The organism is Kosakonia pseudosacchari (assembly GCF_015167415.1).
In the GTDB taxonomy this organism is placed as follows: domain Bacteria; phylum Pseudomonadota; class Gammaproteobacteria; order Enterobacterales; family Enterobacteriaceae; genus Kosakonia; species Kosakonia pseudosacchari.
The window spans coordinates 4,543,610-4,600,162 of the sequence record NZ_CP063425.1 but is presented as its reverse complement, the minus strand read 5'-3'; the positions used below and the strand labels follow the sequence as shown (position 1 = coordinate 4,600,162).

At 55.8% G+C, this 56,553-nt stretch carries 57 protein-coding genes and 1 pseudogene (2 of these 58 only partly in view); 39 read left to right on the top strand and 19 right to left on the bottom strand.

Annotated elements, in window-relative coordinates; translation table 11 throughout:
* Positions 1–565 carry the 3' portion of an AEC family transporter gene (locus IP581_RS21915; RefSeq protein ID WP_193821349.1) on the top strand. The gene continues 413 nt to the left of window position 1, outside the view, so 565 of the gene's 978 nt are visible here — the last part of the coding sequence; its start codon lies off the left edge, out of view; the stop codon is at positions 563–565.
* Between the two features lie 17 nt (positions 566–582).
* Here IP581_RS21915 and IP581_RS21910 read toward each other — a convergent pair whose 3' ends face one another.
* From IP581_RS21910 to IP581_RS21875, 8 genes are all read right to left on the bottom strand, one after another.
* On the bottom strand, positions 583–1,377 hold the full coding sequence (locus IP581_RS21910; protein ID WP_193821348.1) for an SDR family NAD(P)-dependent oxidoreductase: 795 nt from the start codon (positions 1,375–1,377) through the stop codon (positions 583–585).
* 132 nt (positions 1,378–1,509) lie between these two features.
* On the bottom strand, positions 1,510–1,911 hold the full coding sequence (nikR, locus tag IP581_RS21905) for a nickel-responsive transcriptional regulator NikR (protein WP_086872821.1): 402 nt from the start codon (positions 1,909–1,911) through the stop codon (positions 1,510–1,512).
* Complete coding sequence (gene nikE / locus IP581_RS21900; protein WP_193821347.1) at positions 1,899–2,684, bottom strand: nickel import ATP-binding protein NikE; 786 nt, start codon at positions 2,682–2,684, stop codon at positions 1,899–1,901. The genes nikR and nikE overlap by 13 nt, the downstream gene beginning before the upstream one ends.
* Positions 2,681–3,445, bottom strand: coding sequence for a nickel import ATP-binding protein NikD (gene nikD, locus IP581_RS21895; protein ID WP_097399888.1), 765 nt, complete (start codon positions 3,443–3,445; stop codon positions 2,681–2,683). The genes nikE and nikD overlap by 4 nt, the downstream gene beginning before the upstream one ends.
* Positions 3,445–4,278, bottom strand: a complete 834-nt coding sequence (nikC, locus tag IP581_RS21890; protein ID WP_193821346.1) for a nickel ABC transporter permease subunit NikC — start codon at positions 4,276–4,278, stop codon at positions 3,445–3,447. The genes nikD and nikC overlap by 1 nt, the downstream gene beginning before the upstream one ends.
* The gene (nikB, locus tag IP581_RS21885) at positions 4,278–5,219 is read right to left on the bottom strand and encodes a nickel ABC transporter permease subunit NikB (protein ID WP_193821345.1); all 942 of its coding nucleotides are present in this window, start codon (positions 5,217–5,219) and stop codon (positions 4,278–4,280) included. Before nikB ends, nikC begins: the two co-directional genes overlap by 1 nt.
* Positions 5,216–6,787 carry a nickel ABC transporter substrate-binding protein gene (gene nikA / locus IP581_RS21880; protein WP_193821344.1) on the bottom strand — a complete coding sequence of 524 codons (1,572 nt, stop codon included), beginning with the start codon at positions 6,785–6,787 and terminating at the stop codon, positions 5,216–5,218. The genes nikB and nikA overlap by 4 nt, the downstream gene beginning before the upstream one ends.
* 257 nt (positions 6,788–7,044) lie before the next feature.
* A complete protein-coding gene (locus tag IP581_RS21875; protein WP_097399891.1) occupies positions 7,045–7,902 on the bottom strand; it encodes a LysR family transcriptional regulator in 858 nt (285 codons plus the stop codon).
* A gap of 99 nt (positions 7,903–8,001) precedes the next feature.
* Between IP581_RS21875 and IP581_RS21870 the strand changes: the two genes are divergently transcribed.
* The 8 genes from IP581_RS21870 (at position 8,002) to arnF (ending at position 16,329) form a co-directional block, all read left to right on the top strand.
* Entirely contained in the window at positions 8,002–8,508 is a 507-nt protein-coding gene (locus tag IP581_RS21870; RefSeq protein WP_086872809.1) for a phenolic acid decarboxylase, read from the top strand.
* Between the two features lie 428 nt (positions 8,509–8,936).
* The gene (gene arnB / locus IP581_RS21865) at positions 8,937–10,073 is read left to right on the top strand and encodes a UDP-4-amino-4-deoxy-L-arabinose aminotransferase (protein WP_193821343.1); all 1,137 of its coding nucleotides are present in this window, start codon (positions 8,937–8,939) and stop codon (positions 10,071–10,073) included.
* A gap of 1 nt (position 10,074) precedes the next feature.
* The gene (gene arnC / locus IP581_RS21860; RefSeq protein ID WP_193822738.1) at positions 10,075–11,058 is read left to right on the top strand and encodes an undecaprenyl-phosphate 4-deoxy-4-formamido-L-arabinose transferase; all 984 of its coding nucleotides are present in this window, start codon (positions 10,075–10,077) and stop codon (positions 11,056–11,058) included.
* On the top strand, positions 11,055–13,034 hold the full coding sequence (gene arnA, locus IP581_RS21855) for a bifunctional UDP-4-amino-4-deoxy-L-arabinose formyltransferase/UDP-glucuronic acid oxidase ArnA (RefSeq protein WP_193821342.1): 1,980 nt from the start codon (positions 11,055–11,057) through the stop codon (positions 13,032–13,034). Before arnC ends, arnA begins: the two co-directional genes overlap by 4 nt.
* Before the next feature lie 2 nt (positions 13,035–13,036).
* The gene (arnD, locus tag IP581_RS21850; protein ID WP_086872803.1) at positions 13,037–13,939 is read left to right on the top strand and encodes a 4-deoxy-4-formamido-L-arabinose-phosphoundecaprenol deformylase; all 903 of its coding nucleotides are present in this window, start codon (positions 13,037–13,039) and stop codon (positions 13,937–13,939) included.
* Positions 13,936–15,594 carry a lipid IV(A) 4-amino-4-deoxy-L-arabinosyltransferase gene (gene arnT, locus IP581_RS21845; protein ID WP_193821341.1) on the top strand — a complete coding sequence of 553 codons (1,659 nt, stop codon included), beginning with the start codon at positions 13,936–13,938 and terminating at the stop codon, positions 15,592–15,594. The genes arnD and arnT overlap by 4 nt, the downstream gene beginning before the upstream one ends.
* A gap of 13 nt (positions 15,595–15,607) precedes the next feature.
* On the top strand, positions 15,608–15,946 hold the full coding sequence (gene arnE, locus IP581_RS21840) for a 4-amino-4-deoxy-L-arabinose-phosphoundecaprenol flippase subunit ArnE (protein WP_097399895.1): 339 nt from the start codon (positions 15,608–15,610) through the stop codon (positions 15,944–15,946).
* Positions 15,943–16,329: a 4-amino-4-deoxy-L-arabinose-phosphoundecaprenol flippase subunit ArnF gene (gene arnF, locus IP581_RS21835; RefSeq protein ID WP_097399896.1), complete on the top strand. Its 387-nt coding sequence runs from the start codon at positions 15,943–15,945 to the stop codon at positions 16,327–16,329. The genes arnE and arnF overlap by 4 nt, the downstream gene beginning before the upstream one ends.
* Before the next feature lie 3 nt (positions 16,330–16,332).
* Here arnF and IP581_RS21830 read toward each other — a convergent pair whose 3' ends face one another.
* Positions 16,333–17,382, bottom strand: a complete 1,050-nt coding sequence (locus tag IP581_RS21830) for an AI-2E family transporter (protein ID WP_097399897.1) — start codon at positions 17,380–17,382, stop codon at positions 16,333–16,335.
* Between the two features lie 145 nt (positions 17,383–17,527).
* Here IP581_RS21830 and IP581_RS21825 point away from each other — a divergent pair, with 145 nt between their 5' ends.
* Complete coding sequence (locus tag IP581_RS21825) at positions 17,528–18,727, top strand: MFS transporter (protein WP_193821340.1); 1,200 nt, start codon at positions 17,528–17,530, stop codon at positions 18,725–18,727.
* Between the two features lie 44 nt (positions 18,728–18,771).
* On the opposite strand, the gene IP581_RS21820 is transcribed toward IP581_RS21825, so the two are convergent.
* Both IP581_RS21820 and IP581_RS21815 read right to left on the bottom strand, forming a co-directional pair.
* Entirely contained in the window at positions 18,772–19,329 is a 558-nt protein-coding gene (locus tag IP581_RS21820; RefSeq protein WP_086872792.1) for a DcrB family lipoprotein, read from the bottom strand.
* A 72-nt stretch (positions 19,330–19,401) separates the two neighbouring features.
* On the bottom strand, positions 19,402–20,067 hold the full coding sequence (locus IP581_RS21815; RefSeq protein ID WP_086872790.1) for a 7-cyano-7-deazaguanine/7-aminomethyl-7-deazaguanine transporter: 666 nt from the start codon (positions 20,065–20,067) through the stop codon (positions 19,402–19,404).
* Positions 20,068–20,254: 187 nt separating this feature from the next.
* Between IP581_RS21815 and tusA the strand changes: the two genes are divergently transcribed.
* Entirely contained in the window at positions 20,255–20,500 is a 246-nt protein-coding gene (gene tusA, locus IP581_RS21810; protein ID WP_086872859.1) for a sulfurtransferase TusA, read from the top strand.
* Here tusA and zntA read toward each other — a convergent pair.
* Complete coding sequence (zntA, locus tag IP581_RS21805; RefSeq protein ID WP_193821339.1) at positions 20,497–22,713, bottom strand: Zn(II)/Cd(II)/Pb(II) translocating P-type ATPase ZntA; 2,217 nt, start codon at positions 22,711–22,713, stop codon at positions 20,497–20,499. The two genes, tusA and zntA, sit on opposite strands and share 4 nt — an antisense overlap.
* 75 nt (positions 22,714–22,788) lie before the next feature.
* Positions 22,789–23,415: a lysoplasmalogenase gene (locus IP581_RS21800; protein WP_086872786.1), complete on the bottom strand. Its 627-nt coding sequence runs from the start codon at positions 23,413–23,415 to the stop codon at positions 22,789–22,791.
* Between the two features lie 129 nt (positions 23,416–23,544).
* On the opposite strand from IP581_RS21800, the gene IP581_RS21795 reads away from it, so the two are divergent.
* Complete coding sequence (locus tag IP581_RS21795; RefSeq protein WP_193821338.1) at positions 23,545–23,910, top strand: DUF2500 domain-containing protein; 366 nt, start codon at positions 23,545–23,547, stop codon at positions 23,908–23,910.
* 24 nt (positions 23,911–23,934) lie between these two features.
* On the opposite strand, the gene IP581_RS21790 is transcribed toward IP581_RS21795, so the two are convergent.
* Entirely contained in the window at positions 23,935–24,204 is a 270-nt protein-coding gene (locus tag IP581_RS21790) for a DUF1145 family protein (protein WP_086872858.1), read from the bottom strand.
* On the bottom strand, positions 24,194–24,796 hold the full coding sequence (rsmD, locus tag IP581_RS21785; RefSeq protein WP_086872856.1) for a 16S rRNA (guanine(966)-N(2))-methyltransferase: 603 nt from the start codon (positions 24,794–24,796) through the stop codon (positions 24,194–24,196). Before rsmD ends, IP581_RS21790 begins: the two co-directional genes overlap by 11 nt.
* Before the next feature lie 189 nt (positions 24,797–24,985).
* Here rsmD and ftsY point away from each other — a divergent pair, with 189 nt between their 5' ends.
* From ftsY to IP581_RS21755, 6 genes are all read left to right on the top strand, one after another.
* Positions 24,986–26,356, top strand: a complete 1,371-nt coding sequence (ftsY, locus tag IP581_RS21780) for a signal recognition particle-docking protein FtsY (RefSeq protein WP_193821337.1) — start codon at positions 24,986–24,988, stop codon at positions 26,354–26,356.
* A 2-nt stretch (positions 26,357–26,358) separates the two neighbouring features.
* Entirely contained in the window at positions 26,359–27,027 is a 669-nt protein-coding gene (ftsE, locus tag IP581_RS21775) for a cell division ATP-binding protein FtsE (RefSeq protein WP_017459577.1), read from the top strand.
* Positions 27,020–28,078 carry a permease-like cell division protein FtsX gene (gene ftsX / locus IP581_RS21770; RefSeq protein WP_086872780.1) on the top strand — a complete coding sequence of 353 codons (1,059 nt, stop codon included), beginning with the start codon at positions 27,020–27,022 and terminating at the stop codon, positions 28,076–28,078. The genes ftsE and ftsX overlap by 8 nt, the downstream gene beginning before the upstream one ends.
* A 267-nt stretch (positions 28,079–28,345) precedes the next feature.
* A complete protein-coding gene (gene rpoH, locus IP581_RS21765; RefSeq protein WP_017459575.1) occupies positions 28,346–29,203 on the top strand; it encodes an RNA polymerase sigma factor RpoH in 858 nt (285 codons plus the stop codon).
* A 236-nt stretch (positions 29,204–29,439) separates the two neighbouring features.
* Positions 29,440–30,705, top strand: coding sequence for a 4-aminobutyrate--2-oxoglutarate transaminase (locus IP581_RS21760; protein WP_193821336.1), 1,266 nt, complete (start codon positions 29,440–29,442; stop codon positions 30,703–30,705).
* A gap of 241 nt (positions 30,706–30,946) precedes the next feature.
* Positions 30,947–32,050 carry a branched-chain amino acid ABC transporter substrate-binding protein gene (locus IP581_RS21755; RefSeq protein ID WP_017459573.1) on the top strand — a complete coding sequence of 368 codons (1,104 nt, stop codon included), beginning with the start codon at positions 30,947–30,949 and terminating at the stop codon, positions 32,048–32,050.
* A gap of 225 nt (positions 32,051–32,275) precedes the next feature.
* Here the strand turns inward: IP581_RS21755 and panM are convergent, their stop codons facing one another.
* Positions 32,276–32,659, bottom strand: a complete 384-nt coding sequence (panM, locus tag IP581_RS21750; RefSeq protein WP_097399981.1) for an aspartate 1-decarboxylase autocleavage activator PanM — start codon at positions 32,657–32,659, stop codon at positions 32,276–32,278.
* A 487-nt stretch (positions 32,660–33,146) separates the two neighbouring features.
* On the opposite strand from panM, the gene livK reads away from it, so the two are divergent.
* The 12 genes and pseudogenes from livK to ugpQ all read left to right on the top strand — a co-directional run bounded on the left by livK (position 33,147) and on the right by ugpQ (position 43,949).
* Positions 33,147–34,256 carry a high-affinity branched-chain amino acid ABC transporter substrate-binding protein LivK gene (livK, locus tag IP581_RS21745; protein WP_193821335.1) on the top strand — a complete coding sequence of 370 codons (1,110 nt, stop codon included), beginning with the start codon at positions 33,147–33,149 and terminating at the stop codon, positions 34,254–34,256.
* 54 nt (positions 34,257–34,310) lie between these two features.
* Positions 34,311–35,237: a high-affinity branched-chain amino acid ABC transporter permease LivH gene (gene livH, locus IP581_RS21740; RefSeq protein WP_097399906.1), complete on the top strand. Its 927-nt coding sequence runs from the start codon at positions 34,311–34,313 to the stop codon at positions 35,235–35,237.
* Complete coding sequence (locus tag IP581_RS21735) at positions 35,234–36,511, top strand: high-affinity branched-chain amino acid ABC transporter permease LivM (RefSeq protein WP_193821334.1); 1,278 nt, start codon at positions 35,234–35,236, stop codon at positions 36,509–36,511. Before livH ends, IP581_RS21735 begins: the two co-directional genes overlap by 4 nt.
* The gene (livG, locus tag IP581_RS21730; protein WP_017459568.1) at positions 36,508–37,275 is read left to right on the top strand and encodes a high-affinity branched-chain amino acid ABC transporter ATP-binding protein LivG; all 768 of its coding nucleotides are present in this window, start codon (positions 36,508–36,510) and stop codon (positions 37,273–37,275) included. Before IP581_RS21735 ends, livG begins: the two co-directional genes overlap by 4 nt.
* 1 nt (position 37,276) lies before the next feature.
* Positions 37,277–37,990 carry a high-affinity branched-chain amino acid ABC transporter ATP-binding protein LivF gene (gene livF / locus IP581_RS21725; protein ID WP_017459567.1) on the top strand — a complete coding sequence of 238 codons (714 nt, stop codon included), beginning with the start codon at positions 37,277–37,279 and terminating at the stop codon, positions 37,988–37,990.
* Between the two features lie 288 nt (positions 37,991–38,278).
* Positions 38,279–38,347, top strand: a pseudogene (locus tag IP581_RS24010) (DUF5431 family protein); the annotation flags it as partial.
* Positions 38,316–38,414: a Hok/Gef family protein gene (locus IP581_RS21720; RefSeq protein WP_231943034.1), complete on the top strand. Its 99-nt coding sequence runs from the start codon at positions 38,316–38,318 to the stop codon at positions 38,412–38,414. The pseudogene IP581_RS24010 and the gene IP581_RS21720, both read left to right, overlap by 32 nt.
* A 308-nt stretch (positions 38,415–38,722) precedes the next feature.
* Complete coding sequence (gene ugpB, locus IP581_RS21715) at positions 38,723–40,039, top strand: sn-glycerol-3-phosphate ABC transporter substrate-binding protein UgpB (protein WP_086872768.1); 1,317 nt, start codon at positions 38,723–38,725, stop codon at positions 40,037–40,039.
* Between the two features lie 100 nt (positions 40,040–40,139).
* Complete coding sequence (ugpA, locus tag IP581_RS21710; protein WP_193821333.1) at positions 40,140–41,027, top strand: sn-glycerol-3-phosphate ABC transporter permease UgpA; 888 nt, start codon at positions 40,140–40,142, stop codon at positions 41,025–41,027.
* Complete coding sequence (gene ugpE / locus IP581_RS21705) at positions 41,024–41,869, top strand: sn-glycerol-3-phosphate ABC transporter permease UgpE (RefSeq protein ID WP_020455583.1); 846 nt, start codon at positions 41,024–41,026, stop codon at positions 41,867–41,869. The genes ugpA and ugpE overlap by 4 nt, the downstream gene beginning before the upstream one ends.
* A gap of 269 nt (positions 41,870–42,138) precedes the next feature.
* The gene (locus IP581_RS21700; protein WP_193821332.1) at positions 42,139–43,212 is read left to right on the top strand and encodes a sn-glycerol-3-phosphate import ATP-binding protein UgpC; all 1,074 of its coding nucleotides are present in this window, start codon (positions 42,139–42,141) and stop codon (positions 43,210–43,212) included.
* Positions 43,209–43,949: a glycerophosphodiester phosphodiesterase gene (gene ugpQ / locus IP581_RS21695; RefSeq protein WP_097399908.1), complete on the top strand. Its 741-nt coding sequence runs from the start codon at positions 43,209–43,211 to the stop codon at positions 43,947–43,949. Before IP581_RS21700 ends, ugpQ begins: the two co-directional genes overlap by 4 nt.
* On the opposite strand, the gene IP581_RS21690 is transcribed toward ugpQ, so the two are convergent.
* Positions 43,946–44,359, bottom strand: coding sequence for a DUF2756 family protein (locus IP581_RS21690; protein WP_193821331.1), 414 nt, complete (start codon positions 44,357–44,359; stop codon positions 43,946–43,948). The genes ugpQ and IP581_RS21690 overlap by 4 nt on opposite strands.
* A 123-nt stretch (positions 44,360–44,482) precedes the next feature.
* On the opposite strand from IP581_RS21690, the gene ggt reads away from it, so the two are divergent.
* Complete coding sequence (ggt, locus tag IP581_RS21685) at positions 44,483–46,240, top strand: gamma-glutamyltransferase (protein WP_407659162.1); 1,758 nt, start codon at positions 44,483–44,485, stop codon at positions 46,238–46,240.
* Positions 46,241–46,273: 33 nt separating this feature from the next.
* Here the strand turns inward: ggt and yhhY are convergent, their stop codons facing one another.
* The gene (gene yhhY / locus IP581_RS21680; protein WP_193821329.1) at positions 46,274–46,765 is read right to left on the bottom strand and encodes an N-acetyltransferase; all 492 of its coding nucleotides are present in this window, start codon (positions 46,763–46,765) and stop codon (positions 46,274–46,276) included.
* Between the two features lie 321 nt (positions 46,766–47,086).
* Between yhhY and IP581_RS21675 the strand changes: the two genes are divergently transcribed.
* The 5 genes from IP581_RS21675 to gntU all read left to right on the top strand — a co-directional run bounded on the left by IP581_RS21675 (position 47,087) and on the right by gntU (position 52,049).
* Positions 47,087–48,124, top strand: a complete 1,038-nt coding sequence (locus IP581_RS21675) for an oxidoreductase (protein WP_193821328.1) — start codon at positions 47,087–47,089, stop codon at positions 48,122–48,124.
* Positions 48,125–48,247: 123 nt separating this feature from the next.
* Positions 48,248–48,943 (top strand): pirin family protein, encoded by a 696-nt coding sequence (locus tag IP581_RS21670; protein WP_097399912.1) that lies wholly within the window; start codon positions 48,248–48,250, stop codon positions 48,941–48,943.
* A 103-nt stretch (positions 48,944–49,046) separates the two neighbouring features.
* Positions 49,047–50,042: a gluconate operon transcriptional repressor GntR gene (gene gntR / locus IP581_RS21665; RefSeq protein WP_097399913.1), complete on the top strand. Its 996-nt coding sequence runs from the start codon at positions 49,047–49,049 to the stop codon at positions 50,040–50,042.
* 136 nt (positions 50,043–50,178) lie between these two features.
* Complete coding sequence (gntK, locus tag IP581_RS21660) at positions 50,179–50,712, top strand: gluconokinase (protein ID WP_097399914.1); 534 nt, start codon at positions 50,179–50,181, stop codon at positions 50,710–50,712.
* Complete coding sequence (gntU, locus tag IP581_RS21655) at positions 50,709–52,049, top strand: gluconate transporter (RefSeq protein ID WP_097399915.1); 1,341 nt, start codon at positions 50,709–50,711, stop codon at positions 52,047–52,049. Before gntK ends, gntU begins: the two co-directional genes overlap by 4 nt.
* Positions 52,050–52,085: 36 nt before the next feature.
* On the opposite strand, the gene IP581_RS21650 is transcribed toward gntU, so the two are convergent.
* Positions 52,086–52,679, bottom strand: a complete 594-nt coding sequence (locus tag IP581_RS21650; protein ID WP_017459552.1) for a YhgN family NAAT transporter — start codon at positions 52,677–52,679, stop codon at positions 52,086–52,088.
* Between the two features lie 172 nt (positions 52,680–52,851).
* Here IP581_RS21650 and asd point away from each other — a divergent pair, with 172 nt between their 5' ends.
* From asd to glgX, 3 genes are all read left to right on the top strand, one after another.
* Positions 52,852–53,958 carry an aspartate-semialdehyde dehydrogenase gene (gene asd, locus IP581_RS21645; protein WP_193821327.1) on the top strand — a complete coding sequence of 369 codons (1,107 nt, stop codon included), beginning with the start codon at positions 52,852–52,854 and terminating at the stop codon, positions 53,956–53,958.
* Between the two features lie 258 nt (positions 53,959–54,216).
* Positions 54,217–56,403: a 1,4-alpha-glucan branching enzyme gene (glgB, locus tag IP581_RS21640; RefSeq protein ID WP_086872746.1), complete on the top strand. Its 2,187-nt coding sequence runs from the start codon at positions 54,217–54,219 to the stop codon at positions 56,401–56,403.
* Positions 56,400–56,553, top strand: partial view of a glycogen debranching protein GlgX gene (gene glgX / locus IP581_RS21635; protein WP_086872743.1) — the beginning only. 1,823 nt of this gene lie beyond the right edge of the window; only the first 154 of its 1,977 coding nucleotides appear in the window; its start codon is at positions 56,400–56,402; its stop codon lies off the right edge, out of view. Before glgB ends, glgX begins: the two co-directional genes overlap by 4 nt.

Genomic DNA, 56,553 nt, shown 5'->3' with positions numbered 1-56,553 from the left:
GGTGCTGGTGTTTAACAGCCTGATTTTATGGACACTGGTGACCGTGTCGGTGGAATGGGCGCAAAACGGCAGCTTCTCGGTGCGGGGAATTGGCAAAACGCTGGTGAGCGTGCTGCGCAACCCGATTATCATCGGCATCTTCAGCGGATTCGCCTGGAGTTTCCTGATCCATCGTCCGCTCCCGCAATTCCTCGATAGCCCGGTGAGCATGGTGGCGCAGGTCGCCGCGCCATTAACGCTTATTACCCTCGGTATGAGCTTGTCGCGCTATCAGATCCGCAAAGGATTACCGGAAAGTTTGACCATCTGCCTGCTGAAACTGATTTTGATGCCGGCCTTGATTTGGTTAATTGCCTGGTTGCTGCATCTGCCGCGTGAAGAGAGCCAGGTAGTGGTGCTGTTGGGGTCAATGGCGGTGGGGATTAACGTCTATCTGATGGCGCAAAAATTCCAGGTGCTTCAGGGCGCGACGGCGACCAGCATGCTGCTTTCTACCCTGCTGTCGACCGTGACCACGCCGCTGTTTATGATCCTGATGACGCATTTCTATCCGAACTGGCCCTGAGGCCAGCCGGAAAGCCGTCAAACGATATCATCCACCACGCCGCCGTCCACGCGCAGCGCCGCGCCAGAGGTGGCTGAAGCCTGTTTCGAACAGACATAGACCACCATATTCGCCACTTCTTCCACGGTGGCGGCGCGCTGGATAACTGAACTCGGGCGATTCGCCATCACAAACTCTTTCGCCAGCGTTTCCAGCGACTTACCCGTTTTCTCCATCTCCTCTTTCATCATGCCGGCAAAACCGTCTGACAGGGTTGGCCCTGGCAGTACGCTGTTGACGGTGACGCCGCTCCCGGCGACAAATTTCGCCAGACCGCGTGCCAGCGAAAGCTGCGCGGTTTTCGTCACGCCGTAGTGGATCATATCTGCCGGGATATTCAGCGCCGATTCGGAAGAGATAAACACCACGCGTCCCCAGCCTTTTTTCACCATTGCGGGCAGCAACGCACGCGAGAGGCGAACCCCCGACATCACATTGGTCTGCCAGTAATTCTCCCAGGTTTCATCGTCGGTGGCGTAAAAATCCAGCGGGCCGTAAATCCCGGCGTTATTCACCAGAATATCGACCTCACCGCTTGCTTTCAGCAGTGTTTCCACGCCCTGCGCCGTGCCGAGATCGGCAATCGCGGTACGCAGCTTCGCCCCCGGCACCTGTTTTGCCAGCGCCGCTTTCGCCTTATTCACCGAGCCTTCGCTGCGCCCGTTAAGGATCACTTCTGCGCCGCTTTCCGCCAGCCCTTTGGCAATCGCAAAACCAATACCGCCCGTTGAAGCGCTGACCAGCGCGACTTTACCATCGAGTGAGATCTTCATTGTCTGCCCCTTATTCAGTGGATTTCACAAATGCATTAAGGCTAGCAGTTGAGGCACAGATCGCGTTGCCAATTGTTGCTCATAAAGTGTGCGTGTCGGGTTAATACCCGCCGCGGTATGGCGGCGGCAACCTTACTCTTCGGCAGCGAGACACTGCAAATGACCATGACGCACGCCGCGCTGGGCGATAACGTCGTCGGCGAAGTGTTGCACATCGCCCATCTTGCCTTTCAGCACGGCGATCTCCAGGCAATCGTCGTGGCTGATATGCACATGCAGCGTGGCGACAGAGAGGTCGTGATGATGGTGTTGCGTGGCGACAATACGGCTCGCCAGGTCGCGCTTCTCATGTTCATACACATATGACAGCACCGCGTAACCCGGCTGTTCATTGTCTTGCACGGACTCCTGCGCCAGCGCGCCGCGCAAAATATCCCGCAGTGCTTCCGAACGGTTATTGTAGCCGCGCCGGGCGCTAAGGTTGTCCAGCGTATCGAGCAGGTCATCATCCAGCGTTATGGTTACGCGTTGCATGGTTGCGTCCTTTGTAATGAGAGTGGAAAGGCGGGCAGCACCGCCTGTTGCAGCGCCTGGCCTGCCGGTGAACGCAGGCGCAGCGGTAAAGTGACGTCGAGCGTTTCGACCAGCGCGCCGCTCTCCATCACCAGCACACGCTGGCAAAAACGTTCCACCAGCCGCAAATCATGGGTGATAAACAGGCACGCGACGCCGGAACGTTGTTGTAGCCGCTGTAAGAGCCGGATAACGCCTGCCTGCAGCACCAGATCCAGGCTGGAAACCGCTTCATCGAGAATCAATAGTGTGGGCTCCACCGCCAGCGCACGCGCCAGGCACACGCGCTGTAACTGACCGCCGCTCAACTGCGGGGGGCGTTTACCGAGCAGGGAGGTGTCCAGCTCGACATCTTCCAGCAGCTGTTTGATGCGTGCCTGCTGCTCGCTGTTGGGCAGTTTTAACAGATGGCGCAGCGGTTCACGCAGAATGTCGCGCACGGTTTTACGCGGGTTCACCGCGCTGACCGGATCCTGAAACACCATCTGGATATCGCGGCGAAAGGCCTGGCGGGCGCGGGCGTTAAGCTGCTTTAACGGCGTGCCCTGCCAGCGCACTTCGCCTTCGTCTGGCAATTCCAGCCCTACCAGCAGCCGCGCCAGCGTGCTTTTCCCGCAGCCGCTGCGCCCAAGCAGCGCCACGGTTTCCCCGCTTTTTAACTGAAAAGAGATATTGTCCAGCACGGCTCGCTGGTGGTAGGTGTGCGACACACCGCTCACATCAAGAAGGTTCATTGCGCCAGCTCCAGTCCATACAGCGCCAGGTGAGCCGCGACTAATTCACGGGTAACGTCCTGTTGTGGCGCACTAAACAGAGTTTCCACCGTGCCTTGTTCAATAATCCGCCCGTTATCCATGACCGCGACATCATCCGCCAGCCGCGCCACCACGCCCATATCGTGCGTCACCAGCAGCATGCCGGGCTGACGCTCGCGCATAATCTGCGCCAGCAAATCAAGGATCCGCGCCTGCGCCACCACATCAAGATCGGTCGTCGGTTCATCGGCGACGATAAATGGCGCATCGCTCAGCAGCGCCATGGCGATCATCATGCGTTGCAACATGCCACCGCTCATCTCGAACGGGTAAAGGGTGAGCACACGTTCGGCGTCCTCCAGCCCGACATCCTGCAATGCCGCGAGGAGTGTGGCGTGATCGGCGGGTTTACCGAGCGCCAGGCACGTTTCCCGTGCATGACCGGCCATAGTGCGCAGCGGGTTAAAGGCGCTGCGCGGGTTCTGCATAATGGTGGCCACCGTCGTACCGCGCAGCGCTTGCGGTGTGACGGGCTGATTATCCGCCAGCAACTGACCGGCCGTTTGCCGCACGCCCGCAGGCAGCACGCCGAGCGCCGCCGCGCAGGTTAATGATTTACCGCTGCCGCTACCGCCCACCAGCGCCAGTACGCGCCCGCGTTGCAGGGTTAACGACACCTCCTGCACCAGCGGTCGCTCCGCGTGCAGGCTGATATTTTGCAGGCTCAGTTGTGCTGGCATCAGTGGGCGTGCTCCGTTTCCAGGTGGGGATCGAGATGGTCACGCAGCGCGTCGCCCAGCAGGTTAAACGCCATCACGCTAACAAACAGCGCCAGCCCAGGCCACACCATTTGCAGCGGCTGCGTCCAGATATATTGCCGGGCATCATTGATCATCACGCCCCACTCGGGGGTTGGCGCGGTGACGCCAAGCCCGAGGAATGACATCCCGGCGACGTGCAGCATCATATGGCCGATATCCAGCGTCGCCAGCACCAGTAGCGAAGGTACTACCGCACCCGCCAGATGATCGCGAAACACGTGCAGATAGCTTGCGCCACTTAAACGCGCCGCCAGCACGTATTCACGGCTGCGTAGCGAGATAACAAGGCTGCGTACCATACGCGCATACCACGCCCAGTGGGAAAGGGCGATTGCGATAATGACATTGGTCAGCCCTGTCCCGAGCACGCCGACCATAAAAAACGACAGGATCGAGGTGGGAAAAGTCATAAAAATATCCGCCACGCGCATGATGGCCTGATCAACGCGCCCGCCGAGCAGCCCGGCGCAGCCGCCTGCGCTTAAACCAAGCGCCAGCACCAGCAGCAGACACATCATCACCGACCCCAGCGACACCCGCGTGGCCGCCATTAAACGAGAGAAAATATCGCGGCCCAGGTGATCGGTGCCGAGCCAGTGCTGGCTGCCCGGCGGCAACAGGCGCGCGGGTAAATCGATGGCTTGCGGATCGTACGGCGTCCACCACTGGCAGGTCAGGGCAATCACCAGCAGTAACAGCAGGATCAGCAGCGCGAAACGCACCGGCCAGCGAGCCGTTTTTATAACGTGCATCAGTGCGCTCCTTCATGGTGGCGAATGCGCGGATCGAGCGCGGCGCTCAGGAGATCGACTGCCAGATTGCACAGCACAAAAACCAGCACCATCACCAGCGTAAAGCACTGGATCACCGGGTAGTCGCGGTTGAAGATTGCCGACACGGCATAGCGGCCAATTCCGGGCCAGGCGAAGATACTTTCGATGATCATCGTGCCGCCAATCAGCTCGCCAATATGCATGCCCAGCGCGGTGATCACCGGCAGTGACGCGTTACGCAGAATATGCCGCCGCTCGGTCTGCTTGTCGCTCAACCCGCGCAGCCGCGCCCACGTCACGTGGCGCTGCCCGGCGGCTTCCAGCATGCTGGCGCGCAGCAGGCGGGCGTTGATAGCCAGCGACATAAAAGCAATCGACACCGCAGGCAGGATCAGGTGTTGCCAGCCGCCGTAGCCCATCGCGGGTAGCCACTGCAAATGCACGGAAAAAAACATCACCAGCAGGAAGGCCAGCCAGAAGTTCGGCATCGACACGCCAAGAAACGCCACCGCGCGTACCAGAAAATCCGGCAAACCATCGCGGTGGCGCGCCGCCCAGATGCCAAGCGGTACGGAGGTGAGCAGGATCAGCGCCAGCGCCGCGCCGGCGAGTTGCAATGTCGCGGGCAGAAAATGCAGCACATCCTCAAGCACCGGGCGCTGCGTGGCATAAGAGATGCCGAAATCAAGATGCAGCGCGCGCCACAGCCAGTGGAGATATTGGCTGGCGAGCGGCTGATCCAGCCCCAGTTGAATGCGGGTTGCGGCTACCATTTCCGGCGTTGGCGGCAGGTTAGACAGGCGCAGATAATCCATCGCCGGATCGCCGGCACCGAGGCGCAGCAGCAGAAAAATCACCACCGAGGCAGCTACGATCATCGGGATCAATAACAGCAGACGGTGCAGTAAAAAGCGGCTCATGGCGCAGCGTCCGGGGTTATCTGATCAAACGGGATCTCCGAGGCGATGGGCGCAAACGGAATGGTGCCGAGTTGCGGTTTTGCCACCACCATCATCGAGATATAACTGATCGGCAGATAAACCGCGTCGTTGTGCAAACGGGTGAGAATATCCCGGTAAAGTGCCTGGCGCGTGCTGTCATCGCTGCTGGTCAGCACCTCGCCAATCTCTTTGTCGATAATCGCTTTGTCCGGCAGTCCTGACTGGGCCTGGTAATCGGCGTGCGACGGTACACGCATGGAACTCATAAACGCATGCGGATCGTACGGTGCGCCCCAGGTGCGGTTGAAAATCATGCCGAAACGGCCATCGCGCTGCCGGGCATAAATACTGCTCTCTTCCTCGCCAATCAGTGCGACATCTACGCCGATTTGACGCAAATTGGCCTGAATAATCTCAGCCATCGATTTGCTCAGCGCATCGGTGCCGATATAAGCCAGTTCGATATGCAGCGGCTGCCCGGCTTTTTCGCGAATGCTTTTCCCGGCGGGAAGCTGCCAGCCCGCTTTATCCAGCAACGCACGCGCCTGCGCCGGATCGTACTGGCGTGGCTTCAGGCCGATATTGGTATACGGCACGGAAGGGGCGAACAGCGTATCGGCAACCTGCTGCGTGCCATACAGCGCGCCATCGACCAGCGTTTTTTTATCCACCGCATAGTTCAGCGCTTCGCGCACGGCTAACTCATTGGTGGGCGCATGAGCGGAGTTCAGCGCCAGCATCACCGTCTCCATTGGCGCAGAAAGCTGGGTGCGCCAGGCGGGGTTCTGGCTGAAACGGGCAAACGTATCCAGCGGCAGCAACCCTTCGTTGCCGTAAAGCAGGTCGATATCGCCGGTTTCAAACGCCACTGCGCGGCTGGTCGGGTCCGGGATCACTTTAACGATAATTTTGCTAAGTGCCGGTTTCGCGCCCCAGTAGTGCTCATTACGTACCAGCACGTCGTACTGGTTCAGCTTCGATTCCTGCAACACCCACGGTCCGGTGCCAATGGGCGCATTAATGCCGTTCAGCGTTTCGTTGTTTTTAAACTGCGACGGGGCGATAAAGCGGAACGGGCGGGGCAGGGAGAGCTCTTGCAGGAAAGGGTAGTAGGCGCTTTTCAGGGTGATTTGTAACTGGCTGGGGCTAAGGGCTTTGACGTCGGTGATTTGGTTAGCAAGCTCAAGCCAGGCGTGGCGCTGGCGGTTATCCAGCACGGCGCGGAAGTTTTCCGCAGCGGCGGTGGCGTTAAACGGCTCGCCGTTGGAGAACGTCACCCCATCGCGCAGGGTAAAGACCCAGGTTTTGCCATCCTCCGAGTGTGTCCAGCTTGTCGCCAGCCAGGGTTTCACGCTGCCGTCGGCCTGGTATTTCACCAGCGGTTCATAGACCATGCTTTGCGCGAACATCTGATTTGGCGTGTAAAGATGCGGGTTGAGCGGGCCAACATTCACCGGCCAGGCGGTGGTGAGTGTGTTTTGTGCCGCGAAAACGGCAAAGGATGCGCAGAGCAGAAGCAGAGCGCCAGCTTGACGATAGAAAGACACGTTCGGTTTCCTGACGAAAAGTCGGTGGCGAGAAAAGTATGACGATTTTAGTAATTCATCATACGAATAGTATGTTCTGGATCAAAGGCCCTGTTTATAACAGGGATTTATCGCATTTTGCGTGATGGGTATGGCTGGCGGGTGAGCAGAGCACCCGAAACCTATTCGTCAGGATTATCGCTTTGTCTGGCGTAAGCATTACGCGAGTCGTATTACGTGACGTTTATAAGCCGCCTGCAAAAATAACGGGTAGCGCGCTACCCCTTAAACAGTTGCAGCAACATTTCAACCTGCTCATCCAGCGGCGTGAGGTCTTTTTTCACAATCAGGTGCAGCGGTGTGGCGCGGCGCGTGCCGTGGCTGAGTGGCAGCGTTTTGAGCACGCCGCTGTCGAGTAGTGGCTGAATGCGCTCCTCCGGTAACCAGCCGTAACCCACCTGGTACAGCACGGCTTCCACGGCGGCATCGATGGTGGAGAAGGTCCACGATTCCTGCGCCACCGGGCTGTGGCGATTGTCGCTTTCGGCAATGCGAATCAACGGCCAGGCGGCGAGCATCTCTTCGCTCACCTGCGAGGATGCGCACAGTGGGTGATCGCGGTGCGCCACGGCGACAAAATCGATGTTCATCAGCCATTCGCCGCGCCCGGTCATATCCTGGCGGCGGGTCAGTATCATCACATCGGCTTGCGCATGCACCGGCAACTCGCTGGAGGCGGTCTCCAGCACTTCGGTCAGCCGCACCTGCGTTTGCGGGTAACGCTGCTGAAACTGGCGTAAAATGGCAAACAGCCGCGCGCGGGGGAAAATGCTGTCAACCACCAAATCCAGCCGCGTACGCATACCGTTGCGCAGCGTGGCCGCGCGGGTTTCCACCCATTCAAAGGCTTTCAGCAGCGGTTTGACCTGGTTAAGCAGCAACTCACCGGCAGGCGTCAACACCGCGCGCCGCCCTTCCTGTACCAGCAGCGCAACGCCGAGCCGCTCCTGCAACAGCGCCAGGTTATAACTGACCGATGACTGGCTGCGATGCGTCTCTTCCGCCGCCTTCGCAAAGCTTCCCAACTCGACTACTTTTTGCAGTAGCGCCCATTGTTCCAGCGTCGTTTTATGCATAACCCATCTAAAAAGTGAATGAATTTGATGCAAATATAGCGTTATTCATTCGTTTTTTGCAGGCGTACGATCCTTTCATACACCAGAGGAGAGAAAAAAATGAGCACCTTTGATAAACATGATTTGAGCGGTTTCGTCGGCAAACATCTGGTTTATACCTACGATAATGGCTGGAATTACGAGATTTATGTGAAAAACGCCACGACGCTTGATTACCGGATCCACAGCGGTATCGTGGCGAACCGTTGGGTGAAAGATCAGCAGGCCTACATTGTTCGCGTTGGTGAAAGTATCTATAAAATTTCCTGGACTGAACCGACCGGCACCGATGTGAGCCTGATTGTTAACCTGGGCGATCGCCTGTTCCACGGTACTATTTTCTTCCCGCGGTGGGTTATCAATAACCCGGAAAAAACCGTCTGCTTCCAGAATGATCACATTCCGTTGATGGAATCGTATCGCGCGGCGGGCCCGGCTTATCCCACCGAAGTGATTGATGAGTTTGCGACTATTACGTTTGTGCGTGATTGCGGCGAAAATAATGATAGCGTGATTAACTGCGCCGCCAGTGAATTACCGGCCAATTTCCCGCAGAATTTGTCATAAAAAATTCACGCTGTTTAGTATATTGATCATGTAACGAATGAAATAATTAATTGCATAAATAAATTAATTTTCTCGCATTCGTTGATGTACCGTTTAAATAACTACGCTAACGCCTTTGTATACCTTACAAAGGCGTTAATTATTTCAGTTTTTTGACATTTATCACGTTAGGATTTTGCTGCTTTTATTTTTAATGGATTGTTTTTAATAGGTTATTTTAATTCTTCTTGGCTTTTCTTTAATTCCTTTCCTTAATCTTGTCCTAATATTCAATTGGTAGTATTCCCCAACTAACTGTAACGCATAATAAATGCAGAAAACGCGCATTCATTATATTTTGGTTTAACTTTCATCCGCCATTTTACTCACTAGCCGCAGCGTGTCTTTGTGGCGGTCCGTTAATGCGTCAGTGACGCCAAGGAAAAAAGATGAGTGATTTTTTACCGTTCTCACGCCCGTCAATGGGGGATGAAGAGTTCGCCGCCATACAGCAAGTGCTGGCATCTGGCTGGATCACCACAGGCCCAAAAAATCAGGCGCTTGAAGAGGCTTTTTGTACACTGACGGGCAACCGCCACGCCATCGCCGTGAGCTCGGCGACAGGCGGCATGCACGTCACTTTGATGGCGCTTGGTATTGGCGCCGGGGATGAAGTGATTACCCCGTCGCTGACCTGGGTTTCCACCCTCAATATGATTGTGCTGCTCGGCGCGACGCCCGTGATGATCGATGTTGATAAAGAGACGTTGATGGTCACGCCAGAGGCCATTGAAGCGGCTATCACGCCGCGTACCAAAGCGATTATCCCGGTGCATTACGCCGGTGCGCCGGTGGATATTGATGCCATCCGCGCGATTGGCGAGAAGCACGGTATCCCGGTAATTGAGGATGCTGCTCACGCCGCCGGAACCTACTACAAAGGCCAGCATGTCGGTTCACGCGGCACCGCTATTTTCTCCTTCCACGCCATTAAAAATATGACCTGCGCGGAAGGTGGGCTGGTGGTGACGGACGACGCACAACTGGCGAACCGCATTCGCAGCCTGAAATTCCACGGGCTGGGCGTCGATGCTTACGATCGGCAAACCCACGGCCGCGCCCCGCAGGCAGAAGTGATCTCCCCAGGGTTTAAATACAACCTCGCTGATATCAACGCGGCGATTGCGCTGGTGCAACTGGGCAAACTGCCCGCCGCGAATGCTCGCCGCCAGGAGATCGCGCAACGTTATTTGCAGGAACTGGCAGATACGCCGTTTCAGCCGCTGGCCTTGCCGTCATGGCCGCACCAGCATGCCTGGCACCTGTTTATTATTCGCGTTGATGAGCAACGTTGCGGTATCTCCCGCGCCGCATTGATGGAAACCCTGAAAGCGCAGGGCATTGGTACTGGCCTGCATTTTCGCGCGGCACATACGCAGAAGTACTACCGCGAACGCTTCCCCCTCTCTTTACCCAATACGGAGTGGAACAGTGCGCGTATCTGTTCGCTGCCGCTTTTCCCGGATATGACCCATGACGACACAACCCGCGTCATTCACGCGCTCCGCAACATTGCAGGGCGCTGATATGTTTAATTTACCGCCTGTAGAAAAAGTATCTGTGGTGATCCCGGTCTACAACGAGCAAGAGAGCTTGCCGGAGTTGATTCGCCGCACCACGGAAAGTTGCGATGTACTGGGCATTGATTACGAAATTTTGCTGGTGGATGACGGCAGTAGCGATAACTCCGCGCGGATGTTAAGTGAAGCGGCAGAGCAACCCGGCAGCCATGTTGTCGCGGTGCTGCTGAACCGTAACTACGGTCAGCACTCGGCGATTATGGCCGGATTCAGCCATGTCACCGGTGATTTGATCATCACGCTGGATGCCGATTTGCAAAACCCGCCGGAGGAGATCCCGCGTCTGGTGGCGAAAGCCAATGAGGGCTATGACGTGGTGGGCACGGTGCGGCAAAACCGCCAGGATAGCCTGTTTCGTAAAATGGCCTCACGCACCATCAACCGCCTGATCCAGCGCACCACCGGTAAAGCGATGGGTGATTACGGCTGCATGTTGCGCGCCTATCGCCGTCATATTGTCGATGCCATGCTGCACTGCCACGAACGCAGCACCTTTATCCCAATCCTCGCCAACACCTTTGCCCGCCGCGCGGTGGAGATCCCCGTGCAGCACGCGGAGCGCGAGTTTGGCGATTCCAAATATAGCTTTATGCGCCTGATTAACCTGATGTACGACCTGGTTACCTGTCTGACCACCACGCCGCTGCGCTTGCTGAGCGTGTTTGGCAGCGTGATCGCCGTGCTGGGCTTTTCGCTCGCCGTGCTGCTGGTGGTGCTGCGTCTGGCGTTTGGCCCGCAGTGGGCGGGAGAAGGGGTGTTTATGCTCTTCGCCATTCTCTTCACCTTTATCGGCGCGCAGTTTATCGGCATGGGGCTACTTGGGGAGTATATCGGGCGCATCTACAACGATGTTCGCGCACGTCCCCGCTACTTTATTCAACGTGTTGTTCGTCAGGAAAATGACGTTTCGCAAGAGGAAAAAAATCAATGAAAGCCGTTGTCTTTGCTTACCACGATATGGGATGTGTCGGTACACAAGCGTTACTGGATGCAGGTTTCGAGATTGCGGCGATTTTTACCCATCCCGACAGTGCCAATGAAAACCACTTCTTTGGTTCGGTGGCGCGTATCGCCGCTGAGCGCGGCATCCCGGTTTATGCCCCGGAGGATGTTAACCATCCGCTGTGGATTGACCGTATTCGCGACCTGAAACCGGATGTCATTTTCTCTTTCTATTACCGCAACTTGCTGTGCGACAACATTCTCAATACCGCGCGGATCGGCGCGTTTAACCTGCACGGTTCGCTGCTGCCAGCCTACCGCGGACGCGCGCCGCTGAACTGGGTGCTGGTGAACGGCGAAAGCGAAACCGGCGTCACGCTGCACCGCATGGTTTCCCGCGCGGATGCGGGCGCGATTATCGCGCAACAGCGCGTCGCCATTGCTGAGAACGATGAAGCGCTGTCGCTGCACCGTAAACTGGCGGAAGCGGCAAAAGGCATGCTGGCTAGCGTGCTGCCGACAATTAAAAACCACACCTTCAGCGAAACGGCGCAGGACGACAGCAAAGCCAGCTACTACGGTCGCCGTACGCCGGAAGATGGCCGTCTGGACTGGGAAAAACCGGCGCAAACGCTGCAAAACCTGGTGCGCGCGGTTTCTGACCCGTGGCCAGGCGCCTACAGCTTTGCTGGCACACACAAATTTATCGTCTGGAAATCCCGCGTGCGTAGCGATGTCGCCCCCGCTCGCGCAGGCACGGTGCTCTCTGTTTCGCCGCTACTGGTGGCCTGTGGCGATGGCGCGCTGGAGATCCTCACCGGTCAGATGGACAACGGCGTCTACATGCAGGGCGCGCAACTCGCGCAGTCGCTCGGCCTGGTTGCCGGTGCGCTGCTGACCAGCAAACCGGTGGTGGCGGTAAAACGCCGTACCCGCGTGTTGATCCTCGGCGTGAACGGCTTTATCGGCAACCATTTGACCGAACGTCTGCTGCGTGACGATAACTACGAGATCTTCGGCCTTGATATTGGATCGGATGCGATCAGCCGTTTCCTCGACAATCCGCGTTTCCACTTTGTTGAAGGCGATATCAGCATTCACTCCGAGTGGATCGAGTACCACATTAAGAAATGTGACGTGGTGCTGCCGCTGGTGGCGATTGCTACGCCTATCGAATACACCCGTAACCCACTGCGCGTGTTCGAGCTGGATTTCGAAGAGAACCTGAAAATCATCCGTGACTGCGTGAAGTACAACAAACGCATCATTTTCCCGTCGACGTCGGAAGTGTACGGCATGTGCACCGACAACAATTTCGACGAAGACAACTCGAATCTGGTGGTTGGGCCTATCAATAAACAGCGCTGGATTTACTCGGTATCGAAACAGTTGCTCGACCGTGTGATCTGGGCGTATGGCGACAAACACGGCCTGAAATTCACCCTGTTCCGTCCGTTTAACTGGATGGGACCGCGGCTGGATAATCTGAACGCCGCGCGTATCGGTAGCTCGCGCGCCATCACCCAGTTGATCCTCAATCTGGTGGAAGGTTCGCCGATCAAGCTGATCGAAGGCGGTAAGCAGAAACGTTGCTTTACGGATATCAGTGATGGTATCGAAGCGCTGTTCCGCATTATCGAAAATAAAGACGGGCGCTGCGACGGGCAGATCATCAACATTGGTAACCCGGATAACGAAGCGAGCATTAAAGAGCTGGCGGAGATGCTGCTGGCCAGCTTTGAAAAACACCCGCTGCGCGACCGTTTCCCGCCGTTCGCAGGTTTCCGCGAAGTGGAGAGCAGCAGCTACTATGGTAAAGGCTACCAGGATGTGGAACACCGCAAACCGAGTATCCGTAACGCCAAACGCTGCCTGCACTGGGAACCGACCGTGGATATGCGCCAGACCATTGACGAAACGCTGGATTTCTTCCTGCGTACCGTTGAACTGACGGATGAGAAATAAGCATGAAATACGTCGGCTTACGTATTGATGTCGATACCTTTCGCGGCACGCGTGACGGCGTTCCGCGCCTGCTGGAGCTACTGAAAAAGCACAACATTCAGGCGAGCTTTTTCTTCAGCGTCGGGCCGGACAACATGGGGCGCCATATCTGGCGCCTGCTTAAGCCGAAATTTCTGTGGAAGATGCTGCGCTCGCGCGCGGCATCGCTCTACGGCTGGGATATTTTACTGGCGGGCACCGCGTGGCCCGGCAGGCTTATCGGCGAAGGCAACGCGGAGGTCATCCGTAAAACCGCGCAGGCGCACGAAGTGGGGCTGCATGCCTGGGATCACCACCGCTGGCAGCGCTGGAGCGGCGTGTGGAATCAGGCTCATCTCGAAGCGGAAATTGAGCGCGGCTTACTGGCGCTGGAGCTGATTATTGGCCGGTCTGTGAGCTGTTCCGCCGTGGCGGGGTGGCGTGCCGATCAGCGAGTGGTGAAAGCCAAATCGCATTTTAACTTCCGCTATAACAGCGACTGCCGTGGCACGCAGCCGTTTCGCCCGCTTATCGCAGAGAATACCTATGCGGCTCCGCAGATCCCGGTAACGCTACCCACCTGGGATGAAGCCGTTGGCATTTCGGTGACGGCGGAGCACTACAACCGTTTCATTCTTGACGCGATGAAGCAGGATAGCGGCACGCCGGTTTATACCATTCACGCCGAGGTGGAAGGCATTATCGGCGCGGAAGGTTTTGATGAACTGCTGAGCATGGCGGCGCGCGAAGGCATCGCTTTTTGCCCGTTAAGCCAGTTGTTACCGGAATCGCTGGAGACGCTACCGCCAGGTAAAGTGGTACGCGGAGAAGTGGCTGGCCGGGAAGGCTGGCTGGGTTGCCAACAACTGTTGAGTCCTGGGTTATGAAATCCATTCACTATGGTCTGGCGCTGGTTGCGCTGTTCGCCCTCTACTATGTTGTTCCCCTGGAATATCGCCTGCTCTGGCAGCCGGATGAGACCCGTTATGCGGAGATCAGCCGTGAAATGCTCACCAGCGGCGACTGGGTTGTGCCGCATTTCCTTGGCCTGCGTTATTTTGAAAAACCCATTGCGGGTTACTGGATCAATAGCATTGCGCAGTGGCTGTTTGGTCATAATAACGTCTCCGTGCGCCTGGGCTCGGTCTTCTCGATTACCGTGTCGGCGCTGCTCGTGGGCGCGCTGGCGTGGAAAATGTGGCGCGACAAACGCACTGCCGTGCTGTCGGCGGTGATCTTCCTGACCGCTTTTCTGGTGTACGGCATTGGCACGTATGCCGTGCTCGACCCGATGATCACGCTGTGGATGACACTGGCGATGCTCAGCTTCTGGCTGGCGGCGCAGGCGAACACGTTGCGCGGTAAGTTCGGCGGCTATGTCCTGCTTGGCGTGGCGTGTGGTATGGGCGTGATGACCAAAGGTTTTCTCGCGCTGGCGGTGCCAGTGATAGGCGTGTTGCCGTGGATCATTGTGCAAAAGCGCTGGAAAGAGGTGCTGCTCTGGGGCTGGCTGGCCGTGATCTGCTGCGTACTGACGGTGCTGCCGTGGGGGCTGGCGATTGCGTCGCGCGAACCTGATTTCTGGCGTTACTTCTTCTGGGTCGAACATATCCAACGTTTTGCGCAGGATGACGCACAACACAAAGCGCCGTTCTGGTATTACATACCGTTCCTGATTTTAGGTTCTTTGCCGTGGCTGGCGCTGCTACCCGGCGCGCTGAAAACGGGCTGGCTGGCGCGTAAAGAGGGCCTCCGGGAAGCGTTTTATCTGCTGGGTTGGGTGGTGATGCCGCTGCTGTTTTTCAGTATCGCCAAAGGGAAGCTGCCCACTTACATCCTGCCCTGTTTCGCGCCGCTGGCGATATTAATGGCGCGTTATGCCATGCAGATGGCGCAAACCCATGGTCGCGTGCTGCGTGTCAATGCGTGGATCAATATCGGTTTTGGTCTGGCTGGCCTGATTGCCGCGCTGGTGGTGTCGCCGCTGGGCTTTTTGAAACACCCGGTGTGGACGCAAATTGAGGTCTACAAAGCGGCGCTGGCGGCGTTTGCTTTCCTGGCATGGGCACTGGTTGGCGTGTTTACCCTGCGTGCCAGTGCTGAACGGTGGTCATATGCGGCGCTGTGCCCGCTGGCGATTGCGTTGCTGCTGGGGATCGTGATCCCGGACAAGGTAATGGATTCCAAGCAGCCGCAGTTTTTGCTCAACTTTGTTAACGAGCCGCTGACGCCGAGCCGCTACGTGCTGGCCGATAACGTCGGGGTTGCCGCAGGTCTGGCCTGGGAGCTGAAACGCTCAGATATCATGCTGTTTGGCACGCGCGGCGAGTTAACTTACGGTATGTCGTACCCTGATGGCGAAGGGCGGTTTGTGCGCGAAGACGATTTCACCAACTGGCTGTCACAACATCGTCAGGAAGGGGTTATTTCCCTGGTGCTGCACCAGTCGAAAAAAGATGATTTTACCCGCATGCCAATACCAAAACCGGACAACGTTTATGTGCAGGGGCGTATGGTTTTTATCCAGTATTTTCCACAATGATGAGTAAGCCGCAATGACCAGTTGGCTCTGGCTCGCGCTGGCAAGCCTGCTCAGTTGCGCAGGTCAACTGTGCCAGAAGCAGGCGACGCGTCCGGTGCCGCTGGCCAGGCGCAATAAGCATCTCGGCCTGTGGCTGGGGCTCGCGCTGATGTCACTTGGTGCGGGTATGGCGTTGTGGCTGCTGGTTTTGCAGCGCATCCCTGTTGGCGTGGCGTACCCGATGTTAAGCCTTAATTTTGTCTGGGTAACGCTGGCGGCGCGTTTTCTGTGGCGTGAGCCGGTGAGCCTTCGCCATGCGTTCGGTGTGGCGCTGATTATCATTGGTATTGTATTGCTGGGGAGCTCGCTATGAAGGGGCTGCACTGGGCGTTACTCAGTGTGCTGTTGGTAAGTGGCGCACAACTGATGTTGCGTTATGCGATGGTGTCGCTGCCGCCGGTGACTTTGTCGTGGTCTTTTGTCTCGGCGCTGCTGCAACCGCAAAAAGGGACGCTTGCGCTGCTGTTTGGTCTGTTTGGCTATCTGGCATCCATGGGCTGCTGGTACTTTGCCCTGCACCGTTTGCCGCTGAGTAAGGCTTATGCTTTGCTGAGCCTGAGCTACATCCTGGTGTGGGCGGCGGCCATCTGGCTTCCCGGATGGCACGAACCGTTTTCCCTGCGCGGCGCGTTGGGTGTGCTGGTGATTGTGGCGGGCGTGCTGGTTATTTTTTTGCCCGACCGGCCCAAAGCGTAAAGTCTATCCCGGAAGGCGGCTTTTCGGTCTGCCTGGCCCCAGTAAAATTGCCAGTTTGCTGCCGCCGGTGGTGGTTTCCATCCAGATTTTACACACGCTGGTTAGCGGCACTGACAGCAGCATTCCCACCGGGCCAAGCAGCCATCCCCAAATCAACAAGGATAAAAACACCACCAGCGTCGACATCCCCAGGCGGTGGCCCATCATGCGGGGTTCCAGGATGTTGCCAAGCAACATATGCACCACAAGGAACAGGGCACCCACCAGCAAACATTCGTACGTGCCGTTAAACAGCAGCGCCTGGATCATTGGCGGGATAGCGGAGATCACCGAGCCGATATTGGGCACATAATTGAGCAGGAATGCCAGCACGCCCCACATCAGCGCGAACTGCACACCCAGCGCCACCAGACCGACCCAGACAATTAGCCCGGTCCATACGCTGAGTAATGTTTTCAGCGCCAGATAGTGAGAAACGCCTTTCAGCGCGCGGTGCAGCCCGGCGATATGAATTTGCGGGTTGTGCAGCGCAAAGCGCAGCTTATAAGGTACATGGCGCACTTCAAAGAGCATAAACACCACGGTCATCACCAGCAGGACAATACTGGCCATCGCGTTCGAGAGCTGGGTCGCCATGGTGGTAGCAAAGCCCATTAGCCGCTCTGAGTCCATCCGTTGCAGCATCCGTTCTGGTGACATATGCAAACGAAGAAACGGCATCGCATCCTGCAACTGCATAAATTTCCTGGTGAATTCGCGGTTGTACTTGGGCAGCAACGTCATGAAGTCGTTGACCGACGCGGCAAGCACGCCGAAAAGCGCGGTGAGAAAAACCAGCATCACCAGCACCACAATACTGATCGCCACCGGGCGCGAAATGCCGCGCCGGAGAAACCAGGTAACCAGCGGATTGAGAACAATCGCGAAAAAGAGCGCCAGAAGAAGCTGCACAATAATGTCGGCCGCAGCATGAATGCCGGCCAAAATGATCACCAGCGAAGCCAGCTTTAACAGAATATGTAAACCCGCCCGATCGGGTTGAGGATGTGTCATGGTTAATTCCTTTTGTCATCGGCCCGTTAAGTGTAGTGCTCCGCCGCACCTTCGCTCGCCAGAGATATTCTTAAAGTGAATGCTGCTTTCTGTTTCATCACGTGGTAATAGTGAAACACTGTTGTGAAAACCTGAGTAAAACTCCATGCCTGAACACGCCGCCGAACCGGCGCTAAGCGGATTGCGCCTCAATCTGCGGATTTTGTCCGTCGTTATGTTTAACTTCGCCAGTTATCTCACCATTGGCCTGCCGCTGGCGGTGCTTCCCGGCTATGTTCATGATGTGATGGGCTATAGCGCGTTTTGGGCCGGTCTGGTGATTAGCCTGCAATACTTCGCAACGCTGCTGAGCCGACCGCATGCCGGGCGCTATGCCGACCTGCTGGGGCCGAAAAAAGTGGTGATCTTCGGATTGTGCGGCGCGTTTCTCAGCGGGTTGAGCTATTTGCTGGCGGGCGTTGGCGGCAGTGTCGGCGTGTTAGGCCTGATACTGCTTTGCCTGGGGCGCATTATTTTAGGCATCGGCCAGAGTTTTGCCGGAACCGGCGCGACGCTCTGGGGCGTGGGTGTAGTCGGGTCGATACATATCGGACGGGTGATTTCGTGGAACGGTATTGCCACCTATGGCGCGATGGCCATCGGCGCGCCGCTCGGTGTGGTCTGTTATCAGTACGGCGGGCTGCATGGACTTTCGCTGACCATAATGGGTGTGGCGCTACTGGCAATAGTACTGGCGCTGCCGCGTGCGGCGGTGAAAGCCAGCAAAGGTAAACCGCTGCCGTTTCGTGCCGTTTTGGGGCGCGTCTGGCTCTACGGGATGGCGCTGGCGCTGGGGTCCACCGGTTTTGGCGTCATCGCCACGTTTATTACCCTCTATTACGATGCGAAAGGCTGGGAAGATGCGGCTTTTGCGCTCACCCTTTTTAGCTGTGCCTTTGTTGGCGCGCGACTATTGTTCCCGAATGGGATTAATCGCTTTGGCGGTTTAAACGTGGCGATGCTCTGTTTTCTGGTGGAAACCGTTGGGCTGGTGCTGGTTGGCCTCGCGGTGGAACCGTGGATGGCGAAGCTCGGCGTGTTCCTTGCCGGGGCCGGTTTCTCACTGGTTTTCCCGGCGCTGGGCGTCGTAGCGGTCAAAGCGGTGCCGCAGCATAACCAGGGTTCTGCGCTGGCGACGTATACGGTGTTTATGGATTTATCGCTGGGGATAACCGGGCCGCTGGCCGGGCTGCTGATGGCGTGGGCAGGGGTTTCGGCTATCTATTTCGCCGCCGCAGGCCTGGTGGCGATTGCCTTACTGCTGGCCTGGCGGCTGAAGCACAAGCTGGTGGCTGTCGCTGAATAGTAAAAAGGGAACCTTCAGGTTCCCTTTTCATGTTTTGGGCGGGCTTATTTCACTACGATAGTGTTGATAATGTTTTCCGCCGTGGTTTGCGCCTGCTGCTGGTTGTCCGCTGGCAGCGTGACCTGGATGGTCAGCAGTTTGTCGTCAACTTTACCCAGCACCACGGAAGACCATGCTGTCTGGCCTTTGGCGGAGATAATGCTGTCGAGCTGTTGCAGTTTCTGCCCTTTCAGTTCGATGGATTTATTTGTGACCACCTGCAACTGCGGGTCGCGGCTACGCTGTTGCTCTTCCAGACGTTTTGTCAGCGCGCTTAACTCTTCTGTCGTGTTGTCGCCGACAATCACAATCACCGCTTTCTGACCGGTGGCATCGGAATAGACGTGCATATTATTGGACTGGGTGCCCAGTTTGCCACTCTGATCGGTCATATCCGCAGGCAGCGAGAAGCTGAGTTTGCCGTCGAGCAGGGTTACCGGTTGACCGTTGGTGTTGCTTTCGGCGGCAGCACCCTGAACAGGTTTTTTGCTGTCGCTGTTATCACAGGCAGCCAGCCCAACAACCAGCAGGCCGATACCGACATATTTCACCAGATTGCGCATTGACTTCTTCCTTTCAATAAACAGCCATAACGGCTCATCGGCGCATCTTATCACATCTGATAAGCCGTACCTTTAACTCGCCGGTAACGCGCTAATTTCAGATTTGTCTGCCAGTCTTTTCAGCAACATATTCAACAACACACCATACATTGGCAGGAAGAACGCGATGCTGATAAGCACTTTGAAGCTGTAATCCACCAGCGCGATTTCCGTCCAGTGCTGCGCCATAAACGCATCCGGGCTGCGCCAGAAAGCGATAAAGAAAAAGGCGAGGGTATCGCTGGCGTTACCAAATACGGTGGAGGCGGCAGGCGCCAGCCACCAGCGGCGGTTCTGGCGCAGACGATTAAAAACGTGCACGTCGAGGATTTGCCCCAGCGCGTAAGCCATAAAGCTGGCGGTGGCGATACGGGCGACAAACAAATTGAAGTGCGCCAGCGCGCCGAAACCCTGCCAGCTACCCATGTAGAACAGCGAGGAGATAACGTAAGAGGCCAGCAGCGCGGGCACCATTACCGCGAAGATAATTCGCCGTGCTAATGGCGCGCCGAAAATGCGTACGGTTAAATCTGTCGCCAGGAAGATAAACGGAAAGCTAAATGCGCCCCAGGTGGTATGGAAACCAAAGATAGAAACTGGCAGCTGCACCAGGTAGTTACTGGAGATGATCACCAACAGGTGAAAAAGCGAAAGCCAGAACAGCGCTTTCATGCGCTGTGCGTTTGAAAAGTGCGTCATATTGTGACCTTTTTGGTAAATGGGGTGAGGGAACCCAGTACTTTTACTGCTCTGACGAGCAGAGCCGCCGCATGATACTGCAATCGGAGTGGGATGCAATGGTTAATTTTAGCGCAATCGTTAACCTCGCTTGCGTCACAAAAAAGGCGGCGTAAACTAATGCGGTTTTTTCCCTTGCGAGATGAAGATGATCGATCCGTTTTCCACCGCCGACCACACGCTGGATGCTCAGGGCTTACGCTGCCCGGAGCCGGTGATGATGGTGCGCAAAACCGTGCGCAATATGCAGATTGGCGAAACATTGCTGATTATCGCCGACGATCCGGCAACCACCCGCGATATTCCCGGCTTTTGCCGTTTTATGGAACATGAGCTGGTCGCCGGGCAAACCGAGTCTCTGCCGTACCGCTATGTCGTGCGTAAAAACCATTAATCTTTAGTACGCAACAGGCGCAGCGCGTTGGCGGTTACCAGCACCGTTGCGCCCGTATCGGCCAGCACCGCCAGCCATAGTCCGGTCATTCCCAGCAGCGTTGTCACCAGAAAAATCGCTTTCAAGCCGAGCGCTATGGCGATGTTCTGGCGAATATTGCTGTGCGTGGCGCGCGCCAGTCGAATCATCTGCCCCAGACCCATCAGCCGGTTATGCGTGAGCGCGGCGTCGGCGGTTTCCAGCGCCACATCTGTCCCGCTCCCCATCGCGATACCGAGGGTTGCGGCTTTCATTGCGGGCGCGTCGTTAATGCCGTCGCCGACCATCGCCAGTGGGGCTTGCTGGTTGAGTGTGCGTACCGCATCGACTTTATCTTCCGGCAGCAAGCCGGCGCGAAAATCCAGCCCCAGCTCACCGGCAATCGCCGCTGCGGCGCGTGGGTTGTCGCCGGTAAGGATCACGCCCTGTACGCCAAGCGCATGCAGAGCGGCAACGGCTTCTTTGGCATCGTCGCGCAGCGTGTCCTGCAAGCCGATCGTACCGATAACCTCGCCGCTACGCTGCACTACCACCACGGTTTGCCCACGGCTTTCCTGCTGCGCAATCTGCGCCCGCACGGTGTCGTACAGCGCACCTTGCGGCAGTTTATCCGGCGCGCTGATAAGCACCTGTTGACCAGCGATATTCGCTTCGATGCCTTTACCTACCAGTGCGCGCTGCCCTTGCGCCTCCGGAATCACCAGCGCCCGTCGCTGCGCTTCCTGCACAATGGCCAGCGCCAGCGGGTGGGTGGACCCCTGCTCGATAGCGGCACTGAGCGCCAGCAATTCCGCTTCTTCTGTACCGGCTAATGGTGTGATCGCGGCGACCTGCGGTTTGCCGACGGTCAGCGTGCCGGTTTTATCAAACGCCACCTGGCGAATGCCGCCAAGTTGCTCTAATGCCGCGCCACCTTTAATCAGCGCACCGCGACGTGCCGCTGCCGCAAGGCCAGAAGTGATCGCCGCCGGTGTGGAGATCACCAGCGCGCACGGACAACCAATCAGCAGCAAAGCCAGCCCTTTGTAGATCCATGCAAGCCAGGGTTGCGCAAATAAAAGCGGTGGAACAATGGCGACCAGCAACGCCACGGCCATGATAGCTGGGGTGTAAATGCGGCTGAAACGGTCGATAAAACGCTCGATCGGCGCACGACGTTCTTCTGCTTCTTCAATCAGTTTCAGAATGCGGTCAATCGCACTTTCACCCGGTTTAGAAATCACTTCAAGCTGCACCAGACGGTCAACGCTGGTGGCACCTGCCGGGACGCTTTCACCTTCTGCGCGCTCAACCGGCACGGATTCGCCCGTTAAGGCGCTTTCGTCAAAGCTGGCAAACGGCGAGACCAGGCGACCATCCGCAGGCAAACGCCCGCCCGCCGGGACTTCAATCACATCGCCCGGTTGCAGATCGCGTGCCGCGACACGCTGGCGCTCACCGTTGCGCAGGCGCGTGGCGGTATCCGGTTTTAACGCCATCAACGCGCTGACACCGCGCCGCGCACGACTGGCGGCCCAGCCTTCAAGGCGCTCGCCAATTAAAAACAGCAGCAGCACCATCGCCGCTTCCGCCGTCGCGCCAATAAAGAGTGCGCCGATAGCCGCCACGCTCATTAACGTTTCAATGGCGAACCAACTGCCGCTTTTCATTAAGCGCAGCGCCTGGCGCGCAATCGGCCACAGCCCGACCAGCGTGGTGGCGATAAACGCCGTCTGGCCGAAAGGATGGTTGATCTGTTCCAGCCCCCAACTGAGCGCCATCATTGCGATCAACAGGATAAGCGGCAGGTTTTCGCGCAGCCGTGACGTTTCTGGCGCAGGTGCGTTTTCGCTGCGCAGTTGATACCCGGCCTGTTGCACGGCACGTTCGACGCGATCACGCACATCATTTTGCGCAATGACGATGAGTTTTTCGGTGGCAAAGGCGACCTGAACCTGGCCGACGCCTTCGACCTGGCGCACGGCGTTTTCCACTTTGCGGGCGCAGGCGGCGCAATCCATACCGTCAACCTGCCAGCTATAGCGTTCGCCTTCGGCGGTCATTTCTGGCGTTTCGCGTTCTTCGCAGTGGCCTTCGGTGCAGCAGGATGGCGTCTTTTCTTCTATCGGCCGCAGCTTAACCGCCGCGAATTGCGGCGCTTTTTTCAACTCAGGCGATGAGGTGGGGGTTGGCATGGCATCCTCCGGTGAATGATAATTTTCTCATTAACCGGAGTATGCACTCTGGAGTCGACTCCAGAGTCAAGCCTTTTAAATATACAGCGAACGGACAATTAAAAAGTGTCCGGCAAAATAGCAGGCGGAGGCGATGGCGTTATCGGCGCTAAAGCGTTTGCGGTAGTGGCTGCCTAACCAGACCACGTTGCCGAGCAGCAGCAATGACGCGCCAACGAAAGCCGACAGCGCCGGGCTGGTCGGACGGAAAAACCACAGCTCGCCTGCCAGCCATACCATCACCAGCGTCATGGCGATAAAGGTACACACCGCCATACGCAGCTCTTCGAGGCGTGACCAGATCACCGCTATCAACAGCGCGCCGATAATCAGCAGCACCACCGGTAGCGGCCAGAAGAATGAGAGCGTCATCTGGCTGGCGAAATAGATGGTATAGAGCAAATGCGCGAGGAAAAACGCGCCGATGGCGTAGAGCAGCTTTTGCCGGGGTAACAGCGTGAGCGCATCCCCGACCAGCGAGGCACACAGGCCCGCCAGCACCAGGTAGCTGATGGCATCGAACATCGGGGCTTGCCAGGCCAGTAACAGCAGGAGCAAGAGCGTAACGGGTTTAAAAACCCAGCGTTGCCAGACCGGGCCACGATACGAGGCGTCGACATATAACCAGGCGGAAAGGCAGACAGCAATAAATGACCACAGCATAATTAAGTCCCTGTATCTGTTATTGTTGCGTAAATCTCTCTTACTCAGTGTAGTGGCGGGAAAAGGAGGATGACAACGCTATTTCCGCCGCGATAAGCTCAATTCCGCTTTTTCCGACAGGTATTCGCTATGAGTAAACCACCGCTTTTTTTCATTATCGTCATTGGATTGATTGTGGTTTTTGCCTCTTTTCGCTTTGTGCAGCAGCGGCGCGAAAAAGCCGAAAACGATAGCGCGCCGCAACAGCAAAAAAGTGTGGTGGTGAGCAATAAACGGGAAAAACCGCTTAACCCGCGCCGTTCTCGCCAGCAACAGGTTACGCCAGCGGGAACCGCCATGCGTTATGAAGTGAGTTTTAAACCGCAAACCGGCGGGCTGGAGATGAGTTTTCGTCTGGATGAGCAGCAATATCACGCGCTGACAGTGGGCGACCGGGGTGTGCTGCGTTATCAGGGCTCGCGCTTTGTGGACTTTACGCCGGAAGCAGCCCGGTAAGCATGACGCCACCGGGCGGCGGGACTATTTTTTCTCTTTTAATTTCTTCTGCCAGATAAGCAGCTCAAACACGCCGAAGAGGAAAATACGGATCTGCTCCGCTTTGCTCATTTGCGGGCCGTCTTTTGGTAGCGCCGTTTTCAGCATGGTGGCTTGTAGCGCATGCATAAAGACGGTGAAGACAAGCGCGACGTTGACGAAAATATTCAGCGGGCGCGGAAAGGGTTTAATCAGGTTCAGAATCAGAAATGCCCAGATGCAGAGCATCAACAGACGCCCGAGGTTAATCAACAGCGGCATGCTTCTCTCCTTGTGCTTCGCGGTGGTACAAACGGTACGCGACCTGCCCGGCGACTTTTTCCCGATGCAGTTGCCAGCGAGCGGGTACGGGCGGTAACCCATTTTCGACTTCGCTTTCGATATAAACCAGCGCGTCATCGGCGAGCCAGCCGTTGTTTTCCAGCAGGCGTATGGTCTCTTCCAGCATCCCTTTACGAAACGGTGGATCGATAAACGCAATATTGTGTGGCGTGCCGGGGCTGGCTAAAAACGTCAGCGTGTTGGTGTTGACCACTTTCGCGTTCGCGGCTTTTAACGTGGCCAGGTTTTGCTGTAATTGCTGGGCGACACTGCGCTCCATTTCCAGCAAGGTGGCGCTGGCGGCGTAGCGGGAGAGCGCTTCCAGCCCCAGCGCACCGCTGCCGGCGAAGCAATCGAGACAGTGAGCGTCTACCATTGACGGCGCCAGCCAGTTGAATAAAGTTTCACGCACGCGATCGGTGGTCGGGCGCAGGCCGGGGCTATCCGGAACCGGTAATTTACGGCCCCGCCACTGGCCGCCAATAATGCGGATCTGGCCGGTGGCGGCACGGGTAGGTTTCTTCATGGTTATCGCTTTGCTCATCATTTCGACCTGCTATTCTAGCGGTCTGTCGAATGACGTTAAACCCTAATCCTCAAGCCGTGATGCAAGTTGAGGAAAGTGGTAGACTATCCGACTAATTAACAAATGTTTTCAGTCCCGGCCGTGCAGACGGGCTGCGCCATGAAACAATAGCGAGGAGTGTGGTCGCCAATGGCAAATGAGAAGAAACGTGGCTTTTTTTCCTGGCTTGGCCTTGGGCAGAAAGAGAAGGCTGAAGAGGCGCAAACCGAACAGCAACCGGTAGCTGAGCAGCCGGTTGAAGAAACCCCGGTTGTCGAGCCTGCTGCCGACAATGAAAAATTCGCTGAAGAGGTTGTCGACATCAGCGAGCAACTGGCGCACGAAGACGCGCCAGCGGAAGCGGTAATAGAAGAAAGCCCGGCGGTTATCGAACATGAAGAACTGCCGCTGCCGGAAGAGGTGGCTGAGCAGGAGATCGGCGCTGAAGAGTGGCAGGCGGAAGCTGAGTCGCTGGAAGAAGACGATGTTCCGCTAAGCGACGAGGAGCTGGACGCGCAGGCGCTGGCCGCCGAAGCGGCGGAAGAAGCGCTGGTTGTCGTGCCGGTTGAAGAATCCGTCCAGGAGCAGGAAAAACCGACCAAAGAAGGGTTCTTTGCGCGCCTGAAACGCAGTCTGCTTAAAACAAAAGAAAACCTCGGTTCAGGATTTATCAGTCTGTTCCGCGGCAAAAAGATCGACGATGATCTGTTCGAAGAGCTGGAAGAGCAGTTGCTGATTGCCGATGTGGGCGTGGAAACCACGCGCAAAATCATCACCAATCTGACGGAAGGCGCGAGCCGCAAGCAATTGCGCGACGCGGAAGCGCTGTATGGTTTGCTGAAAGATGAGATGAGCGAGATCCTCGCCAAAGTGGATGAACCGCTTAACATCGAAGGAAAAACTCCGTTTGTAATTTTGATGGTTGGCGTTAACGGCGTGGGTAAAACCACCACCATCGGTAAGCTGGCGCGCCAGTTTGAGCAGCAGGGTAAATCCGTGATGCTGGCGGCGGGGGATACCTTCCGTGCCGCCGCAGTTGAGCAGCTTCAGGTGTGGGGCCAGCGCAACGATATCCCGGTGATTGCCCAGCATACCGGCGCGGATTCCGCTTCGGTGATTTTCGATGCTATCCAGGCGGCTAAAGCGCGCCATGTGGATGTGCTGATTGCCGATACCGCAGGCCGCTTGCAGAACAAAGCGCACCTGATGGAAGAGTTGAAGAAAATTGTCCGCGTCATGAAGAAGCTGGACGAAGACGCGCCGCATGAAGTGATGCTGACGATTGATGCCAGCACCGGGCAAAATGCCATCAGCCAGGCCAAACTGTTCCACGAGGCTGTGGGTTTAACCGGTATTACGCTGACCAAGCTTGATGGTACCGCCAAAGGTGGCGTTATTTTCTCGGTGGCGGATCAATTTGGTATTCCTATCCGCTACATCGGCGTCGGCGAACGTATTGAGGATTTACGTCCGTTTAATGCGGGCGATTTTATAGAGGCACTTTTTGCCCGAGAGGATTAACAATGATTCGCTTTGAACACGTCAGCAAAGCCTATCTCGGTGGGAGACAAGCGCTGCAGGGGGTGACATTTCACCTGCAGCAGGGCGAGATGGCCTTTCTGACCGGGCATTCCGGGGCAGGGAAAAGTACCCTGCTGAAGCTGATTTGTGGGATTGAGCGGCCAAGCGCCGGGAAAATCCTCTTTGGCGGCCACGATATTACCCGTTTGAAAAACCGGGAAGTGCCGTTTTTGCGTCGTCAAATTGGGATGATTTTCCAGGATCACCACCTGCTGATGGACAGAACGGTGTTCGATAACGTGGCGATCCCGCTGATTATCGCGGGTGCCAGCGGCGACGATATTCGCCGTCGCGTCTCGGCGGCGCTGGATAAAGTCGGGCTGCTCGACAAAGCGAAAAGCTTCCCGATTCAGCTCTCCGGCGGTGAACAACAGCGTGTGGGGATTGCCCGCGCGGTGGTGAACAAACCGGCAGTCCTGCTGGCGGATGAACCAACCGGTAACCTGGATGAAGCGCTGTCTGAAGGGATTTTACGTCTGTTTGAAGAATTTAACCGCGTCGGGGTTACGGTGCTGATGGCAACGCACGATATCGGGCTGATTTCCCGTCGTTCGTACCGCATGCTGAGCCTGAGCGACGGTCATTTGCATGGAGGCCTGGCGGGTGAATAAGCGCGATGCACTAAACCACATTCGGCAGTTTGGCAGCAAATTAGACCGTTTTCGTAAATCGTCCGCCTCCTCCGGCGAGAGCAACCGCAATGCGCCGCGTCGCGGCAAAGCGCCAGTGAAAGCGCCTTCGCGTAAGAGTAACGTCTTTAACGAGCAGGTACGCTACGCCTGGCACGGTGCGTTGCAGGATCTGAAAAGCAAACCGCTGGCGACATTCCTGACGGTGATGGTCATTGCCATCTCCCTGACGCTGCCCAGCGTCTGTTACATGGTCTACAAAAACGTTAATCAGGCCGCGTCGCAGTACTATCCGTCGCCGCAGATCACTGTCTATTTCGATAAAGCGCTGGATGACAACGCGGCACAGCAGGTGGTGGGGCAGCTCCAGTCCGAACAGGGCGTGGAAAAGGTCAATTACCTGTCGCGTGAAGATGCCCTGGGTGAGTTCCGCAACTGGTCCGGGTTTGGCGGCGCGCTGGATATGCTCGAAGAGAACCCGCTGCCCGCTGTGGCGGTAGTGGTGCCGAAACTGGATTTCCAGAGCACGGATTCGTTGAACACCTTGCGCGATCGCATCTCGCGCATCCAGGGAATTGATGAAGTGCGCATGGATGACAGCTGGTTTGCGCGGCTGGCGTCCCTGACTGGTCTGGTCGGGCGCGTGGCGGCCATGATTGGTGTGCTGATGGTTGCGGCTGTGTTCCTGGTTATCGGCAATAGCGTGCGGCTGAGTATTTTCGCCCGCCGCGATACCATTAACGTGCAAAAACTGATTGGTGCGACGGACGGTTTTATCCTGCGTCCGTTCCTGTATGGCGGCGCGTTGCTCGGTTTCTCCGGCGCGTTTTTATCGCTGATCCTGTCGGAAATCCTGGTGATGCGCTTGTCCTCGGCGGTGACGGAAGTGGCGAAAGTGTTCGGCACGCAGTTTGAGCTTAGCGGGCTGTCGTTTGACGAATGCTTGCTGCTGTTGCTGGTGTGTTCGATGATTGGCTGGATTGCCGCCTGGCTTGCTACCGTTCAACATTTACGTCACTTTACTCCGGACTAAAGAATCTCTGGTATACTCCTTCCCTGCACGTGAAGTATTCCCGTAGCAGGGAAGCGTAATACCCCTTCTGAGGTTCCTTGCTCCGGTTTATCATTCTGATGTCACATTTTGTGCGTAATTTATTCACAGACCTGCAAGGAACTTGTGGATAAAATCACTGTCTGATAAAAATGTGAATGCTATTCTCGTTGCTCAAAAGCGCTGGCATGTTTGTTGCCTGATGGGGACAGACCGCCGCCAGCTGATAAGTGAATTGAGAGGATTTGAATGACCAAAGAAATGCAAACTTTAGCTTTAGCCCCTGTTGGTAACCTGGAATCTTATGTCCGGGCTGCGAACGCATGGCCGATGTTGACGGCTGATGAAGAGCGGGCACTGGCTGAAAAGCTGCATTACCAGGGCGATCTGGAAGCAGCGAAAAAGCTGATTCTGTCTCACCTGCGCTTTGTTGTTCATATTGCTCGTAACTATTCGGGCTATGGTCTGCCGCAGGCGGATCTCATCCAGGAAGGTAACATTGGCCTGATGAAAGCCGTTCGTCGCTTCAACCCGGAAGTGGGTGTGCGCCTGGTTTCTTTCGCCGTGCACTGGATCAAAGCTGAGATCCACGAGTATGTGCTACGCAACTGGCGTATTGTCAAAGTCGCGACCACCAAAGCTCAGCGTAAGCTGTTCTTTAACCTGCGCAAAGCCAAACAGCGTCTTGGCTGGTTTAACCAGGACGAAGTGGAAATGGTTGCTCGTGAACTGGGCGTGACCAGCAAAGACGTGCGTGAAATGGAGTCGCGTATGGCGGCGCAGGACATGACCTTTGATATGTCCTCCGATGACGATGCGCACGACAGCCAGCCGATGGCACCGGTGCTCTATCTGCAGGATAAATCATCCAACTTTGCCGACGGCATCGAAGATGACAACTGGGAAGAGCAGGCAGCCAACAAGCTGACCGATGCGATGCAGGGGCTTGACGAACGCAGCCAGCAGATTATCCGCGCCCGTTGGCTGGACGAAGATAACAAGACCACTTTGCAGGAACTGGCCGATCGCTACGGCGTGTCCGCCGAGCGTGTGCGTCAGCTTGAAAAGAACGCAATGAAAAAACTGCGCGCCGCTATCGAAGCGTAAGTGTATTGCAGTGAATAAGCCGGGTTGGCGCAAGCCTCACCCGGCTTTTTATTATCTGAATTATCCCACCACCACCACTCTCACATCATCACGCGTTCATTCAGCTTCTGTCACAACGTGGCAGGAAAGCTGTCCTGTCGGTGTCCCTGCGCTTGCGCGAGACTGAGTAAAACATCGCTTTATCAAAGGCGCTATATACTTGGTAAGCGGGCATACACAGACAGGGGGCAATCAAGGTGAAGAACAACGAATTGAATCAGCGCCGTCTACAGGCGACGCCGCGCGGCATTGGTGTGATGTGCGGTTTTTACGCAGAAAAAGCGGAAAACGCGACGCTGTGGGATGTAGAAGGGAACGAAGTGATCGACTTTGCCGCCGGGATCGCGGTGCTTAACACCGGACATCGGCATCCAAAAGTAATGGCAGCGGTAGAAAAACAGTTGCAGGCATTTACCCATACCGCTTACCAGATTGTTCCTTACGAAAGCTATGTCTCGCTGGCGGAGCGTATTAACGAACGCGTACCGGTTGCTGGTCCGGCAAAAACAGCGTTTTTCTCCACTGGCGCAGAAGCGGTGGAAAACGCCGTTAAAATTGCCCGCGCCTATACCAAACGCCCCGGAATTATCACCTTTGGCGGCGGTTTCCACGGTCGCACCTTTATGACCATGGCGCTCACCGGCAAAGTCGCGCCGTATAAAATTGGTTTCGGTCCCTTCCCCGGTTCGATTTACCACGCTCAGTATCCTAACGCGCTGCACGGTGTAAGCACTGAAGAGGCGCTGAAAAGCCTGGAGCGTATTTTTAAAGCGGATATCGCACCGGATCAAGTCGCTGCTATCCTGCTGGAGCCCGTGCAGGGCGAGGGCGGTTTTAATGTCGCACCGAACGATTTTATGCAGGCGCTGCGTAAGGTGTGCGATAGCCACGGTATTCTGCTGATTGTTGACGAAGTGCAGAGCGGTTTTGCCCGCACCGGCAAGCTCTTTGCCAGCGAATATTACGATGTGCAACCGGATTTAATCACCATGGCGAAAAGCCTGGCCGGTGGTTTGCCGCTTTCGGCGGTGGCAGGGCGGGCGGAGGTGATGGATGCGCCTGCGCCGGGTGGTTTGGGCGGCACTTACGCAGGCAATCCGCTCGCTATCGCGGCGGCGCATGCGGTGCTGGACGTGATTGAAGAAGAAAACCTGTGCGAACGGGCGAACCATCTGGGCCAGCATCTGGTGGAAGTGCTGAACCGTGCAAAAGCGCAATGCCCCTATATCGCTGATATCCGTGCGCAGGGTTCAATGGTCGCGGTGGAATTTAGCGATCCGCAAACCGGCGCGCCATCGGCTGAATTTACTAAACAGGTGCAGGAAAAAGCGCTGGCGGACGGGCTGTTGCTGCTGAGCTGCGGGGTTTACGGCAACGTGATTCGCTTCCTCTACCCGTTAACCATTCCGGAAGTTCAGTTCCGCAAGGCGCTGGATATTCTCTCTCAGTCGCTGACGCATTAATTATTCAGCCGCCTGATGGGCGGCTTTCTCATTTTCTGTCATCAGTCTGTCGTACAACCTTCAAAATTGTTATTCCATATTCCGAAAAATGGGGTATGTTTTAGCAGAGTATGCTGCTCAGGTACGGGCAGAACGGTTAAAAACTACTATCATATTCTTTGCTTATGACAATAAGCGAAATAATGTGCCACACAACAATATCACAACAAATGCAATAACCATAACAATGGGGAAACTCAGGATGAAAATGAAGGGCAAAGCGTTACTGGCAGGATGTATTGCGTTAGCAATGAGCAACGTGGCATTCGCCAAAGATATCAAAGTTGCCGTTGTCGGGGCGATGTCCGGTCCGGTTGCGCAGTACGGTGACCAGGAGTTTACCGGTGCGGAACAAGCTATCGCCGATATTAATGCCAAAGGCGGGATTAAAGGCGACAAACTGGTTGCAGTAAAATATGACGATGCCTGTGACCCGAAACAAGCGGTGGCGGTCGCCAACAAAGTGGTCAATGACGGCATTAAATACGTTATCGGCCACCTCTGCTCCTCTTCTACCCAGCCGGCGTCTGATATTTACGAAGACGAAGGTATTCTGATGATCACGCCTGCGGCGACGGCGCCTGAGCTGACCGCGCGTGGTTACAAACTGACGCTGCGCACCACCGGTCTGGATTCCGACCAGGGACCGACTGCGGCGAAGTACATTCTGGAGAAAGTGAAGCCGCAGCGCATCGCCGTTATCCATGACAAACAGCAGTACGGTGAAGGTCTGGCGCGTGCAGTGCAGGACGGGCTGAAAAAAGGCGGCGCGAACGTGGTGTTCTTTGACGGTATCACTGCCGGTGAGAAAGACTTCTCTACGCTGGTTGCACGCCTGAAGAAAGAGAACATCGACTTCGTTTACTACGGCGGCTACCACCCGGAAATGGGGCAGATCCTGCGTCAGTCTCGCGCCGCTGGTCTGAAGACCCAGTTTATGGGGCCGGAAGGCGTGGCGAACGTTTCCCTGTCTAACATTGCCGGTGAATCCGCAGAAGGTATGCTGGTTACCAAACCGAAAAACTATGACCAGGTTCCGGCGAACAAACCGATTGTGGATGCGATCAAAGCGAAGAAACAGGATCCAAGCGGCGCGTTTGTATGGACCACTTACGCTGCGCTGCAATCGCTGGCTGCAGGACTGGGTCAGTCCGCCGATCCGGCGGCTATCGCCACTTATCTGAAAGGCCACTCAGTGGATACCGTAATGGGGCCGCTCTCCTGGGATGAGAAGGGCGATCTGAAAGGCTTTGAGTTCGGTGTGTTTACCTGGCATGCGAACGGTACAGCGACTGACGCGAAGTGATTTTCTAAGCTGATCGTCGTCTTTCGCGCCGCAGTTCCCGGTCACTTACTTTAGTCAGTTTCCGGGGATGAGCGAATTTTCCGCCTTCCTGCGATGCGAAAGTCCAGGTCAGCATTAATTAAAAAGGCCGGATTACCAGGGGTAATCCGGCCTTTCTGCTGTTTTACCAGGACCGACGTAAGCCTGATAAGCGTAACGCCAGCTGGCAAATCCGCAGCGCGGGCTTTATCGTTTTTCCCAGCCGTTTTCCTGCGCGGTAAATCCCAGTCGCTGGGTGAAAGCCGCCATTACGCCCCGGTCTTCGACGCCGATATCGGCTATCCACCAGCTGGTGATCGACGGGTTATCGCGCATCACTTCTTCCACCAGATATTGTCCCACGCCGCGACGGCGGGTGATATCGCGCACGCGCAGGGAATCCAGCGCCCCTTCGACGCCAAGTAGCGTCACGCGAACGGCAGCCAACAGACGGTCATTAAAACGCGCGGCGTAGATACGGTGAGTGTCATCCACTTCAAGAGATGCAGAGGAGTATTCCGGCCAGACTTTCGCTAAATCAATATGATCCTGTTCGGTGAAGGTCACCAGTCGGACGATAGTCAATTTCATGTACAGCTTGTCCAAAACGCAAAACATAGTGTGAGTGTAATCAATTTCGCATGGCAGGGTTCGATCGTTTTTTATTTTTCATCCGACAGGTGAATAATTTTGCCGCAGTGGTTGGCGTAGTGTTAAACATTGGAGATCGAAAAACAGGCAGGATTTTAACCTAATTGGTAGCGTTTTATTCCGCTTTATATGCCGTTATTTTATGCTGATGTCGGGGCTTTTTTTGTTTATCTCGGAAGAAATACAGAATATTATCTCTGCTTAATCGCCTGAAAAATAGAGGATTTAGTCTGGTTTTTGCTAAAAAACTGCGCTAAACCATTAAAGGCACTGGTAAAAATAGCGTTGTGCATTAAAAGTACAGAATGCTTTTTAACCATAATAAAACAAAATTATTACACGAATAATTCAGGCAACAGTAAGCCAACGTTCCGGCTGCCTGAAGCAGGAAGTGTAAACACGACATCACGAATGGGGATTTACAACAATGAAAAGGAACGCGAAGACATTAATCGCGGGGATGGTTGCACTTGCGATGTCTCACGCGGCCATGGCGAAGGATATTAAGGTAGCGGTTGTCGGTGCGATGTCCGGTCCGGTTGCCCAGTGGGGCGATATGGAGTTCAACGGCGCGCGCCAGGCTATCCACGATATCAACGCTAAGGGCGGGATCAAGGGCGACAACCTGGTCGCCGTGGAATATGACGACGCCTGTGACCCAAAACAAGCCGTTGCCGTGGCGAACAAAATTGTCAACGACGGTGTGAAATATGTAATTGGCCATCTTTGCTCATCATCAACGCAGCCCGCATCGGACATCTACGAAGATGAAGGTATCCTGATGATCACGCCCGGCGCGACCAACCCGGAGCTGACTCAGCGCGGCTATCAACACATTATGCGTACCGCCGGGCTGGACTCCTCGCAGGGACCAACCGCCGCGAAGTACATCCTGAACACCGTGAAACCGCAGCGTATTGCCATCATTCACGATAAGCAGCAGTACGGCGAAGGCCTTGCACGCTCCGTGCAGGAAGGGCTGAAAGCAGGCGGCGCGAATGTAGTGTTCTTTGACGGTATTACCGCTGGCGAGAAGGATTTTTCTGCGCTGGTGGCGCGTCTGCAAAAAGAAAATATCGACTTTGTCTACTACGGTGGTTATTACCCGGAGATGGGGCAAATCCTGCGCCAGGCGCGCGCCAGCGGTCTGAAAACCCAGTTTATGGGGCCGGAAGGCGTGGGCAATGCCTCGCTGTCGAATATCGCGGGGTCTGCGGCAGAAGGCATGCTGGTGACGATGCCGAAGCGTTATGACCAGGATCCGGCGAACCAGAGCATTGTCGATGCGCTGAAAGCCCAGAAGAAAGATCCGAGCGGGCCGTATGTGTGGATCACCTACGCCGCCGTGCAATCGCTGGCCACTGCGCTGGAGCGCACCGGCAGCAGTGAGCCGCTGGCGCTGATTAAAGATTTAAAAGCCAACGGGGCTAAAACCGTGATTGGGCCGCTGAACTGGGATGAAAAAGGCGATCTGAAAGGATTTGAATTCGGTGTCTTCCAATGGCACGCCGATGGTTCGTCGTCCGTGGCGAAATAACTGTCATCCCTCTCTCCGGGCGCAATGTTCGGAGAGATTTTAGAAGGTTACGTTATGTCCGAGCAGTTTCTTTATTTCTTGCAGCAGATGTTTAACGGCGTCACGCTGGGAAGCACCTATGCATTGATCGCCATTGGTTACACCATGGTTTACGGCATTATCGGCATGATCAACTTCGCCCACGGCGAGGTCTACATGATCGGCAGTTATGTCTCCTTTATGATCATCGCCGCGCTGATGATGATGGGTATCGACTCCAGCTGGCTGCTGGTCGCAGCCGGTTTCGTCGGTGCCATTATCATTGCCAGCGCTTACGGCTGGAGTATTGAGCGAGTGGCGTATCGCCCGGTGCGTAACTCCAAACGCTTGATTGCGCTGATTTCCGCCATCGGCATGTCTATCTTCCTGCAAAACTACGTCAGCCTGACAGAAGGTTCGCGCGATGTGGCGCTACCAAGCCTGTTTAACGGCCAGTGGGTTGTCGGCAGCAGTGAACACTTTTCGGCAAGCATCACGACGATGCAGCTGGTTATCTGGATTGTGACCTTCGTTGCCATGCTGGCGCTGACGCTGTTTATCCGCTATTCCCGCATGGGGCGCGCTTGTCGCGCCTGTGCGGAAGACCTGAAAATGGCCAGCCTGTTGGGTATCAACACTGACCGTGTTATCGCGCTGACCTTTGTGATCGGCGCGGCGATGGCGGCGGTAGCGGGCGTACTGCTTGGTCAGTTCTATGGCGTTATCAACCCGTATATCGGTTTTATGGCCGGGATGAAAGCGTTTACTGCCGCAGTGCTGGGCGGTATCGGTAGCATTCCAGGCGCGATGATCGGCGGCCTGATTCTGGGCGTCGCCGAATCCCTCTCTTCGGCGTATCTGAGCACCGAATACAAAGATGTGGTGTCGTTCGCGCTGTTGATAGTGGTGTTGCTGGTGATGCCGACCGGTATCCTCGGCCGCCCGGAGGTTGAAAAAGTATGAAACCGATGCATTTTGCGCTGGCGCTGCTCTCCGCGGCGATGTTTTTCGTGCTGGCGAGCGTCTTTATGGGCGTTCAACTGGAGCTGAACGGCACCAGGCTGGTGGTCGATACCGCGGCTGATATTCGCTGGCAGTGGATCTTTATCGGCACCGCAGTGGTGTTTTTCTTCCAGTTGCTGCGACCTGTATTCCAGAAAAGCCTGAAGGGCGTTTCCGGGCCGAAATTCGTGCTGCCAGCAATTGATGGTTCTACGCTCAAACAGAAGTTGTTCCTGTTGGCGCTGCTGGTGATTGCGGTGGCGTGGCCGTTTGTTGTTTCGCGCGGTACGGTGGATATCGCCACCATGACGATGATCTATATCATCCTCGGCCTCGGTCTGAACGTGGTGGTCGGGCTTTCCGGTTTGCTGGTGCTGGGTTACGGCGGTTTCTACGCCATCGGCGCGTACACCTTTGCGCTGCTCAACCACTATTACGGCCTGGGTTTCTGGACGTGCCTGCCGCTGGCGGGGCTGGTTTCCGCTGCCGCCGGTTTCCTGTTGGGCTTCCCGGTGCTGCGTCTGCGCGGTGATTACCTGGCGATTGTGACGCTGGGCTTCGGCGAAATCGTCCGTATCTTGCTGTTGAACAACACCGAAATAACCGGTGGCCCGAACGGCATCAGCCAGATCCCCAAACCGACCCTGTTCGGTCTGGAGTTCAGCCGTACCGCTCGTGAAGGTGGCTGGGATACGTTCAGCAATTTCTTCCATGTTGAATACGATCCCAGCGACCGCGTGGTGTTCCTCTATCTGGTGGCGCTGCTGCTGGTGGTGCTGACGCTGTTTGTCATTAACCGCCTGCTGCGTATGCCGCTGGGGCGTGCGTGGGAAGCGTTGCGTGAAGATGAAATCGCCTGCCGCTCGCTCGGCCTGAACCCGACACGCATTAAGCTGACGGCGTTTACCATCAGCGCCGCGTTCGCCGGTTTTGCCGGTACGCTGTTTGCTGCGCGCCAGGGCTTTGTCAGCCCGGAATCGTTCACTTTCGCCGAATCAGCGTTTGTGCTGGCGATTGTGGTGCTGGGCGGTATGGGGTCGCAGTTTGCGGTGATCCTCGCGGCTATCCTGCTGGTGGTTTCCCGCGAGTTGATGCGTGACTTTAATGAATACAGCATGTTGATGCTGGGTGGTTTGATGGTACTGATGATGATCTGGCGTCCGCAAGGCTTGCTGCCGATGACCCGTCCGCAGTTGAAATTGAAAAACGGGCAAGCGAAAGGAGAGCAGGCATGAGTCAGCCACTGTTATCAGTAAACGGCCTGATGATGCGCTTTGGCGGTCTGCTGGCTGTCAACAACGTGTCGTTGGAACTGCGTCCGCAGGAGATCGTTTCGCTGATCGGCCCGAACGGCGCGGGTAAAACCACCGTGTTTAACTGCCTGACCGGTTTCTATAAACCGACGGGTGGCACCATTATGCTGCGTGACCAGCACCTGGAAGGGCTGCCAGGACAGCAAATCGCCCGCATGGGCGTGGTGCGGACGTTCCAGCATGTGCGTCTGTTTCGCGAAATGACGGTGATTGAAAACCTGCTGGTAGGGCAACATCAGCAACTCAAAACCGGGGTGTTCTCCGGCTTGCTCAAAACGCCGGCGTTTCGCCGCGCGCAGAGTGAAGCGCTGGACCGCGCCGCAACCTGGCTGGATCGTATTGGTTTGTTAGCGCACGCTAACCGGCAGGCCAGCAATCTCGCTTATGGCGATCAGCGCCGTCTGGAGATTGTGCGCTGCATGGTGACGCAGCCGGAAATCCTGATGCTTGATGAGCCGGCCGCCGGTCTGAACCCGAAAGAAACCAAAGAGCTGGACGAGCTGATTGTCGAGCTGCGTAATCATCACAACACCACCATCCTGCTGATTGAGCATGATATGAAGCTGGTGATGGGCATTTCCGACCGGATTTATGTGGTGAACCAGGGCACGCCGCTGGCGAACGGGACGCCGGAAGAGATTCGTAACAACCCGGACGTGATCCGCGCATACCTTGGTGAGGCATAAGATGGAAAACGCGATGTTATCTTTTGACAAAGTTAGCGCTCACTACGGCAAAATCCAGGCGCTGCATGATGTCAGCCTGCATATTAACCAGGGCGAGATCGTGACGCTAATTGGTGCCAATGGCGCGGGGAAAACCACGCTGCTCGGCACGTTGTGCGGCGACCCGCGCGCCAGCAGCGGGCGTATTGTGTTTGATGGCAAAGACATTACCGACTGGCAGACCGCGAAGATCATGCGTGAAGCCGTGGCAATTGTGCCGGAAGGTCGCCGCGTCTTTTCGCGGATGACCGTGGAAGAGAACCTGGCGATGGGTGGTTTTTTCGCCGATCGTGAGCAGTATCAGACGCGCATTCAAAGGGTGTATGAACTGTTTCCACGCCTGCATGAGCGCCGCATCCAGCGTGCTGGCACCATGTCCGGCGGCGAACAGCAGATGCTGGCGATTGGTCGTGCGCTGATGAGCCAGCCGCGTTTGTTACTGCTCGATGAACCCTCGCTGGGTCTTGCGCCGATCATTATTCAGCAAATTTTCGACACCATTGAGCAACTGCGAAAAGAAGGGATGACCATCTTCCTGGTGGAGCAGAACGCCAACCAGGCGCTGAAGCTCGCCGATCGTGGGTATGTGCTGGAAAACGGCCATGTCGTGCTGGAAGATACCGGCGACGCGTTACTGGCGAACGAAGCGGTGCGCAGCGCTTACCTGGGCGGGTAACTTGTTGATGTAATAGCATTTAAACCGGTCTCGCAAGGACCGGTTTTTTTGTCTTAAAAACGTTTTCCTGCAATGCGACCAGACGGCTTGATGGGATATGATGCGGGTGGCGCTTGAGGCTTTTTGCCTCATGACGGTAAAAAGTTGTGCGGCAGAAAGAAGAAAGCCCCGAAGGTCATTTTTCAATTAACCAACGAGGCCTGTCTATATGCTCGACACATGTAGAGTAGCCTCTTACCCGCCGAAAGGCAAGGAGCCGCAGGTTATGAAGCTACCGCAAGGAACCCTTATCTGGTGCGTGTTTATCGTGTGTTTCACACTGCTGATATTCACTTATCTGACACGGAAATCGCTGTGCGAAATTCGTTACAAAGATGGGTTCCGCGAGGTCGCGGCTTTCATGGCTTACGAATCCGGTAAGTAGCAACCTGGAGGCAGGGAGAAATCCCTGCCTTTTCAGGGGAAACGGTAATGTGCATACCTCTAAGCGCCTTTACAAAGGGCTTCTCTGTTTAACAGGGAAGCCCTTTTTCCTTTCTAAAGCGCGACGGCCGCCCCATTAACCGCCATTTTTCCTTCACCGTACCATCATCCTGGCGACATTTTCCTGACGCCAGGTTGTCATCTATTTGTAATTAAACGGTTATTTTTCTGCAATTCGAGCATGTCATGTTACCTCGCGAGCATAAAAACGCGTGAAATCGCGCATCCCGCATAACAAGAGAGAGCACAATGACAACGTTACGACATACAGCTTTGGGTCTGGCGATGGGGTTAGTCTTTGCAGGCAACGCCATGGCGGTAACCACCATTCCGTTCTGGCATTCAATGGAAGGGGAGTTAGGTAAAGAAGTTGACTCCCTGGCGCAACGTTTCAATGACACCCACCCGGATTACAAAATCGTACCGATCTATAAAGGCAACTACGAGCAGAGCCTGAGCGCGGGTATCGCGGCCTTCCGTACCGGTAACGCGCCGGCAATTCTACAGGTTTATGAAGTGGGTACGGCCACCATGATGGCGTCTAAAGCGATCAAACCGGTCTACCAGGTGTTTAAAGACGCGGGTATCAACTTTGATGAAAGCCAGTTTGTGCCGACCGTTGCGGGTTACTACACCGATTCTAAAACGGGTCATTTGCTCTCTCAGCCGTTTAACAGCTCAACACCCGTGCTGTATTACAACAAAGATGCCTTTAAAAAAGCGGGCCTGAACCCGGATCAGCCGCCGAAAACCTGGCAGGACCTGGCCGAGTACACCGCTAAGCTGAAAGCGGCCGGGATGAAATGTGGTTACGCCAGCGGCTGGCAGGGCTGGATCCAGATTGAAAACTTCAGCGCCTGGCATGGCCTGCCGGTCGCTACCAAAAACAACGGCTTTGACGGTACTGACGCGGTGCTGGAGTTCAACAAGCCGGAGCAGGTGAAACACATCGCCATGCTGGAAGAGCTGAACAAAAAAGGCGACTTCAGCTACTTCGGCCGTAAAGATGAGTCCACTGAGAAGTTCTATAACGGCGATTGCGCCATTACCACCGCCTCTTCTGGCTCGCTGGCAGATATTCGCCATTACGCCAAATTCAATTATGGCGTGGGGATGATGCCGTATGACGCCACCGTGAAAGGTGCGCCGCAGAACGCCATTATCGGCGGTGCGAGCCTGTGGGTGATGCAGGGTAAAGACAATGCCACATACAAAGGCGTTGCCCAGTTCCTCGATTTCCTGGCGAAACCGGAAAACGCAGCGGAATGGCACCAGAAAACCGGCTACCTGCCGATCACGACCGCAGCGTACGATCTGACGCGTAAAGAGGGTTTTTATGACAAGAACCCGGGCGCAGATATCGCTACGCGTCAGATGCTGAACAAGCCGCCGTTGGCGTTCACCAAAGGTCTGCGTCTGGGTAACATGCCGCAGATTCGTACCGTGGTGGATGAAGAGCTGGAAAGCGTATGGACCGGCAAGAAAACCCCGCAACAGGCGCTGGATTCCGCCGTTGAGCGTGGTAACCAGCTGCTGCGCCGCTTCGAGCAGTCAACCAAGTCTTGATGTCGCGCTTTGCCGGTGGAGCAGTGCTGATCCGGCAGACAAAATACGGCCTACTCAACGGTAGGCCATTGCTATCCGGCCTATCTGAATAGAGTTGCTTATGTCCTCATCCCGTCCGGTGTTTCGTTCGCGCTGGCTCCCTTACTTATTGGTTGCGCCGCAGCTGGCGATCACCCTTATTTTCTTTATCTGGCCTGCGGCTGAAGCGCTGTGGTATTCGGTACAAAGTGTCGATCCGTTCGGCCTCTCCAGCCAGTTTGTCGGGCTGGATAATTTTGTCGCGCTGTTTCACGACAGCTATTACCTGGACTCCTTCTGGACCACCATGCGTTTTAGCGCCTGGGTGACATTCAGTGGCTTGCTGGTTTCTCTGTTTTTCGCCGCGCTGGTGGATAACGTGGTGCGTGGCAGCCGTATTTATCAAACGCTGATGCTGTTGCCCTACGCCGTTGCGCCTGCGGTTGCCGCTGTGCTGTGGATTTTTCTCTTTAACCCCGGTCGTGGCTTGCTTACCCATTTCCTGGCGCAGTTTGGCTATGACTGGAACCACGCGCAGAACAGCGGCCAGGCAATGTTCCTCGTGGTTTTTGCTTCGGTATGGAAGCAGATCAGCTACAACTTCCTGTTTTTCTTTGCCGCTTTGCAGTCGATTCCGCGCTCGCTGGTCGAAGCCGCCGCCATTGACGGTGCCGGGCCGATCCGCCGCTTTTTCAAATTGTCGCTGCCGCTGATTGCGCCGGTGAGTTTCTTCCTGCTGGTGGTTAACCTGGTATACGCCTTCTTCGACACCTTCCCGGTGATCGACGCCGCGACAGCAGGCGGGCCGGTTCAGGCGACGACCACACTGATTTATAAAATTTACCGCGAAGGTTTCGCCGGGCTGGATCTCTCCGCGTCTGCGGCGCAGTCGGTGGTGCTGATGGTGTTGGTGATAGTGCTGACGGTGGTTCAGTTCCGCTATGTTGAAAGTAAGGTGCGCTACCAATGATTGAGAATCGCCCCGGGCTGACATTATTCAGCCATATCATGCTTATTCTCGGGATTGCGGTGGTGCTGTTTCCACTGTATGTCGCTTTTGTGACGGCGACGCTGGATATCAACGCCGTTTACGACACGCCAATGACGCTGATCCCCGGCACCCATTTGTGGGAAAACCTGCGCAACATCTGGGTCAACGGTATTGGCGCGAATAGCGCACCGTTCTGGTTGATGCTGACCAACAGCTTCATCATGGCGTTCGTCATCACCGTCGGCAAAATCGCCGTGTCGATGCTCTCGGCCTTCGCCATTGTCTGGTTCCGCTTTCCGCTGCGTAACCTCTTCTTCTGGATGATTTTCTGCACGCTGATGCTGCCGGTTGAAGTGCGTATTTTCCCAACGGTGGAAGTGATAGCGAACCTGAAAATGCTCGACAGCTATACCGGTTTGACGCTACCGCTGATGGCCTCTGCAACAGCAACGTTTTTGTTCCGCCAGTTCTTTATGACCCTGCCGGACGAGTTGATGGAAGCTGCGCGCATTGATGGCGCATCGCCAATGCGTTTTTTCCGCGACATCGTGTTGCCGCTGTCAAAAACCAACCTCGCGGCGCTGTTCGTCATCACCTTTATCTACGGCTGGAACCAGTATTTATGGCCGCTGCTAATTATCAGCGACGTCAATCTTGGCACCGCCGTGGCGGGGGTAAAAAGCATGATTGCCAGCGGTGAAAGCACCACGCAATGGAACCAGGTTATGGCAGCTATGTTGCTGACGTTGATCCCACCGGTCGTTATCGTTTTAGCCATGCAGCGCGCCTTTGTGCGTGGCCTGGTCGACAGTGAGAAGTAGGTTGTATCCCTTGATTGTGCGTGACGTCGACGCTGAGCCGAAACCGCGTAATCAAGGCGGAGGATGATGGACATAGTGGGCCTATGTCCAAATCCGACAACGCAGAGTACGCGGTTTCGGCACGCGTCCCGAAGGGCTGGGGCCATTTTCGCCCAAAGCTTCGTTACTCGCGTTTTATTTGGGCCCACCAAACTTCGCCGCTCGCGCCTTGCCTTGGGCAAAAATGGCCGCCAGCGACGTTCACGAACAATCAAGAGATGCAACCTTATATGGCAGGATTAAAATTACAAGCGGTCACCAAGAGTTGGGACAGCGGCAAAAGCCAGGTGATCCAGCCGCTGACGCTGGATGTCGCCGATGGCGAGTTTATTGTGATGGTTGGCCCGTCGGGCTGTGGTAAATCAACGCTGCTGCGTATGGTCGCAGGCCTGGAGCGCGTGTCCAGCGGGGATATCTGGATTGATACCCAGCGCGTCACCGAAATGGAGCCCAAAGATCGCGGGATCGCGATGGTGTTCCAGAACTATGCGCTCTACCCGCACATGAGCGTGGAAGAGAACATGGCGTGGGGGTTGAAAATTCGCGGCATGGGCAAAGAGCATATCGCCGGGCGCGTGGCGGAAGCGGCGCGAATTCTCGAACTGGATGGCCTGTTGAAGCGTCGCCCGCGCGAACTTTCCGGCGGTCAGCGCCAGCGTGTGGCGATGGGCCGTGCGATTGTCCGTGATCCAGCCGTGTTTCTGTTTGACGAACCCCTTTCCAACCTCGATGCCAAGCTGCGCGTACAAATGCGCCTTGAATTGCAACAGCTGCATCGTCGCCTGAACACCACGTCGCTGTACGTTACCCACGATCAGGTGGAAGCGATGACGCTGGCGCAGCGCGTGCTGGTGATGAATAAAGGCGTGGCGGAGCAGATCGGTACGCCGGTTGAAGTGTATGAAAAACCAGCCAGTCGCTTTGTGGCGAGCTTTATCGGCAGCCCGGCGATGAACCTGCTTGATGGTCGTATCAGCAGCGCCGGTACGCACTTTGAGCTGGAGAGCGGCATGGAGTTGCCGATCAACGGGTACTATCGCGGGTATGCAGGCCGCAAGATGACGCTGGGTATCCGCCCGGAACATATTGCGCTAAGCTCACAGGCCGCAGGCGGTGTACCGCTGGTGATGGACACGCTGGAGATCCTCGGCGCGGATAACTTAGCGCATGGTCGCTGGGGCGAGCAGAAACTGGTGGTGCGTTTATCGCATCAGGATCGCCCGACGGCAGGCAGCACGCTGTGGCTCCATCTGCCGGAAAATCACCTGCACTTATTTGATGGTGAAACAGGACAACGAGTATGAGCAACTGGCCATATCCCCACATTGTCGCCCATCGCGGCGGCGGTAAGCTGGCGCCGGAAAACACACTGGCCGCCATTGATGTTGGCGCGCGTTACGGGCACAAGATGATTGAGTTCGATGCCAAGCTGTCGAAAGATGGGCAGATTTTCCTGCTGCATGACGACAATCTCGAGCGCACCAGCAACGGCTGGGGCGTCGCGGGTGAACTGGCGTGGAACGATCTGCTTAAAGTGGATGCGGGTGGCTGGTTTAGCGGTGAATTCAAAGGCGAACCGCTGCCGCTGCTTTCTGAAGTGGCGGAGCGCTGCCGCCAGCACGGCATGATGGCGAATATCGAGATTAAACCGACCACCGGCACCGGGCCGCTGACCGGGAAAGTGGTGGCGCTGGCTGCGCGCGAGCTGTGGGCCGGGATGACACTGCCGCTGCTTTCATCGTTTGAAATTGATGCGCTGGAAGCGGCGCAACAAGCCGCGCCGGAACTGCCGCGCGGCCTGCTGCTCGATGAGTGGCGCGATGACTGGCAGACGCTCACCGAACGGCTGGGCTGCGTATCGATCCATCTGAACCATAAACTGCTGGATGAAGCTCGCGTGCGTATGCTGCGCGATGCGGGCTTGCGCATCCTGGTCTATACGGTCAACCAGCCGGCGCGGGCGGCAGAACTGCTACGCTGGGGTGTTGACTGCATCTGCACCGATAAAATCGATGCTATCGGGCCGCACTTCCAGTACTAAGGTGTTGTCGACGGCGATGTGCTTTGCAGCATGTCGCCGTTTTGCGTCTGTGGCAGCATATGTTGCTGCGTCACGCCGCTGCTAGTTGTTCCCCCGCTGAGCATCCCGGCGCCGTTGTTGGGTAGCACTTGCTGGCGGCCGGGATTGAGCTCCCCCGGCTGCGCCTGCCTTACCCGTTGGGTGTTGTTATTCATCTGCGTCTGCAACTGTTGCTGTTGCAGCTGGGTTTGCGTCTGCATCTGCTGTTTCAGCATCCCTTGATGCTGTTGCTGCTGGTTAAGCATCTGCGTCTGCATCCGCTGCTGGCTTGGGATCACGTATCCAGGCTGGTGGGGATCGTTGGTGGTGTTTAACGGCTGTGCGAAGGCACTAAAGGGCAGCAGGGCCGCCAGAATCAGTACTCGTTTCATCGTCCTGTCCTCCATTGAGGTTTTCTGTCAGTTTACTCGCTTTCATTCGTGACAATGCATTTTTAAGAGTTGTGAACCAGGCTTAAGCGGGGACTGTAGCCCTTACCTGGGAGAACGACGATGATGAAACAGAAGTTTGCGCGTTGGCTGGCGATTGCCGCGCTGACGGCGGGAGGATGTTTTGGCGTTGCGGCGGCGCCGCCAGAAGGGCAGGCAACCGCGCCGCCTCCGGTATCTTACGGGGTTGAAGCCGATGTCTTCCATCCGGTGGTGGCGAAACAGGGTATGGTTGCTTCGGTGGATGAAACCGCCACGCGCGTCGGTGTTGATATTCTCAAGCAGGGCGGTAACGCGGTGGATGCCGCGGTGGCGGTTGGTTATGCGCTGGCAGTCACGCACCCGCAGGCCGGTAATCTCGGTGGTGGCGGCTTCATGCTGATCCGTAACAAAGAAGGGAACGTCACGGCGATTGATTTTCGTGAAATGGCCCCCGCTGGCGCGACACGCGATATGTTTCTGGATGAGCAGGGCAACCCGGACAGTAAAAAATCCCTGACGTCACATCTGGCATCCGGCACGCCCGGCACTGTTGCTGGTTTCTCACTGGCGCTGGAAAAATACGGTACGCTGCCGCTGAACAAAGTGGTGCAGCCAGCCATCAAGCTGGCGAAGCAGGGCTTTGTGGTGAATGATGCGCTGGCCGGTGATTTAAAAACCTATGGCAGCGAAGTGTTGCCCAACCACGACACCAGCAAAGCCATTTTCTGGAAAGATGGCGAGCCGCTGAAAAAAGGCGACAAACTGGTGCAAAGCAATCTCGCCAAAAGCCTGGAGATGATCGCGGAAAAAGGCCCGGACGCCTTCTACAAAGGCGCGATTGCTGAGCAAATTGCTCTGCAGATGAGCAAAAACGGCGGGCTTATCACCAAAGAGGATTTAGCCAATTACAAAGCCGTGGAGCGCACGCCGATAAGCGGCAGCTATCGCGGTTACGAGATTTACTCCATGCCACCGCCCTCTTCAGGTGGGATTCATATCGTGGAAATCCTCAATATCCTGGAAAACTTCGATCTGGCGAAATATGGTTTCGGCAGCGCGGATGCGATGCAGGTGATGGCTGAGGCGGAGAAATATGCCTATGCCGACCGTTCGGAATATCTGGGCGACCCGGACTTTGTCAAAGTACCGTGGCAGGCGTTAACCAACAAAGAGTACGCCAAATCAGTTGCCGCGCAGATTGATGTCAACAAAGCGCGCCCCTCCAGCCAGATCCGCCCCGGTAAGCTGGAACCGTACGAAAGTAACCAAACCACGCACTTCTCGGTAGTGGATAAAGACGGTAACGCAGTCGCCGTCACCTATACGCTGAATACGGTGTTTGGTACCGGGATTGTCGCTGGCAATACCGGCATTCTGCTGAATAACGAAATGGATGATTTCTCTGCCAAGCCGGGCGTGCCGAATGTCTACGGGCTGGTGGGCGGCGATGCGAATGCGATTGGGCCGGGCAAACGTCCGCTCTCTTCAATGTCGCCAACCATTGTGCTGAAAGATGGCAAAACCTGGCTGGTAACCGGCAGCCCCGGCGGGAGCCGAATTATCACAACAGTGCTGCAAATGGTGGTAAATAGCATCGATTTTGGGATGAATGTCGCCGAAGCTACCAACGCGCCGCGTTTTCATCATCAATGGTTGCCGGATGAACTGCGCGTCGAGAAAGGCTTTAGCCCGGACACGCTAAAACTGCTTGAACAGAAAGGGCAAAAAGTAGCGGTGAAAGAAGCGATGGGCAGTACGCAGAGCATTATGGTGGCACCGGACGGTACGCTGTATGGCGCGTCGGATCCGCGTTCGGTGGATGATTTAACCGCCGGATACTGAACAGATCCTCTCCCCGTTGGGGAGAGGATTTTTTTAGCCTTTCATGCGTGCCATAAAGTACGAATCAACAAATTCGCCGTTACGCAGCGCATAGCGCTTAGCGGTACCTTCGATTTCAAAACCAAACTTGCGATACACCGCCAGCGCCGGAGCGTTATCGACAAATACCGTTAGCTCAATGCGTTCAATACGCAGCCAGTTATCGCACAGGTTAATCATCTCACGCATCAACGCGCTGGCAACGCCACGGTTATGGAACGCCGATGAAACCGCCATGCCGAATATCGCCACATGGCTGCGGCGCGGGTTTTGTTCCACCATCAGCGTCAGATTGCCCACGATTTGATCGTCAATGCACGCGACCAACTGGCGGCGACCGGGTTGCGGTTTCAGGCGATCTTCCCACAGTTCGGCAGGGGGATGAGGTAGCTGTAGCAGGTTATGATACACCTCGGGTAGCGCATAAAACTGACGTAACGATTCTGCATCGCGCGCTTCGGCATGGCGTATCACTATCTCACTCATCCTGCTTCTCCTTGTTGTTGGGTAGATGACCACCTTCCTGGCTTTCTGGCGAAGCGTCAACTGCCATTTTTTGCAAAAAAAAGTAGACAGGTGCGAATGATAATGATTATTATTGCCATGCATTCAGGGAAACCGTTGCGGTAATCCTGAAAGCACGACATTGCTCACATTGCTTCCAGTATTTCTTAGCCAGCCGCGTGCTGGCTTTTTTTTGCCCGCAATTTACCGCCAGTTTTCAAAAGTCTTTTGAGAAAAGGGGCAGGGACAGCACCTTTGCAGATGCGCTATGGTTGTGAGAGTCACCTTGATAAGGACGAGATTATGACTTTACATTGCGCATTTATCGGCTTTGGTAAAAGCACCACCCGTTATCACCTCCCTTATGTTCTGCACCGCAAAGATAGCTGGCATGTGGCGCACATTTTTCGCCGCCACCCGAAGCCAGAAGAGCAGCATCCGCAGTATCAACATATTCACTTCACCAGCGATATTGATGACATCTTTAATGATCCGCAGGTCAAACTGGTGATCGTTTGTACTCACGCCGACAGCCATTTCGACTACGCGAAGCGTGCGCTGGAAGCGGGTAAAAATGTGCTGGTGGAAAAACCGTTCACCCCAACAATGGCGGAAGCGGTCACGCTGTTTGAGCTGGCGAAAAGTAAGGGCCTGACGGTAACGCCGTATCAGAATCGCCGTTTTGACTCCTGCTTCCTCACTACCAAAAAGGCGATTGAAAGCGGCAAACTCGGCAACATCGTGGAAATCGAAAGCCATTTTGATTACTACCGCCCGGTTGCGGAAACCAAGCCTGGTTTGCCGCAGGACGGCTCATTTTACGGCCTCGGCGTACATACGATGGATCAAATCATTTCGCTGTTTGGCCGCCCGGATCACGCCGCGTATGACATCCGTAGCCTGCGCAACAAAGCCAACCCGGATGATACTTTCGAAGCGCAGCTGTTTTACGGCGATTTAAAAGCCATCGTCAAAACCAGCCATCTGGTGAAGATTGATTACCCGAAATTTATCGTCCACGGCACCAAAGGGTCGTTTATCAAATACGGTATCGACCAGCAGGAAACCAGCCTGAAAGCCAATATCATGCCGGGCGAACCCGGTTTTGCCGCCGATGACAGCAAGGGCGTTCTGGAATATGTGAATGCGGCGGGTGAAACGGTGCGGGAAGAGATAGCCCCGGAAACTGGCGACTACGGACGCGTCTATGATGCGTTGTACGACACGCTAACAACCGGTGCGCCAAATTACGTCAAGGAATCTGAAGTTCTCACCAACCTTGAGCTGCTGGAACGCGCCTTTGAACAGGCTTCTCCTGCCACGATAACCCTCGCGAAATAACCGAAAAAGGCTCCTCATAACTTGTTCACTTTTTTTGAACAGAGGAGTCAATTTTCACCCTCTATGATCGTTGGTCAATTGCGTCCACACTTACTCCATCGAAAACATACGGGGGTAAAAAAGATGATCTTCTTACGCAAAGCAAATGACCGTGGCCATGCAAATCATGGTTGGCTGGATTCCTGGCACACCTTCTCGTTTGCCAACTATTACGACCCAAATTTTATGGGCTTCTCGGCACTGCGTGTGATTAACGATGACGTTATCGATGCCGGCCAGGGCTTTGGTACTCACCCGCACAAAGACATGGAAATCCTGACGTATGTGCTGGAAGGTGCGGTGGAACACCAGGACAGTATGGGCAACAAAGAGCAGGTTCCTGCGGGCGAGTTCCAGATTATGAGCGCCGGTACTGGGGTGCGTCACTCGGAATACAACCCGAGCAAAACCGACCGTCTGCGCCTGTATCAAATCTGGATCATTCCAGAAACCACCGGCATTACGCCGCGCTACGAACAGCGCCGTTTTGATGCGTTGCAGGGCAAACAACTGGTGCTGTCGCCGGATGCGCGCGATGGCTCGCTGAAAGTGCATCAGGATATGGAGCTTTACCGTTGGGCGCTGTTGAAAGATGAGCAGTCTGTCCACCAGATCGCCGCCGAACGCCGCGTGTGGATCCAGGTAGTAAAAGGCGACGTCACCATCAACGGGACAAAAGCCACCACCAGTGATGGTCTGGCGATTTGGGACGAGCAGGCTATCTCGATTCATGCGGATAGCGACAGCGAAATTCTGCTGTTCGATCTGCCGCCGGTATGATGTTGATTAAATAAATGACGCAACCTCCTGGTTTTGGCCGGAAGGTTGCGTGTTGTCCGTGATAAACTGAGGAAATCTCTTACTCAGAAAAAATGTCAGGACGATGAAAAAGAAAAGACCCGTACTTCAGGATGTGGCCGATCGCGTTGGCGTGACTAAAATGACCGTTAGCCGATTTTTACGTAACCCGGAGCAGGTTTCCGTCGCGTTACGGGGTAAAATCGCCGCTGCACTTGATGAACTGGGTTACATTCCGAATAGGGCTCCCGATATTCTCTCCAACGCCACCAGCCGGGCGATTGGCGTGCTTCTCCCTTCTCTGACCAACCAGGTGTTCGCCGAAGTCTTACGCGGTATCGAAAGCGTTACCGATGCGCACGGTTATCAAACCATGCTGGCGCACTATGGCTACAAAGCCGAGATGGAAGAAGAGCGTCTGGAATCGATGCTTTCCTGGAACATTGATGGCCTGATCCTCACTGAACGCACCCACACGCCGCGCACGCTGAAAATGATTGAAGTGGCCGGTATCCCCGTTGTCGAACTGATGGACAGCCGCTCGCCGTGCCTCGATATCGCCGTCGGTTTTGATAACTTCGAAGCGGCGCGGCAGATAACCGCCGCGATTATCGAGCGCGGTCACCGTCGGGTGGCTTATCTCGGCGCACGCCTGGATGAACGTACTATCATCAAACAGAAGGGTTACGAGCAGGCGATGCTGGATGCAGGTTTAACGCCGTACAGCGTGATGGTGGAGCAATCTTCCTCTTACACCGCCGGTATCGAACTGATGCGCCAGGCGCGCCGCGAGTACCCTCAGCTTGACGGAATTTTTTGTACTAACGATGACCTTGCCGTTGGCGCGGCGTTTGAGTGCCAGCGTCTGGGATTGAAAATTCCGCAGGATATGGCAATCGCCGGGTTCCACGGTCACGACATTGGCCAGGTAATGGAGCCGCGTCTGGCAAGCGTGCTCACGCCGCGTGAACGCATGGGGCGTCTTGGTGCTGAACGCTTACTGGCGCGCATTCGTGGTGAGTCAGTTACGCCGAAAATGTTAGATTTAGGTTTCACTTTGTCACCGGGCGGATCTATTTAGTCTGACAAATTTGAACTAGCTCACACTTATTTATCTCTGGCACGAATGGATATTGCTTCTCCGTTACCCCAGCAGGACAATGTTACCGATAACAGTTACCCGTAACAATTCACTCTTGCACCAGTGGGGGCTACCCTTGAGCACGACTAACTTTGACAACCACGTCTACGTTCTGATGGGCGTTTCAGGCAGTGGTAAATCTGCTGTTGCCAGCGAAGTGGCGCATCAGTTACATGCCGCGTTTCTCGATGGCGATTTCCTCCATCCGCGCAGCAACATCACCAAAATGGCGTCCGGTGAACCGCTGAACGACGATGACCGCAAACCGTGGCTGCAGGCGCTCAACGACGCCGCTTTCGCCATGCAGCGCACCAACAAAGTGTCGCTAATTGTCTGTTCGGCGCTGAAAAAGCACTACCGCGATCAGCTGCGCGACGGCAACCCAAACCTCTCTTTTATCTATCTGAAAGGCGATTTCGACGTCATTGAAAGCCGTCTGAAAGCGCGCAAAGGGCACTTCTTTAAAACGCAGATGCTGGTCACTCAGTTTGAAGCGCTGCAAGAACCAGGCGCGGATGAGCCGGATGTTCTGGTTGTCGATATTGACCAGCCGCTGGAAGACGTTGTCGCCAGCACAATTGCAGTTATCAATGAAGGCAGTGCTAAGTGAGTACATTAACGCTTGTTTTAACAGCAGTAGGTTCCGTTTTACTGCTGCTGTTTTTAGTCATGAAAGCGCGTATGCATGCTTTCGTTGCTTTAATGGTGGTGTCGATTGGTGCAGGGCTTTTTTCCGGGATGCCGTTGATTAAGATCGCGCAGACCATGGAAAAAGGCATGGGCGGTACGCTCGGCTTTCTGGCGATTGTGGTCGCGCTCGGCGCGATGTTCGGCAAAATTCTTCACGAAACCGGCGCGGTGGATCAAATCGCCGTCAAAATGCTCCACTCTTTCGGCCACAACCGTGCGCATTACGCCATTGGTCTGGCGGGGCTGATTTGTGCGCTGCCGCTGTTCTTTGAAGTGGCGATTGTGCTGCTGATTAGCGTCGCGTTCTCCATGGCGCGCCATACCGGCACCAACCTGGTGAAACTGGTCATTCCCCTGTTCGCAGGCGTTGCGGCAGCCGCGGCGTTCCTGCTGCCAGGGCCTGCGCCGATGCTGCTGGCATCGCAGATGCATGCCGATTTCGGCTGGATGATCCTGATTGGCCTGTGCGCGGCGATTCCGGGCATGTTGATTGCCGGTCCGCTATGGGGCAACTTTATCAGCCGCCATGTAGAGCTTCACATTCCTGATGATGTTAGCGAGCCGCATCTGGGCGAAGGCAAAATGCCATCGTTTGGTTTTAGCCTGTCGCTGATTTTGCTCCCGCTGGTACTGGTGGGGATGAAAACCATTGCCGCGCGTTTCGTCACCGAAGGCACCAATTTGTACGACTGGCTGGAGTTTATCGGCCACCCGTTCACCGCGATTCTGGTTGCCTGTCTGGTGGCGATTTATGGTCTGGCAATGCGCCAGGGGATGCCGAAAGATCGCGTCATGGAAATTTGCGGCCACGCGCTGCAACCGGCGGGCATTATCCTGCTGGTGATCGGTGCGGGCGGTGTGTTCAAGCAAGTGCTGGTGGATTCCGGCGTTGGCCCGGCTCTGGGCGAAGCGCTGACCGGCATGGGCTTGCCTATCGCGATCACCTGTTTTGTGCTTGCCGCCGCGGTGCGCATTATTCAGGGTTCCGCTACCGTTGCCTGCCTGACGGCGGTTGGCCTGGTCATGCCGGTCATTGAACAACTGCACTTCAACGGCGCGCAGATGGCAGCACTCTCTATCTGCATCGCGGGCGGTTCGATTGTGGTAAGCCACGTCAACGACGCTGGTTTCTGGCTGTATGGCCGCTTTACCGGCGCAACCGAAGCGCAAACGCTGAAAACCTGGACCATGATGGAAACCATCCTTGGCACCACCGGTGCGATTATCGGGATGATCGCGTTTTCACTGTTGAGCTAACTTTGCACACCCTCTCCCGCCGGGAGAGGGTTTGTTTTACCCCTTCATCCACACCCGAATCCCATCCAGGAACATCTGGGTAGCGAGCATCACCAGAATCAGCCCCATCAGCCTTTCCAGCGCGTTAACCCCTTTCTCGCCGAGCAGGCGCAAAAACAGCGACGATTGCAACAAGATAGCCACGGTGCCGCCCCAGGCAATCAGCAACGCAATCACCAGATGACTCATTTGATTCGGATACTGATGGGAAAGCAGCATTAACGTTGCCAGCAGCGTTGGGCCTGCCACCAGCGGGATTGCCAGCGGAACAATAAATGGCTCTTCGCCAGCGGGCAGGCCAGAGCTGCTGCCGGATTCGCTAGGGAAAATCATCTTAATGGCAATCAGGAACAGAATGATGCCGCCAGAGATGGAAACCGTCTCTGCGCGTAAATTCAGCAGGGCGAGGATTTTCTCCCCGGCGAAGAGGAAGATAAACATCACCAGCAGCGCAATGAGCAGCTCGCGGATCATGATCGCCCGTCGGCGTTTCGGCTCGGTATGTTTCAGTACCGACATAAAGATGGGCAGGTTGCCCAAAGGATCCATAATCAGGATCAACAACACGGTGGCGGAGATGATATCAGTCATTCACTCTTATCCCTGACGCAGGCGGCAAAATGGCAGTAATTAGCTGCATTTCTTATGCGTTCGCGATCATTGATTAATTTCACTTGCGACTTTGGCTGCATTTTGTAATGTGGCTATTCCCAGTGGGATACTGGTTCGTATACACAGCACACACCTTCGCAGGAACTTCGCTATGAAAAATGTTGGTTTTATCGGTTGGCGCGGAATGGTCGGCTCCGTTCTCATGCAGCGCATGATTGAAGAGCGCGATTTCGACGCCATTCGCCCTGTCTTCTTTTCCACTTCCCAGTTTGGGCAGGCTGCACCCGCGTTTGGCGGAAGTACAGCAGGCACGCTTCAGGACGCGTTCAATCTGGAAGCGCTGAAGGCACTCGACATCATTGTCACCTGCCAGGGCGGCGATTATACCAACGAAATCTATCCAAAGCTTCGTGAAAGCGGCTGGCAGGGTTACTGGATCGACGCGGCTTCCTCTTTACGCATGAAAGATGACGCCATCATTATTCTCGACCCGGTTAACCAGGCGGTAATCAACGAAGGCCTGAACAACGGCGTAAAAACCTTTGTCGGCGGTAACTGCACCGTCAGCCTGATGCTGATGTCGCTCGGTGGGCTGTTCGCCAACGATCTGGTGGAGTGGGTGTCGGTTGCCACTTATCAGGCCGCATCCGGCGGTGGTGCGCGGCATATGCGTGAACTGCTGACGCAAATGGGCCAGTTGCACAGCCATGTTGCCGCCGAGCTTGCCGATCCGGCGTCGGCGATCCTGGATATCGAACGCAAAGTGACCGCGCTGACCCGCAGCGGCGAGCTGCCGATCGATAACTTTGGTGTACCGCTGGCGGGTAGCCTGATCCCGTGGATCGACAAACAACTGGATAATGGCCAGAGCCGCGAAGAGTGGAAAGGCCAGGCGGAAACCAACAAAATTCTCAACACCGCGAATATCATTCCGGTCGATGGCCTTTGCGTGCGCATCGGCGCGCTGCGCTGCCACAGCCAGGCGTTCACCATCAAGCTGAAAAAAGATGTGTCGATTCCGACCGTCGAAGAGCTGCTGGCGGCGCATAACCCGTGGGCGAAAGTGGTGCCAAACGATCGTGAGATCAGCATGCGCGAACTGACTCCGGCGGCGGTGACAGGCACGTTGACCACGCCGGTTGGTCGTCTGCGTAAACTGAACATGGGGCCGGAGTTCCTCTCTGCCTTTACCGTTGGTGACCAGCTGTTATGGGGCGCGGCCGAACCGCTGCGTCGCATGCTGCGCCAGCTGGCGTAACAGAGTTCACCACCACAAGGGGCGCTACGGCGCCCTTTTTTTGTGCTTTTTTGCCAGAAAGAAGCACAGATGTGTTTATTTTCTCAAGTGTTGAAAAGTGTTGGCTATGCTTTAGACAAGGTGTCGGAACATCTTGCCTGAAGATGGGACGGGGCAGAGAGGATGCACATTTGGTGCTGCGCCGTTCAGGTCAAAAAAGTGTCGCAACCGGACTTACTACGGTGGAAGGTGCGATGCCACAACAACAGGATGAGAACCATGTCCGTTCGTGTTGATAAAGACGTCATTAACGCGCTTATTGCGGGTCATTTTGCTGATCCTTTTTCAGTGCTGGGGATGCACCAGACCGAAACCGGTCTGGAAGTACGCGCGCTGCTGCCTGATGCCACCGAAGTGTGGGTTATCGAGCCGAAAACCGGGCGCAAAGTGGGAAAACTGGAGTGCCTGGATTCCAGGGGCTTCTTCAGCGGCGTGATGCAACGCCGTAAAAACCCTTTTTATTATCAACTTGCGGTCGTCTGGCACGGCCAACAAAACCTGATTGATGATCCCTACCGTTTTGGCCCGCTTATCCAGGAGATGGATGCGTGGCTGCTAAGTGAAGGTACGCATATGCGCCCTTATGAAACGCTGGGCGCGCACGCCGATACGGTGGATGGCGTGGTCGGTACACGATTTTCTGTCTGGGCGCCAAACGCGCAACGTGTCTCGGTGGTGGGGCAGTTTAATTACTGGGATGGGCGCCGTCACCCGATGCGCCTGCGTCGGGAAAGCGGTATCTGGGAGCTTTTCATTCCCGGCGCGCTCAATGGGCAGCTCTATAAATTCGAGATGATTGATGCGCACGGTAAGCTGCGGATCAAAGCCGATCCTTACGCGTTTGAGGCGCAGATGCGGCCCGATAGCGCGTCGCTGATTTGCGGCCTGCCGGGCAAGAAAACGCAGAGTGAAGAGCGCAAACGCGCCAATGAATTTGATGCGCCAATCAGTATCTATGAAGTTCATCTTGGCTCCTGGCGTCGCCATACAGACAACAACTTTTGGCTCAGCTACCGCGAGCTGGCGGACCAGCTCGTGCCTTACGCGAAATGGATGGGGTTCACCCATATTGAGTTGATGCCAGTGAATGAGCATCCGTTCGATGGCAGTTGGGGATATCAACCTACCGGTTTGTACGCGCCAACCCGCCGTTTCGGTACCCGCGATGATTTCCTGCACTTTATTCATACCGCGCATGCCGCTGGTTTAGGGGTGATCCTCGATTGGGTGCCGGGCCATTTCCCGTCGGATGATTTTGGTCTGGCGGATTTCGACGGCACCAAACTCTACGAGCACAGCGATCCGCGTGAAGGTTATCACCAGGACTGGAACACGCTAATTTACAACTATGGTCGCCGGGAAGTGAGCAACTATCTGGTCGGCAACGCGCTGTACTGGATTGAACGCTTCGGCATTGACGCCCTGCGCGTGGATGCGGTGGCGTCCATGATCTACCGCGACTACAGCCGCAAAGAGGGGGAGTGGATCCCCAATGAATTCGGCGGTCGTGAAAACCTGGAAGCCATTGAGTTTTTACGCAATACCAACCGTATCCTCGGCGAGCAGGCGCCCGGTGCCGTTAGCATGGCAGAAGAGTCTACCGATTTCGCTGGCGTCTCGCGCCCACCGTCGCTAGGCGGGCTGGGCTTCTGGTACAAATGGAACCTCGGCTGGATGCACGACACGCTGGATTACATGAAGCTTGATCCGGTGTACCGCAAGTACCACCACGACAAGATGACCTTCGGGATTCTCTATAACTACACCGAAAACTTTATTCTGCCGCTTTCCCATGACGAAGTGGTGCACGGTAAGAAATCGATTCTTGACCGCATGCCCGGCGATGCGTGGCAAAAGTTCGCCAACTTGCGCGCCTACTACGCCTGGATGTGGGCGTTCCCCGGTAAAAAACTGCTGTTTATGGGCAACGAGTTCGCGCAGGGCCGCGAATGGAACCACGATAGCAGCCTCGACTGGCACTTGCTGGAGGGCGGTGATAACTGGCATCACGGCGTTCAGCGCCTGGTGCGCGATTTGAACCAGGTTTACCGCCATCACAAAGCGCTGCACGAACTGGACTTTGACCCTTACGGGTTTGAATGGCTGGTGGTGGATGATCATGAAGCCTCGGTGTTTGCCTTTGTCCGCCGTGATAAGCAGGGCAATGAAATTATCGTCATCAGTAACTTTACCCCCGTACCGCGCCCGGATTACCGCATCGGCATTAACCAGCCGGGGCGCTGGCGCGAAGAACTGAACAGCGACTCCATGCATTATCACGGCAGTAACACCGGCAATGGCGGTGTGGTACACAGCGACGCGATCGCCAATCGCGGGCGCGAGCACTCCTTGTTGTTGACCATTCCGCCGCTGGCGACTATCTGGCTGGTGCGGGAGGGCGAATGAGCAAGCTGACGGCCGGAAAAGCGACGCCTCACGGCGCACATGTGCAGAGCGACGGCGTGAACTTTACGCTGTTTTCCGCCCATGCTGAACGCGTGGAGCTTTGCCTGTTCGATGATGAAGGTAATGAACAGCGCGTCGACTTGCCTGGCC

Excerpts from the sequence above, each read along its gene's own strand:
- IP581_RS21910 (WP_193821348.1), bottom strand. The coding sequence starts at position 1,377 with ATGAAGATCTCACTCGATGGTAAAGTCGCGCTGGTCAGCGCTTCAACG.
- nikR (WP_086872821.1), bottom strand. The coding sequence starts at position 1,911 with ATGCAACGCGTAACCATAACGCTGGATGATGACCTGCTCGATACGCTG.
- nikE (WP_193821347.1), bottom strand. The coding sequence starts at position 2,684 with ATGAACCTTCTTGATGTGAGCGGTGTGTCGCACACCTACCACCAGCGA.
- nikD (WP_097399888.1), bottom strand. The coding sequence starts at position 3,445 with ATGCCAGCACAACTGAGCCTGCAAAATATCAGCCTGCACGCGGAGCGA.
- nikC (WP_193821346.1), bottom strand. The coding sequence starts at position 4,278 with ATGCACGTTATAAAAACGGCTCGCTGGCCGGTGCGTTTCGCGCTGCTG.
- nikB (WP_193821345.1), bottom strand. The coding sequence starts at position 5,219 with ATGAGCCGCTTTTTACTGCACCGTCTGCTGTTATTGATCCCGATGATC.
- IP581_RS21875 (WP_097399891.1), bottom strand. The coding sequence starts at position 7,902 with ATGCATAAAACGACGCTGGAACAATGGGCGCTACTGCAAAAAGTAGTC.
- IP581_RS21870 (WP_086872809.1), top strand. The coding sequence starts at position 8,002 with ATGAGCACCTTTGATAAACATGATTTGAGCGGTTTCGTCGGCAAACAT.
- arnB (WP_193821343.1), top strand. The coding sequence starts at position 8,937 with ATGAGTGATTTTTTACCGTTCTCACGCCCGTCAATGGGGGATGAAGAG.
- arnC (WP_193822738.1), top strand. The coding sequence starts at position 10,075 with ATGTTTAATTTACCGCCTGTAGAAAAAGTATCTGTGGTGATCCCGGTC.
- arnA (WP_193821342.1), top strand. The coding sequence starts at position 11,055 with ATGAAAGCCGTTGTCTTTGCTTACCACGATATGGGATGTGTCGGTACA.
- arnD (WP_086872803.1), top strand. The coding sequence starts at position 13,037 with ATGAAATACGTCGGCTTACGTATTGATGTCGATACCTTTCGCGGCACG.
- arnT (WP_193821341.1), top strand. The coding sequence starts at position 13,936 with ATGAAATCCATTCACTATGGTCTGGCGCTGGTTGCGCTGTTCGCCCTC.
- arnE (WP_097399895.1), top strand. The coding sequence starts at position 15,608 with ATGACCAGTTGGCTCTGGCTCGCGCTGGCAAGCCTGCTCAGTTGCGCA.
- arnF (WP_097399896.1), top strand. The coding sequence starts at position 15,943 with ATGAAGGGGCTGCACTGGGCGTTACTCAGTGTGCTGTTGGTAAGTGGC.
- IP581_RS21830 (WP_097399897.1), bottom strand. The coding sequence starts at position 17,382 with ATGACACATCCTCAACCCGATCGGGCGGGTTTACATATTCTGTTAAAG.
- IP581_RS21825 (WP_193821340.1), top strand. The coding sequence starts at position 17,528 with ATGCCTGAACACGCCGCCGAACCGGCGCTAAGCGGATTGCGCCTCAAT.
- IP581_RS21820 (WP_086872792.1), bottom strand. The coding sequence starts at position 19,329 with ATGCGCAATCTGGTGAAATATGTCGGTATCGGCCTGCTGGTTGTTGGG.
- IP581_RS21815 (WP_086872790.1), bottom strand. The coding sequence starts at position 20,067 with ATGACGCACTTTTCAAACGCACAGCGCATGAAAGCGCTGTTCTGGCTT.
- tusA (WP_086872859.1), top strand. The coding sequence starts at position 20,255 with ATGATCGATCCGTTTTCCACCGCCGACCACACGCTGGATGCTCAGGGC.
- zntA (WP_193821339.1), bottom strand. The coding sequence starts at position 22,713 with ATGCCAACCCCCACCTCATCGCCTGAGTTGAAAAAAGCGCCGCAATTC.
- IP581_RS21800 (WP_086872786.1), bottom strand. The coding sequence starts at position 23,415 with ATGCTGTGGTCATTTATTGCTGTCTGCCTTTCCGCCTGGTTATATGTC.
- IP581_RS21795 (WP_193821338.1), top strand. The coding sequence starts at position 23,545 with ATGAGTAAACCACCGCTTTTTTTCATTATCGTCATTGGATTGATTGTG.
- rsmD (WP_086872856.1), bottom strand. The coding sequence starts at position 24,796 with ATGAAGAAACCTACCCGTGCCGCCACCGGCCAGATCCGCATTATTGGC.
- ftsY (WP_193821337.1), top strand. The coding sequence starts at position 24,986 with ATGGCAAATGAGAAGAAACGTGGCTTTTTTTCCTGGCTTGGCCTTGGG.
- ftsE (WP_017459577.1), top strand. The coding sequence starts at position 26,359 with ATGATTCGCTTTGAACACGTCAGCAAAGCCTATCTCGGTGGGAGACAA.
- rpoH (WP_017459575.1), top strand. The coding sequence starts at position 28,346 with ATGACCAAAGAAATGCAAACTTTAGCTTTAGCCCCTGTTGGTAACCTG.
- IP581_RS21755 (WP_017459573.1), top strand. The coding sequence starts at position 30,947 with ATGAAAATGAAGGGCAAAGCGTTACTGGCAGGATGTATTGCGTTAGCA.
- panM (WP_097399981.1), bottom strand. The coding sequence starts at position 32,659 with ATGAAATTGACTATCGTCCGACTGGTGACCTTCACCGAACAGGATCAT.
- livK (WP_193821335.1), top strand. The coding sequence starts at position 33,147 with ATGAAAAGGAACGCGAAGACATTAATCGCGGGGATGGTTGCACTTGCG.
- livH (WP_097399906.1), top strand. The coding sequence starts at position 34,311 with ATGTCCGAGCAGTTTCTTTATTTCTTGCAGCAGATGTTTAACGGCGTC.
- IP581_RS21735 (WP_193821334.1), top strand. The coding sequence starts at position 35,234 with ATGAAACCGATGCATTTTGCGCTGGCGCTGCTCTCCGCGGCGATGTTT.
- livG (WP_017459568.1), top strand. The coding sequence starts at position 36,508 with ATGAGTCAGCCACTGTTATCAGTAAACGGCCTGATGATGCGCTTTGGC.
- livF (WP_017459567.1), top strand. The coding sequence starts at position 37,277 with ATGGAAAACGCGATGTTATCTTTTGACAAAGTTAGCGCTCACTACGGC.
- ugpB (WP_086872768.1), top strand. The coding sequence starts at position 38,723 with ATGACAACGTTACGACATACAGCTTTGGGTCTGGCGATGGGGTTAGTC.
- ugpA (WP_193821333.1), top strand. The coding sequence starts at position 40,140 with ATGTCCTCATCCCGTCCGGTGTTTCGTTCGCGCTGGCTCCCTTACTTA.
- ugpE (WP_020455583.1), top strand. The coding sequence starts at position 41,024 with ATGATTGAGAATCGCCCCGGGCTGACATTATTCAGCCATATCATGCTT.
- IP581_RS21700 (WP_193821332.1), top strand. The coding sequence starts at position 42,139 with ATGGCAGGATTAAAATTACAAGCGGTCACCAAGAGTTGGGACAGCGGC.
- ugpQ (WP_097399908.1), top strand. The coding sequence starts at position 43,209 with ATGAGCAACTGGCCATATCCCCACATTGTCGCCCATCGCGGCGGCGGT.
- IP581_RS21690 (WP_193821331.1), bottom strand. The coding sequence starts at position 44,359 with ATGAAACGAGTACTGATTCTGGCGGCCCTGCTGCCCTTTAGTGCCTTC.
- ggt (WP_407659162.1), top strand. The coding sequence starts at position 44,483 with ATGAAACAGAAGTTTGCGCGTTGGCTGGCGATTGCCGCGCTGACGGCG.
- yhhY (WP_193821329.1), bottom strand. The coding sequence starts at position 46,765 with ATGAGTGAGATAGTGATACGCCATGCCGAAGCGCGCGATGCAGAATCG.
- IP581_RS21675 (WP_193821328.1), top strand. The coding sequence starts at position 47,087 with ATGACTTTACATTGCGCATTTATCGGCTTTGGTAAAAGCACCACCCGT.
- IP581_RS21670 (WP_097399912.1), top strand. The coding sequence starts at position 48,248 with ATGATCTTCTTACGCAAAGCAAATGACCGTGGCCATGCAAATCATGGT.
- gntR (WP_097399913.1), top strand. The coding sequence starts at position 49,047 with ATGAAAAAGAAAAGACCCGTACTTCAGGATGTGGCCGATCGCGTTGGC.
- IP581_RS21650 (WP_017459552.1), bottom strand. The coding sequence starts at position 52,679 with ATGACTGATATCATCTCCGCCACCGTGTTGTTGATCCTGATTATGGAT.
- asd (WP_193821327.1), top strand. The coding sequence starts at position 52,852 with ATGAAAAATGTTGGTTTTATCGGTTGGCGCGGAATGGTCGGCTCCGTT.
- glgB (WP_086872746.1), top strand. The coding sequence starts at position 54,217 with ATGTCCGTTCGTGTTGATAAAGACGTCATTAACGCGCTTATTGCGGGT.